Raw genomic sequence first — 43175 nt, 5'->3', positions numbered from 1 at the left:
CGTCGGCGCGCGCCGTGACGGAGGCTCACTTGGGCTTGTTCGCCTGGCGGCGCGTCCGTCGCTTCAGCGACTGCCGCTCGTCCTCGCGCAGACCACCCCAGACGCCCGTCACCTGGCGGGAGTCGTCCATGGCCCAGCGCAGGCATTCCGCGCGCACGGGACACCCCCGGCAGACCTCCTTGGCCTCCTCGGCCTGGATCAGCGCCGGTGCGCCGGTCCCCACCGGGAAGAAGAGGTCGGGGTCGACGTTCTGGCAGGCTGCTCGTGCTCGCCAGCTCTCCACCATCAGTTCCTCCTGTCACATGGGAGTTCGTCTGCCCGTCCGCGGGACCGGGCTCTACGGCCGCGCGAACAGGCGAGAGGTCTCGGCCGCCCAGTCGATCCGCGCGGCCTCGCTTCCGTCGGGCACGGCGGCGTACGTCTCACCCAGCCAGGCCCGCAGGCGCTCGCGGTCGATGTCGACCACGGCGTGCGCGCCGGCCGGACCCAGCCGCATACGGACGCGCCCTTCACTGCCGCCACAGCGCAGCGGCCACAGCCGAACGTCACCCTCGCCGGTCATGACGCGGCACCCGGAGCGCAACAGCTCCCGGGAGAGGGTCCAGACGACGACCATGCCCAGGGGCGGCCGGAACGTGACACGTACGGCCCACGGGTCGTCGGGGTCGTAGTGGAACGTGGCGGCCACGGGCAGGTCGATCCCTTCCTGCACATGAAGGGCGGTGGTGTGCCACGACCGCACCGGGGGTGCCGGGGGCCGCGGGGCGGTCTCGTGCCGACTCGATTCGGACATCGTCACCAAGTTCCTCCGGGGACATCGCGCCGCCGCCCGAGCGGCGACACCGGTCCTCCCCCTCGTAACCGCCGACGCGGATTTCACGCACGCCAGCGGCGAGAGGGGCGTGAAATCTTGCCAATGGCCGAAATTGCGCCGGTGTTTGCGTGGTGGACGAACCCTGTCGTCGACGTCACCTTCCGACGCGGAGAGCCTGTTCCGCCCAGGGCGCCCCCGTACGGCAGCAGGGCCCGGCCCGCGACGTGCGGTCCGGACCCTGCTCCGGGCGGTGCCGCCCTGGGGCGGCGGCGTGTCAGCTCTCGGTGGTGTCGTCGCTCGCCTGCCCGGCGCCCTCGGCCGCGGCCGCCTTCTCGCGCATCTTGCGCACCAGCTCCGCCTTCCGGTCGGCGGCACCCTGGCGGTCGAGGTTGCGGTGCGGACCGTTGTTCTGCCGTTCGGCGCGGGACAGCTTCTTGCGCTGGCCGCCACCCTGGCCCACGGGGTTGTTGATGTTCTTGCTGTCGGTCACGGGTTCTCCCGGTGATGAGGTGAGTGATCTACGGACGGGTTCCGGCGGCCCGGATGTGTTCTACAGCCAGTCCCGCCTTTTGAAGATCACGTACAGGCTCGTACAGACCACGGCCATCAGCACGATCGCGAACGGGTAACCGCCGACCCAGTGCAGCTCCGGCATGTTGTCGAAGTTCATGCCGTAGATGGTTCCGACCAGTGTGGGTGCGAAGAGGATGGCCGCCCAGGAGGAGATCTTCTTGATCTCCTCGTTCTGTTCGAAGCCCGCCTCCGCCAACGCCCGCATTTCCGCGTTCTGTTGCTGCGTCACCAGGGTCGCGTTCACCGTCAGGATTTCCGTCAGGGCCTGGCGGAAGCCGTCCACGCGTTCGCTGGTGTGGGTGACGTGGTCGGCCACGTCGCGGAGGTAGCGCTGAAGCTCCTCGTCCGTGCCGTACTTCGCGAAGCCTGCCATCAGGCCGTGCAGCATGCCCACCAGGGGGCGGGTCGCGCGCTGGAACTCCACCATTTCCCTGGAGAGTTCGTAGATGCGGCGCGAGACCGCCGGGTCGCCGCCGAAGACCTCGGTCTCGATCTCGTCGATGTCGTTCTGCACGCCCGCCACCACCGGGGCGTAGCCGTCGACCACCGCGTCGAGGATCGCGTACAGGACCGCCTCCGGGCCGAGGGCCAGCAGGTCCGGGTTCTCCTCCATGCGGTGGCGGACCGCCGAGAGGTCCGGCGCCGCGCCGTGGCGGACCGTGATCACGAAATCCTGGCCCACGAAGATGTGGAGTTCGCCGAAGTCGACCTCCTCCTGGGCGTCCAGGTAGCGGGCCGCCCTCAGGACCACGAAGAGCGTGTCCCCGTACCGTTCCAGCTTCGGCCGCTGGTGGGCCTCCAGCGCGTCCTCCACCGCCAGTTCATGCAGGTCGAACTCGCCCGCCAGGGAGTGCAGTTCGGACTCCGTCGGGCGGTGCAGGCCGATCCACGCCATGCCGTCCGGGTATTCGCGCAGCTGGCGGAAGGTGTCGGACAGGGTGTCGGGGGACGCCACCTTGCGGCCGTCGCGGTAGAGGGTGGCCTGTACCACGGCCCCCGGCTCGGGCGGCTGCGGCTCCGGGCGGGGCGCGCTCGCCGGCGGTTCCGGCTGGCGGCGCCAGGCTGCGCGGGGGCGACGCTCCGACATGTGGGGGGTCCGTCTCCGTGTGCGTGATGATCGTGGCCAGGTCTCCCGGCAGGATATACGGGGCGAATTACGGCAGCGCGGCGGGCGGCCCCCGTCCTCTTTGCGCACGGGCGGCGGCCGCCTCCCGTCCCGTTGCGGACGCAAGCTGTCCGCAAGCGCGAGTAGCGTGCCGTTCATGGCCTCGACCTCGACGAACCCGGTCCTTTCCACCCGCGCCCTGGGCCGCGCCACTCTGGCCCGCCAGCTCCTCCTCGAGCCCGCCGCGATGTCCGCCAGGGACGCCGTCTCCCACCTCCTCGGGCTCCAGGCGCAGAACGTGAAGCCGCCGTACTACGCCCTCGCCGCCCGGCTCTCCGGCTTCCGCCCCGAGCACCTCTCCGACCTCATGGAGTCCCGCGAGGTCGCCCGGATCGTCACCATGCGCTCCACCATCCACACCCACACCGCCGAGGACGTCCTCACCCTCCGCCCCCTCGTCCAGCCCGCTCGCGACCGCGAGCTCACGATCTTCCGCACCGGCCTCGCCGGCGTCGACCTCGACCGCCTCGCAGCCCTCTCCCGCGCCCTCGTCGAGGAGGAGCCCCGCACCCCCAAGGAGATCCGCGAGGCCCTGCTCGCCCACTGGCCCGACGCCGACCCGCAGTCCCTCTCGGTCGCCGCCCGCTGCCTGCTGCCCCTCGTCCAGGTCGCCCCGCGCGGCCTCTGGCGCCGCAGCGGGCAGGTGCGGCTCACCACCGCCCAGGCCTGGTTCGGCAAGGCCGACGAACCCGCGCCCGACGTCGCCGACGTCGTCCTGCGCTACCTGGCCGCCTTCGGGCCCGCCTCCGTCAAGGACATGCAGACCTGGAGCGGTCTGACCCGCCTCCGCGAGGCCTTCGAGCGCCTGCGCCCGCGCCTCCTCGCCTTCCGGGACGAGCACGGCGTCGAACTCTTCGACCTCCCCGACGCCCCGCGCCCCGACCCCGACACCCCGGCCCCGCCGCGCTTCCTTCCCGAGTTCGACAACCTTCTCCTCTCCCACGCCGACCGCACCCGCTTCGTCCCCGCCGAGGCCCGCAAGCGCAGCTGGAAGGGGAACCAGGCCTACTCCGTCTTCCTCCTCGACGGCCTCCTCGCCGGGCTCTGGCGCCTGGAGGAGACCAAGGAGCTCACGACGATGACCATCCAGCCCTTCGGCCCCACCGCCCCGGCCCGGCGAGCCGAACTGGAAGCCGAAGCCGAGCGCCTGCTGCGGGTGATGGGGCGGCAGGATGTTCCGTACGAGGTGGTCTTCGGGGTGGTGGACCAGTAACCGGCCCCCGCGGTGGCGGACGCGTCGGTCTCCGGCATCCCCTACGGCAGCAGCCCCGCCCTCCTCGCCGCCACCACCGCCTCCAGGCGCGTGTGGGCCTCCAGCTTGCGCATCGTCGAGCGCAGGTAGCCCTTCACCGTCTCCGGGCGCAGCCCGAGACGGTCCGCCGCCGCGGCGTTCGTCGCGCCCGATGCCACCGCCGCCAGGACGTCCAGCTCGCGCGGCGTCAACGTCACCCCGGGCGCGCCCGCCCGCCCCGCCGTGGCCGTCTCCAGGCGGCCGCACACCTCAAGCAGCCGGGCCCGCAGCTCCGGGTCCGAGACCTGGGGGGCCAGTGCGCGCAGCTCGCCGTGGGCCTGCCGGACCTCCTCCCGCGACGGCCCCGGCGCCGGGCTCCCCGCCCCTGGCCTCAGCTCCCGCACCTCGTCCCGTACCGCCAGCGCCTGTTCCACGTCCCGGGCCGCCGCCACCGCCGCGTCGAAGACCCGGTCGCCGAGCGGCAGCGCGTCCCGCAGGGCCCCGTACAGCACGCCCCGCACCTTCCGGCGTACGACGACGGGCACCGCGATCACCGAGCGCAGCCCCTCCGCCGACACCGGAGCGTCGTACTCGTGCGTGATGTGCCGCGCCGACGGGTAGTCCACGACCGCGCACGGCCGCGACAGCGCCACGCACCTCCCGCCCAGGCCGCTGCCCGCCGAGATCGCGAGGCCCCGCAGGGCCGGGGTCAGGGCGCCGTTCAGCTCCGCGATCCGCAACCGGCGGTCGTGCAGCAGTCCACCGAAGACGATCTCCAGGCCCGTGGACCGGCGCAGCCGCAGCAGCGCCGCCCGCATCTCCACCGATTCCGTCAGCTCGGGCACGCGACTACTCCTTCACCCCCGAACGGGGGTAGTGAGACCTGGGTCACCGATTACACGATGTCCGTGACCGGTCCCGCAACGAGGAGGACACATGACGGCTACCACCGCGACGGAGAGCTTCCGGGCCGCCCGCGACTTCCTGCTCCAGCACCGCGAGGACTACGAGTCGGCGTACGAGGGATTCGCCTGGCCCCGCCCCGAACGGTTCAACTGGGCCCTGGAGTGGTTCGACGTCATCGCGGCCGGCAACGACCGGACCGCCCTGCACATCGTCGAGGAGGACGGCTCCGAGACGAAGGTGAGCTTCGCCGAGATGGCCTCCCGCTCCGACCGAGCCGCCAACTGGCTGCGCGCACACGGCGTTCGGGCCGGTGACCGGATCATCGTCATGCTCGGCAACCAGGCCGAGTTGTGGGAGACCGCGCTCGCCGCGATGAAGCTGCGCGCCGTCGTCCTCCCCGCCACCCCGCTCCTCGGCCCCGCCGACCTGCGCGACCGCGTCGAGCGCGGCCGGGCCCGGCACGTCGTCGTGCGCGCCGAGGACACCGCCAAGTTCGACGACGTGCCGGGGGAGTACACCCGGATCGTCGTAGGGGGAGAACGGGACGGCTGGGTTCCGTACCACGAGGCCAGGAGCGCCTCCGACGCCTTCGAGGCCGACGGCGTCACCCGCGCCGACGACCCGCTGATGCTGTACTTCACCTCCGGTACGACCGCCCGCCCCAAGCTCGTCGAGCACACCCACACCTCGTACCCCGTCGGCCACCTCGCCACCATGTACTGGATCGGGCTCAAGCCCGGCGACGTGCACCTCAACATCTCCTCGCCCGGCTGGGCCAAGCACGCCTGGTCCAACCTCTTCGCCCCCTGGAACGCCGAGGCGACCGTCTTCATCCACAACTACACGCGCTTCGACCCGGCCCGTCTGATGGCCGAGATGGACCGCAACGGCGTCACCAGCTTCTGCGCCCCGCCCACCGTCTGGCGCATGCTGATCCAGGCCGACCTCAGCGGGCTCACGCGCCCGCCCCGCGAGGTCGTGGCGGCCGGTGAGCCGCTCAACCCCGAGGTCATCGAGTCCGTGCGCCGGGCCTGGGGCGTCACCATCCGCGACGGGTTCGGGCAGACCGAGACGGCCGTCCAGGTCTCCAACAGCCCCGGCCAGCGCCTCAAGGAGGGCTCCATGGGCCGGCCGAGCCCCGGGTTCCGGGTCACCCTGGTCGACCCGGTGAGCGGCAAGGCGGACGTGGACGAGGGCGAGATCTGTCTCGACCTCTCCACCGACCCGGTGGGCCTGATGACCGGCTACCACGGCGACCCGGAGCGTACGGCCGAGGCGATGGCGGGCGGCTACTACCGCACCGGCGACATCGGCTCGCGGGACGAAGAGGGATACATCACCTACATCGGGCGGGCCGACGACGTCTTCAAGGCCTCCGACTACAAGATCTCGCCGTTCGAGCTGGAGAGCGCGCTCCTGGAGCACGAGGCGGTTGCCGAGGCGGCCGTCGTTCCGGCCCCCGACCCGCTGCGGCTCGCCGTCCCGAAGGCGTACGTCGTCCTCGCGGACGGCTGGGAGCCGAACGCGGAGACGGCGCAGGCGCTCTTCGCCCACTCGCGTGCCGTACTCGCCCCGTACAAGCGGCTGCGGCGCATCGAGTTCGCCGAGCTGCCCAAGACGGTCTCGGGGAAGATCCGCCGGGTCGAGCTGCGCGAGCGGACGGCCAAGGGCGAAGGCACGGAGTACACGGAAGGGGACCTGGCGTGACACCGACGACGCCCGCACTCTCGTACGCGCACGGCGCGAGCTCCACCCCCCTGCTCGGCGACACCATCGGCGCCAACCTTGACCGGGCCGTCGCCTCCTGGCCGGAGCACGAGGCGCTCGTCGACGTGCCGTCCGGCCGGCGCTGGACGTACGCCCAATTCGGCGCCGACGTGGCGAAGTTGGCCGACGCCCTGCTCGGCAGCGGGGTCGCCAAGGGCGACCGGGTGGGGATCTGGGCGGTCAACTGCGCCGAGTGGGTGCTCGTGCAGTACGCCACCGCCCGCATCGGCGCCGTCATGGTGACCGTCAACCCCGCCTACCGGGCACACGAGTTGGAGTACGTGCTCCGGCAGGCCGGGATCTCGCTCCTCTTCGCCTCCCGCGCGCACAAGACGAGCGACTACCGGGCGATGGTCGAACAAGTCGCCCCCAACTGCCCAGAGTTGCGGGAGGCGGTCTACTTCGACGACCCGACCTGGGACGAGCTGCTCTCACGTACGGCGGGGGAGCTGCGCCCCGCCCCGCTCTCCTGCGACGAGCCGGTCAACATCCAGTACACCTCGGGCACCACGGGCTTCCCCAAGGGGGCGACCCTCTCCCACCACAACATCCTCAACAACGGTTATTTCGTGGGCGAGATGATCGCCTACACCGAGCAGGACCGCATCTGCGTCCCGGTGCCGTTCTACCACTGCTTCGGCATGGTGATGGGCAACCTCGCGGCGACCTCGCACGGCGCGTGCGTGGTCATCCCCGCGCCGTCGTTCGACGCCGCCGCGACGCTCCGCGCGGTCGAGGAGGAGCGCTGCACCTCGCTGTACGGCGTACCGACGATGTTCATCGCCGAGCTGAACCTCCCCGACTTCGCCTCGTACGACCTCTCCACCCTGCGCACCGGCATCATGGCGGGCTCACCGTGCCCGGTGGAGGTGATGAAGCGGGTCGTCGCCGAGATGAACATGGCCGAGGTCTCGATCTGCTACGGCATGACGGAGACCTCGCCCGTCTCCACGCAGACCCGGCGCGACGACGACCTGGAACGCCGCACGGGCACGGTGGGCCGGGTCATGCCGCACGTGGAGGTGAAGGTCGTCGATCCGGTCACCGGTCTCACCGTCGAGCGCGGGGTCCCCGGCGAGCTGTGCACCCGCGGCTACAGCGTGATGCTCGGCTACTGGGACGAGCCCGAGAAGACCACAGAGGTCGTCGACGCGGGCCGCTGGATGCACACGGGAGACCTCGCGGTGATGCGCGAGGACGGATATGTCCAGATCGTCGGCCGCATCAAGGACATGATCATCCGGGGCGGTGAGAACGTGTACCCGCGGGAGATCGAGGAGTTCCTGCACGGGCACGAGAAGATCGCGGACGTCCAGGTCGTGGGCGTCCCCGACCCCCGCTACGGCGAGGAGATCCTGGCCTGCGTGGTCCCGCGCGACCCGGCCGACCCGCCGAGCCTCGACGACATCGCCGCGTTCTGCCGCGACCGTCTCGCGCACTACAAGGTCCCGCGCCGGGTGGAGATCCTCGCGGAGTTCCCGATGACGGTGAGCGGGAAGGTGCGGAAGGTGGAGCTGCGCCGACGCTTCGGGGAGGGGTAGCTGCCGGTGCGGGGCGCGGCTAGGGCGACGTGCGGGCCTCGTGGGCCACGGTGGCGCCGGCCAGTTCGCGGCGCATGCAGATCCGGGGCCAGGTCGCCAGGCCGTGGGCGGCCTCGGCCCGCTGGATCGCGCGGAGGCCGACGGTGAGCTCCGGATCGGTCTCGGCGAGCGGGCGGAAGCCGAGGCGGGCGTAGTACGGAGCGTTCCAGGGGACCTCGGCGAAGGTCGTCAGGGTCAGCGCCGTCAGCCCGCGCTCGGCCGCCTCGGCCGCGAGGTGCTCGATCAGCGCGCGGCCGATGCCCCGGCGGCCGGCGGCCGGATGGACGGAGACCTGCTCGATGTGGGCGGCCCCGTCGACGGTGTCGGTCAGCAGGTACGCGATCGGCCGGTCGGCCTCGTCGGCGGCCACCCAGGCGTGACCGGCCCGCCGGTACGCGTCCAGGACGTCCAGGGGCAGTGGTTCGTCGTCGGCGACGGCCGCCATGCCGAGGGAGCGGAAGGGTTCGCCCGCGGCCCGTTCGATGTCCTGGAGCAACGGGAGTTCGGCCGGTGCGGCCACTCGGATGCGCATACGACGAGTATGGCGCGGACCCCGCCCTCAGCCCCCGCTCCCGCCCCCGTCTCCGCCGCCCCCGCCACCCCCGCCACCCCCACCGGTCCCGTCGTACCCGCCGCCGCCGAACCAGCCGCGACCGGTCGCGTAACCGTCCGTCCTGCCACCCTGGCCCAGCAGCCCGCCGTCGCGCGAGAAGCGGGGCAGGAAGAGAGCGAGCGCCGGGTCCCCGTAGAGGGCTACGTACAGCAGCACCAGATTGCCGTCCGTCACCTCGCTCCGGTGCGCGGGCAGTGGGTGCCGCTCGCGGAGCCCGGCCAGCAGACGGCGGGCGGCCCGGGTCGTCGGAGGCAGCGAGAGCAGGGCGAGCGCGGCGCCGGTCGCCACGGCCCCGAGGGTGAGCGCGAGCGCGAGGTCCGCGCCGGACGGCCTGGTGATCAGCAGCCCCGCGCCGACCGTCGCCACCGCGCCGACGAGCAGCACCCGCGCGCCGCCCAGCCGGCCGTACGGGCGGATCAGCCCCGCCCGGCCCAGCTCCGCCCACAGCGCGTCGACCGCGCGCCGCGCCCGGGGCTGCGAGACGAGCACCCGAAGGCCCAGGGCGCGCCGGAGCGAACTGTGCACCCCGAGTTGAACCGGGTCACGCGTCCGGCCCGGTCCGCCGTTGGCCCGAATCGTGCCCTTCCGGCCGGCCGCCACCGCGCCGCGCTGGTGCAGTGCGACGAGCGCCACGACGACGGCGGCCCGGGGCCCGCCCCGGAGCAACGCCAGTGCCTGCGGAGCCAGTTCGGCCTGCTGCGGGCTGCGCGTTCGCAACAGGGCGAGCCCGAGCAGCAGTTGTCCGCAGGACGCGCCGATGAACCACCACGTGTCCGCCCCCATGACGTTCCACCCCCCGAGGGTGTTGTGCCCGGGGGAGTGTGATCGTCACGCGTGAATGGCCGAATTCTGAGGTTCTTTTGAGCTGCCGAGCGCCCTCGTGACGGCTCCTGCCGCCGCCCTCCTGCCTACGCGCCGGAGGTGATCAGCTCGTCGGCGGGGGTGTTGACCGGCTGCGGGGTGCCCGTGAGGTCGAGGACGAAGAGGGGGATGCCCAGTTCGTCGGCGCGGGAGCGGGCGTCCGGGGTGTAGCCGGCGAGGGAGAAGAAGACGCTCACGGCCGTGCTGCTGAGGCCGTTGAGCCAGAGGCACTCGACGGCTCGCAGCCCGGCCGGGCGGGTGCTCGGGTCGACCTGGGCGACGAGTCCGGGCGCCCGGAGGTCGACCTCGGACGTGGAGCGCTCCTCGGGCTGGACGACGTCCCGGAACCCCAGCCAGCGCAGGTACCCGGCGGACGCGGCGACGGCGTCCCGTGCGGTGCGGATGGTCACGGGCCGGAACGAGGGCCTCGGCGGCGCGGGGTGCGCGGCGGTGGGAGGGAGCGGTATGTGCGCGGGGTAGCGCTCGGCGAAGGCCCGGTGCCCGCCGCTCCGCGGGGCGGCGTGGGCGCGGCTCCCGGCCGGGCCCGTGCGGGGCTGTGAACCGTCCGCGTCCGCCTCCTCGGCCCCGGCGTCCCCCTTGTGCGCCTCGAAGCGGCCGTCCGTTCCGCTTCCGCTGTTCCCGGGCGTGAACCAGCCACGGGTCCCGGCGGTGGGACCTCCGCCCGTCTCCGGGCCCGCGTCCGGGCCTGTGGGGGCAGGGGCTGGGCTGTCGGTGCCGGGGCGCGGGTCGGCCGCGCTGCGCGGCTCCACGACGCGCTGGGGCCCCGCGACGCCGGTACCCCGTCCCGTACCGCCACCCGCCGCCTCCCGGCCTCCGAGCGGGGTCGGTCCGGGGCCCGAGGCCGTGTCCGGGGGCCGGACCGGGACACGGAGGACCGTGCCGCAGGCGCAGCCGTGCTCCGGGTGGGGCCACTCGTCCTCGCGGCCGCACGCGACGCAGCGGACCGCGACCCACTCGTCCGTCCAGTTCCGGTGCGTGACCGGCTCGCCCGTGGCCCCGGCGATCACCGGGGGCACCACCGGTGTGCCGCACGCGCACGGGAAGACCGGCGCGGCGTACGCCTGCGTACGGAGGCATTCCGGGCAGCGCACCGGAACCGAGTCACCCACACCGAACCCCACGCCGAACCCCCTGTCGTCCCGGACCCATCGTCCACCAATCCGCCACGGGAGGGGAGGGAGTTCGGCCAACGGCCGAGCTTCCTCCCTTGACGGCTCTCACCACCCCGACCTACATTGCTTCCGTATAGCAGAACAATACTTCCGCAATACGGAAACGGCCCGCCGAGACGGTGGCGGACCGCTTCCGCCTGGCCGAAGCAGGAGCCCTCCCATGCCCCGTATGACCGCCGCCGCAGCGGCCGTTGAGATCCTCAAGCGCGAAGGCGTCACCAACGCGTTCGGCGTGCCCGGCGCGGCGATCAACCCCTTCTACCGCGAGCTCAAGAACGTCGGCGGGGTCAGCCACACCCTCGCCCGCCACGTCGAGGGCGCGTCCCACATGGCCGAGGGCTACACCCGGGCCAAGGCCGGCAACATCGGTGTCTGCATCGGTACGTCCGGCCCCGCCGGCACCGACATGATCACCGGGCTGTACTCCGCGATCGCGGACTCGATCCCGATCCTGTGCATCACGGGCCAGGCCCCGGTCTCGAAGCTCCACAAGGAGGACTTCCAGGCCGTCGACATCGCCTCGATCGCCAAGCCCGTCACCAAGGCCGCCACCACGGTCCTGGAGGCCGCGCAGGTCCCCGGCGTCTTCCAGCAGGCCTTCCACCTGATGCGCTCCGGCCGTCCCGGCCCGGTCCTCATCGACCTGCCGATCGACGTCCAGCTGACCGAGATCGAGTTCGACCCGGAGACCTACGAGCCGCTGCCGGTCTACAAGCCGCAGGCCACCCGCGCGCAGGCCGAGAAGGCCCTGAAGTTCCTCCTGGAGTCGGAGCGCCCCCTGATCGTCGCCGGTGGCGGCATCATCAACGCCGACGCCTCCGACCTGCTGGTCGAGTTCGCCGAGCTGACGGGCGTCCCGGTCATCTCCACCCTCATGGGCTGGGGCACCATCCCGGACGACCACGAGCTGAGCGCCGGTATGGTCGGCGTCCAGACCGCGCACCGCTACGGCAACGCGACGTTCCTGGAGTCGGACTTCGTCCTCGGCATCGGCAACCGCTGGGCCAACCGCCACACCGGTTACAACATGGACGCCTACACCAAGGGCCGGAAGTTCGTCCACGTCGACATCGAGCCCACCCAGATCGGCAAGATCTTCGCCCCGGACTACGGCATCGCCTCCGACGCCAAGGCCGCGCTCGAGCTCTTCGTCGAGATCGCCAAGGAGTGGAAGGCCGCCGGCACGCTGCCCGACTTCTCCGCCTGGGCCGCCTCCGCGCAGGAGCGCAAGGCCACCCTCCAGCGCCGCACGCACTTCGACAACGTCCCGATCAAGCCGCAGCGCGTGTACGAGGAGATGAACAAGGCCTTCGGCCCGGAGACGCGCTACGTCACCACCATCGGCCTCTCCCAGATCGCGGCCGCGCAGTTCCTGCACGTCTACAAGCCGCGCCACTGGATCAACTGCGGCCAGGCCGGCCCGCTCGGCTGGACCATCCCGGCCGCGATCGGTGCCGCCACCGCGGACCCGGAGACCCCGGTCGTCGCGCTCTCCGGCGACTACGACTTCCAGTTCATGATCGAGGAGCTGGCGGTCGCCGCCCAGCACAAGGTCCCCTACGTCCACGTCCTCGTGAACAACGCCTACCTGGGCCTGATCCGTCAGGCGCAGGGCAACTTGGGGATCAACTTCGAGGTCAACCTCGAGTTCGAGAACATCAACACCCCGGAGATCGGCGTCTACGGCGTCGACCACGTCAAGGTCGCCGAGGGCCTGGGCGTCAAGGCGATCCGCGTCGAGGACCCGAGCAAGCTGGGCGAGGCGCTGGAGCAGGCCAAGAAGATGGCCGTCGAGTTCCAGGTCCCGGTCGTCGTCGAGGCGATCCTGGAGCGGATCACCAACATCGCGATGAGCAAGACGGTCGACATGAGCGACGTCACCGAGTTCGAGGAGCTCGCGACCGAGCCCGGCCACGCGCCGACCGCGATCAAGGCCCTCAAGGTCTGATCACCGTAAGGAAGTGTCGGCCCCCGCTCCGAGAGCACCGGAGCGGGGGCCGCTCTGCGCCCGTACCAGAGCGGCCCCGGCCTCCGTCCAGTCGTAGAGGACGGACCGCCCCGCGCGTCTCCGCCGGACGAGCCGCGCGTCGAGCAGCACCTTCAGATGCCGCCCCACCGACCCGAGGCCCTGCCCGGTGAGCGCCACCAACTGGCTGGTGGAGAGCGGCGATTCCAGGCGTACGAGCACCCCGGCCCGCGCGCTCCCGAGCAGCGTGGCGAGGGCCGTCGGGACGGCCGGGCCCTCCATGTCGGTCAGCGCGCCCGCGCAGGGGTAGACGATCGCGAAGCGCTCCGCCCCCTCCCACGACACCCACCCCCGGCTCGGGGTCACCGGCACGAACAGCAGCCGCGCGCCGGTGGCCGAACGCGGCGGGTAGTCACGGGCGTTGACCTGGAGCCGGCCCTCGCCGAGCCAGCGCGTCCGTCCCGGACTCAGCTCGTCCAGGGCCGCCGCCCACCCCTCCCGGGTCAGCCGCGCCGTGCGCGCGAGCACGTCGGCCTCCAGGATCCGCCGCCGTCTCGGCCAGGTCGGCAGCACCGTCTCCCGCCACACCCAGGTCAGCAACTCGGCCATCCGGTGCGGGAGATCGGACGCCGACGCCAGCGGCTCGGGCACCGGGCCGCCCAGCGACACCGCCAGATCCGCCACGGCCGCCGCGGGCGGGGTCGCGCGGACGTGGCACAGCTCCTCCTCGAAGCTCCGCTCGCCGTCGCCCAGGGGCGTGGGCGTCACGAAGTCGGCGTTCCACGACGTCCCGAGCGCCGCCCGCACCAGCAGGGCGTCGAGCGGATCGACCGCCAACCGGACCCGGTAGGCGGGCAGATGAGCCTCCAGCCAGGCCAGCTCACCGGGGTGGGCGGCCTGACGCAGATCCAGCGTCTGGAGCGCGGCGGTGGCCTCGGCCAGCGGGGAGATCAGAAACCGACTCCCCGCGAGCGCGTCCGCGTCAACCTGCCACCATCCCATGCCCGTTCCCCCGTTTCGCCACCCCGCGAAACAATAACGGTCGCCCCGGTGGCCGCCGCAGACTCCGCCGCATGCGTCGTTACCGCGAACTCTTCCGTACACCCGAGTTCACCCCCCTCTTCCTCACCTGCTCCGCCCAGGTCGCCGCCCAGACCGTGGCCGGGCTCGGGCTCGCCACGCTCGTGTTCCGGCAGACCGGATCACCTCTGCTGTCGTCCCTCGCGCTCTTCGGACCCTCGCTCGCGCAGCTCCTCGGTGCTGCGACGCTGCTGTCGGCCGCCGACCGGCTTCCGCCGCGCGCCGCGCTCGCCGGCATGGCGCTGTTCTTCGCCGTGGGCAGCGCCGCGACGGCCGTACCCGGGCTGTCGATCGGGGCGGTCTTCGCGATCCTGCTCGCGCAGGGGCTCGTCGGCTCCGTCGGCGGTGGGGTGCGGTACGGACTCCTCGGCGAGATCCTGCCGCGCGACGGCTACCTGCTGGGCCGCTCGACGCTCAACATGGCGGTCGGGGGTTTTCAGATCGCCGGGTTCGCAGGCGGCGGCGTGCTCGTCGCCCTGCTCTCTCCCCGCGGGGCCGTGCTGACCGGCGCCGCCCTCTACCTCGCCGCCGCTCTCCTCGCCCGCCTCGGCCTCTCCCGGCGCGCCCCGCGCGCCACCGGCCGGGCCTCGGCCGCGGAGACCTGGCGGACGAACCGGCGGCTGTGGTCGTCCCGGGCCCTCCGCCGGACCTATGTCGCGCTGTGGGTGCCCAACGGGCTGATCGTGGGCTGCGAGTCGCTCTTCGTGCCGTACGACCCCGAGCGCGCCGGGCTGCTCTTCGCCTGCGGCGCGCTCGGGATGCTGGCGGGGGACACGCTCGTGGGCCGGTTCGTCCCCACTGGTCTCCGGGGTCGGCTCGCCGGCCCGCTCCAGGCCCTGCTCGCCGCCCCGTTCCTGCTCTTCGCGCTGGACCCGGGGCTGCACCTCGCCCTCGCCGCCGTGACCGTCTCGGCGGTCGGCTACGGCGCGAGCCTGCTGTACCAGGAGCGGCTTCTGGCCCTCGTACCGGACGAGCTGAGCGGTCACGCCCTCGGGCTGCACACCTCGGGCATGCTCGCCCTCCAGGGGCTGAGCGCGGCGCTCGCCGGCGCCGTCGCCCAGGCCACCTCACCGCGTACGGCGATGGTGGTGCTCGCCGTCGCCTCGCTCGCCGTCACGCTGTCGCTCACCCTCACCGAGGCGCCTTCGAGCGGACCACGACCGTCTCCTCGCAAGGCCCGTCGGCGAACAGCTTGAGCGCCTCCACCTCGTCCTTGTCGGCGCTCAGGCCCCAGCGCAGCTTGGTGCCCACCCACTCGGCGACGTAGCGGCAGTACTGGGTGGAGGACGACGGCACCCAGTCGGCGGGGTCGCGGCCGGCCTTGTCCTTCTGGCTGCGGGCGGTGACGGCGACGAGCGTGCCCGGCGTGCCCTGGTCGTTGGCGTACTTCTCGCGCCGGGCCACCGTCCAGCCCGAGGCGCCCGACTCCCATGCCTCGTTGAGGGAGACCACGTGATCGACGCGGAGCGCGGCCGCGTCGCCGACGGTCTGTCCGTCGTAGTACGAGGTCCACTTCCCGCCCGTCAGGGCGCAGCCGGGGCCCGTCTTCGGGGCGTCGACGGCCTCCTCCAGGAGGACCTCGGCGCGGGTGTCGCAGCCGTCGGCGGCGTCGAGGCCGGCGTTCCAGTGGGGGAAGGCGGACTCCCTGTACCCCGCCGGGTCCTCGCTCGCCTCGGTGAGGTCGGCGAGGGCGTCGGGGAAGAGGACGACGTTCGCCGACATGGCCGGGGAGGGCACGACGAGCGGGGAGAGGATGAGCGCGAGCGGGGTCAGGCCCCGCAGCAGGTTCTTGATCACGTACGAGTGGATAGCCGCGGGGGAGGGGCGCATACGCGGGGAATCGCGGTGCGCTCGCCCGTGCGGGTGTGGATCTTCACCGCAGAAACGATGCGCTGGGCCTTGTACGGACGCCAGGCCCGACGGGGGAACGCAGAAGAGCGCGGAACCAGGGACCGTAAACCTGGTTCCGCGCTCTCGTTGTGCCCGCCCGACGGTGCGAGGCTGGCGCGACAGGACGTTCGCGCCGCCGGGCGGAGTCTTGGGTTTCCCCTGGGGGGCGTTGGGACCGCGGCGGCGACGACGGATGGACCCGGTGATCCCCTTCCTTCAGGTCAAGAAGGGGCCTGGTCCGCCCTTACCACCGCACTGGCTCGTGCGCCGCCGCGGTCCTCACGCTGTCCGTACCGCCGGCCACCCCTCATCCGGGCCGTCGGTCCGGACGGCGTACGACATCTGACCTCCCGTCATATGCCGTACGCGGTCTGGATACCGCCGTGGATCAGTCCTCGCGCAGGGCGCGGACCGCCTCGGCCACGCGCTTGCCGTAGTCCGCGTCGGCGGCGGCGAAGTGCGCGATGTTCTTCTCGATGATGTCCTCGCGGGACACCTGGGACAGGCCACCGGCGATGTTGGCGACCAGACGGCCCTTCTCGTCCTCGGACATCAGGCGGTAGAGCTCACCGGCCTGGAAGAAGTGGTCGTCCTTGGCGTGCTCGGGCGCCGCGTGGTTGCCGGTCCAGCCGTGGATCGCCAGCGGAGCGGAGAGCACCTCGTCGGTCTGCGCGGGACCCGAGAACGAGTTGGGCTCGTAGTTCTTGTCCGTGCGGCGGCCGTTGCGCGTGGCCATGAAGCCGTCGCGGCCGTAGTTGTCGGCCACGGTCGCCCTGGGGGCGTTCACGGGCAGCTGGGTGTGGTTCACACCGAGGCGGTAGCGGTGGGCGTCCGCGTAGGCGAAGAGACGGCCCTGGAGCATCTTGTCCGGCGAGGGGCCGATGCCCGGCACGAAGTTGTTCGGGGAGAACGCGGCCTGCTCGACCTCGGCGAAGACGTTGTCCGGGTTGCGGTCGAGGACCAGCCGGCCGACGCGCTGCAGCGGGTAGTCCGCGTGCGGCCACACCTTGGTGAGGTCGAACGGGTTGAAGCGGTAGTCGGCGGCCTCGGCGGCCGGCATGACCTGGACGTACAGGGTCCACGAGGGGTTCACACCGCGCTCGATGGCCTGGAGCAGGTCGGTCTGGTGCGAGTTCGCGTCCTTGCCGACGAGCTCGGCGGCCTGCTCGGCGGAGAGGGAGCGGATGCCCTGGTTCGTCTTGAAGTGGTACTTGACGAAGAAGGCCTCGCCCGCCTCGTTGGTCCACTGGTACGTGTGCGAGCCGTAGCCGTTCATGTGACGGTACGAGGCCGGGATGCCGCGGTCGCCCATGAGCCAGGTGATCTGGTGGGTCGCCTCGGGGGCGTGCGCCCAGAAGTCCCAGACGTTGTCCGGCTCCTGCTTGCCCGTGAAGGGGTCGCGCTTCTGGGAGTGGATGAAGTCGGGGAACTTGATCGGGTCCTTGATGAAGAACACCGGGGTGTTGTTGCCGACGAGGTCGTAGTTGCCCTCTTCGGTGTAGAACTTCAGCGCGAAGCCGCGCGGGTCACGGACCGCGTCCGCGCCACCGAGCGAGTCGGCCACGGTGGAGAAGCGCAGGAACGTCTCGGTCCGCTTGCCGACCTCGGAGAGGAAGGCGGCCTTGGTGAAGCCGGTGACGTCGTCGGTCACCTCGAAGTAGCCGTACGCACCGGAGCCGCGGGCGTGGACCACGCGCTCCGGGATCCGCTCACGGTTGAAGCGCGCGAGCTTCTCCAGGAGGTGCTGGTCCTGGAGCAGGATGGGGCCACCGACGCCGGCGGTGGCGGAGTTCTGGTTGTCGGCGACCGGGGCGCCGGACTCGGTCGTAAGCACGCGCTTCGACATGGTGACCTTCCGTACGGGAGCTGCACCGCTGACTGTGCGGGGTGTTCAGGAGCGTAAATTCGCCGCGAACCCAGCGTCAACAGTTTGTTGAAAGTGAAGTGTGGTGTTCCGGGCGGCGGCGGCGCCTGGGCGCGACAGGACAGGTTGTCAGCGCCGCCGCCGACCGGAAGTCAAGGGGAGGACCTGCGTCAGACCTGCTGGCCGGAGAGGCGCTCGACGGCGCGCAGCAGGGCCGAGTGGTCCAGGCCGCCGTCACCCTGCGCACGCAGGGAGGCGACGAGCTGGGCGACGACGGCACCGACCGGAAGGGCCGCGCCGACGTTGCGGGCGGCGTCGGTGACGATGCCCATGTCCTTGTGGTGCAGGTCGATCCGGAAGCCGGGCTTGAAGTCCCGGTTCAGGAAGTTGTCCTTCTTGCGGGTCAGGACCGTGGAGCCGGCCAGACCGCCGTTGAGGACGTCCAGGGCGGCCTGGAGGTTCACGCCGGACTTCTCCAGGAAGACCACGGCCTCGGCGCACGCCTGGATGTTGACGGCGACGATGAGCTGGTTGGCGGCCTTCACCGTCTGGCCGGAGCCGTGCGGGCCACAGAGGACGATGGTCTTGCCCAGCGCCTCGAGGATCGGCAGGGCCGCGTCGAAGTCGGCCTGCTCGCCACCCACCATGATCGAGAGCACGGCCTCGATCGCGCCGGCCTCGCCACCGGAGACGGGGGCGTCGAGGACGCGGATGCCCTTCTCGGCGGCGTTCTTGGCGAGGTCAACCGAGGTCTGCGGGGTGATCGACGACATGTCGATGATCAGCGCGCCCTGCTTGGCGTTCTCCAGGATGCCCTCGGGGCCGTAGGAGATGGCCTCGACCTGCGGGGAGGCGGGCACCATCGTGATGATGACGTCGGCGTCCTTGACGGCGTCGGCGATCGACGCGGCGGCGGTGCCGCCGGCCGCGGCGAGGCGGTCCAGCTTGTCCTGCTCCAGGGTGAAGCCGGTGACGGAGTAGCCGGCCTTGATCAGGTTCTCGGACATGGGGGAGCCCATGATGCCGAGACCGACCCATGCGACCTTGGGGAGATTGCTCATGGTGAGGGTGCCTCTCAAAACTGGTGGTACGGGGAGGAAGTCAGCGGGTCAGCGGGCCGCGCGGGCCTCGGCCGGGAGCCAGTCGAAGGACGCGGCGGCGTCGGCGGCCTTGTACTCCAGGCCGACCCAGCCGTCGTAACCGGCCTTCTTCAGCTCGTCGAGCAGCTGCTCCAGGGGGAGCTCGCCGGTGCCAGGCGCGCCACGGCCCGGGTTGTCGGCGATCTGGACGTGGCCGGTCTTGTCGGCGTACGCGGCGATGACCTCGCTGACGTTCTCGCCGTTCATCGACAGGTGGTAGATGTCGAGGAGGAACTTGGCGTTGCCGAGTCCGGTGGCCGCGTTGACCTTGTCGACGACCTCGATCGCCGAGGGGGCGCTCACCAGCGGGTAGAGCGGCGACTCCGGCTTGTTCAGGGTCTCGATCAGCAGGATCGCGCCGATCCGGTCGGCCGCGCGGGCCGCCAGGACCAGGTTCTCCAGGGCGAGGGCGTCCTGGATCTGCGGGTCCACGCCGTCGACGCGGTTGCCGTAGAGCGCGTTGAGCGCCTTGCAGCCGACCGAGGCGGCGAAGTCGGCCGCCACGTCGATGTTGGCGCGGAAGCGGTCCGACTCCTCACCGGGCACGGAGAGCGCGCCGCGGTCGGGGCCGGGCAGCTGTCCGGCGTAGAAGTTCAGGCCCACCAGCTGGGTGCCGGCGTCGTCCAGAGCCTTCTTGAGGGCGTCCAGCTCGCTCTGGGCGGGGGTGGCGGTGTCGATCCAGGGCCACCACAGCTCGACCGCGGTGAAGCCCGCCGCGGCGGCGGCCGCGGGGCGCTCCAGGAGCGGGAGTTCCGTGAAGAGGATCGACAGGTTCACATCGAAGCGCTGGTCCGTGACTGCGCCTTCTGAGAAGCGGGCCATGAGGGGCGGCGCTCCTTCCGTATTGCGGAAGTAACTTTCTGTCTGACGGAATATTGCAAGGGGGGCCGCGCACTTGTCAAGAGGGTCCGGCAGCTCAGGGGTGCCGTCGGCCGAGTTCAGGCCAGTAGCGTGGGGCCATGGTGCGTTTGAGAGTGGAGTTCACGACCGAGCCCTTCGACCTGGACGAGGCGCCGGAACACGCGGTCGTGGCCCGTGAGGTCATCCAGTCGGCCGAACTGGACGCGGTGGACGTCGGCCCCTTCGGAAATACGGCGGAGGGTGGCGCCGACGAGGTGCTGACGGCCGTGGACGCGCTGCTGCGCAAGTCCCTGGCGGCCGGCGCGACCCGCGTCTCCCTTCAGGTCAACGTGCTCGGGGAGGAGTCGTGACGGAGCACCCGCTGATCACCGCCGTGAAGCCGCTGGTCGACGCGATGGGCGCCGAGATACTGGGCCCCGAGCAGGCCCAGGCCGACGATGTCGTGCTCGCCTGGGAGGGCGAGGACGTGCTCGCCGTGCGCCTGCCGCAGCTTTCGGACTCGCTGGATCACATTCTGGCCGCGATGGAGCGACGGCACGGGATGCCGCTCGCCGAGCTCGACCGCAAGGCCAAGCAGGAGGCGGTCCGGATGCTGGAGGCGCGCGGCGCCTTCTCCGTACGCCATGGGGTGGAGACGGTGGCCGGGGCACTGGGTGTCAGTCGGTTCACCGTGTACAACTACCTGAACAGGGAGACCGCCCTGAGCAGGGAAAAGGCCGCCGAGAACGGTTAGTTGATCATGTGCTGCCAGGAGCCGTCGTCCGGATGTCGGGACGACGGCTTTTGTGTACCCGAGTTTTCAACAAAGTGTTGACGCGGTGTCGGCCAAGGGCGTTAGCTATCCGCAGCCCGTCCGACGCACAGCGAAAAACAGCCACGGAGGCTTCCCGTGACTTCAGGTACGACACCGGGCCTCACCCGGTTCAACACCTCGGCGGACAGCGACGCTGTCGCCGCTCTCCACGAGGTGTGCTCCAGTTCGGCGTGGGGGAGCAAGATCCTCGCCCAGCGCCCGTACGCCACCGTCGAAGCCCTCTTCCTCGCCAGCGACGCCGCCATGGCCGAGCTGACCGCGGAGGACCTGGCCGAGGCGATGGCGGGCCACCCGCCGATCGGTCGTCCGAAGGCAGGGGACCCGACCTCTTCCCGCGAGCAGAGCGGGATGGCCGGCGCCTCCGAGGAGCTCAAGGCCGAGATGCTCGAGCTCAACCTGGCCTACCAGGACAAGTTCGGTCATGTCTTCCTGATCTGCGCCACCGGCAAGACCGGTGAGCAGATGCGCGACGCGGTCCGCGAGCGGATCGAGAACGCGCCCGACGAGGAGCGGGAGATCGTCCGCACCGAGCTGGGCAAGATCAACCGCATCCGCCTGACCCGTCTCGTAGAGAGTGCTGAGGAAAAGAGCGCATGAGCACCGACACCACCGCTTCGGTGTCCACCCACATCCTGGACACCAGCATCGGCCGCCCCGCCGAGGGCGTGGCCATCACGCTCGCGGCCCGCAGCGGCTTCGACGCGCAGTGGGTCACGCTCGGTGGCTCCGCCACCGACGCGGACGGGCGCTGCAAGGACCTGCCGGCTCTGCCGGAGGGCACCACCCACGTACGTCTCGACTTCGAGACCGAGGCGTACTTCTCCAACAAGCAAGCCGAGGCGCAGCAGGACGCCCCCCGCGTAAGGGACAGCGGTGCGTTCTTCCCGGAGGTGGCGATCACGTTCGCCGTCAAGCCGGGCGAGCACTACCACGTACCGCTGCTGCTCAACCCGTTCGGCTACTCCGTATACCGAGGGAGCTAGCAGACATGCCCACGATTCTCGGCCAGAACCAGTACGGCAAAGCAGAGAACCGCGTCGTCAAGATCACGCGGGACGGCGGCACCCACCACATCAAGGACCTGAACGTCTCCGTCGCCCTCTCCGGCGACCTCGACGACGTCCACCTGACGGGCTCCAACGCCCACTGCCTGCCCACCGACACGACCAAGAACACCGTGTACGCCTTCGCCAAGGAGTACGGGATCGAGTCGGCCGAGCAGTTCGGCATCCACCTGGCCCGTCACTTCGTGACGAGCCAGGAGCCGATCCACCGGGCCCGCATCCGGATCGAGGAGTACTCGTGGGAGCGCATCGCCAGCTCCGACGCCAACTCCAAGTTCATCGGCTCCGAAGACGTCAACCACTCCTTCGTCCGCAAGGGCCAGGAGACCCGCGTCTCCCAGATCACCTACGACGGTGAGAAGTGGGAGATCATCTCCGGTCTCAAGGACCTCGTCGTCATGAACTCCACCAACTCGGAGTTCTGGGGCTACATCAAGGACAAGTACACGACGCTCCAGGAGGCGTACGACCGCATCCTGGCCACGCAGGTGTCCGGCCGGTGGCGGTTCAACTGGACCGACGACGACCAGCGGATGCCCAACTGGGAGCGGTCCTACGAGCAGACCAAGAAGCACATGCTCGAGGCCTTCTCGGAGACGTACTCGTACTCCCTGCAGCAGACGCTGTACCAGATGGCCTCGCGGATCATCAACCACCGTTCGGAGATCGACGAGGTCCGCTTCTCGCTCCCGAACAAGCACCACTTCCTCGTCGACCTGGAGCCCTTCGGGTTGAAGAACGACAACGAGGTCTACTACGCCGCCGACCGCCCGTACGGCCTCATCGAGGCCACCGTCCTGCGTGACGGAGCCACGGCGCTGATCCCGGCGGACATGACCAACCTCTAGCGGCACCCCGTGGGGCCCCCGCCCGCCCGCAGTCGGGCGGGGGCCGTCACCACCGGAGGGAAACCCATGGCACTGCCCGCATCGGGGCCGGCATCCGCAGAAGGCCCGTGTCCCACCTCGCCGGTCACCTCGCACGAGGTCCACCCGGTGGACGAGAAGCTTCCCGCCTCGCGGCTCGTTCCCGCCGCGCTCCAGCACATCGCCGCGATGTACGCGGGCGTGGTCACCCCTCCGCTGATCATCGGCCAGGCGGTCGGCCTGGACGCCGCCGGAATGACCCGGCTCATCGCCGCGAGCCTGCTCATCGCCGGCTGTGCCACCCTCCTGCAGACGATCGGCGCCGGCCGCTTCGCCGGAAACCGGCTCCCGTTCGTCAACGCCGCCTCGTCGGCCGGCATCGCCCCGATGCTCGCCATCGCCGAGACCAGTGCCCCCGGCCACCAACTCCCCGCCATCTACGGCGCGGTGATGGTCGCCGGAGTCTTCTGCCTCGCCGTCGGGCCCTTCTTCGGCCGGCTGCTCCGCTTCTTCCCGCCGCTCGTCACCGGCGTCGTGATCACCCTGATCGGCGTCACCCTGATGCCCGTGCCCGTGACCTGGGCCCAGGGCGGGAACAAGGAAGCCGCCGACTTCGGCGCGATGAAGTACCTGGCGCTCGCCGCCTTCACGCTCGTCGTGATCCTGCTCTTCCAGCGCTTCGGCAAGGGCTTCGTCAGGCAGATCGCCCTGCTGCTCGGCCTGTTCATCGGGACGCTCGCCGCGATCCCGTTCGGGTTGGCCGACTTCTCCGCGCTCCGCGAGGCGCCCGTCGCCGCGCTGCCCAGTCCCTTCGCCTTCGGCGCACCGGAGTTCCAGCCCGCCGCGATCCTCTCCCTGTGCATCGTGATGCTGGTCCTGATGACCGAGTCGAGCGCCGGCATGCTGGCGCTCGGCGAGATCTGCGAGCGCCGCAGCGACGGCCGTACGATCACCCGCGGCCTGCGGACCGACGGCATCGCCACACTGCTCGGCCCCGTCTTCGGCGGATTCCCCACCTCGGCGTTCGCCCAGAACGTCGGAGTGGTGTCGCTGACCCGGGTCCGCTCCCGCTACGTCGTCGCCGCCGCCGGTGGCGCCCTGCTGGTCCTCGGCGCGTTCCCGGTCCTCGGAGCGGTCGTGTCGATGGTCCCGATGCCGGTCCTCGGGGGTGCCGGTATCGTCCTCTTCGGCTCGATCGCCGTCTCCGGAATCCGTACCCTCTCGGAAGCCGGACTCGACGACAGCTCCAACATCATCCTGGTGGCCGTCGCGCTCGGAGCGGGCATCATCCCGCTCGCCGCGCCCACCTTCTACGCCGACTTCCCGGCCTGGGCACAGACCGTGCTCGGCTCCGGCATCAGCGCCGGAGCGCTCGTCGCGGTCTCGCTCAACCTGTTCTTCCACCATCTCGGCACCCGGAGCCGTCACGCGGCTCCGGCACTCAAATCCTCCTAGGGTCCTGCCGTGCCCACACAACCCCCGAGGAATGAAGGAAGCACCGCCATGGCAGCACCTTCGACCGTCGAACGCATCGTCATCGAGAACTGTGCGATCGCGACCGTAGACGCCAACGACACCGAGTACGCCACCGGTCACCTCGTCGTCGCAGGCAACAAGATCGAGTCCATCGGCGCCGGCAGGGCGCCCGAGGGCCTGGAGAACGTGGTCCGCCGGATCGACGCCACCGGTCATCTGGTGACGCCCGGTCTGATCAACACCCACCACCACTTCTACCAGTGGATCACCCGGGGCCTGGCCACCGACCACAACCTCTTCAACTGGCTGGTCGCGCTCTACCCGACGTGGTCGCGCATCGACGAGTCGATGGCCCGCGTCGCCGCCCAGGGCTCGCTCGCGATGATGGCGCGCGGTGGTGTGACCACCGCGATGGACCACCACTACGTCTACCCGAAGAACTCCGGCGACCTGTCCGGCGCCATCATCGGCGCCGCCCGCGACATGGGCGTCCGCTTCACGCTCGCCCGTGGCTCCATGGACATGAGCGAGAAGGACGGCTTCCTGCCGCCGGACTTCGCGGTCGAGACCACCGACGGCGCGCTCGCCGCGACCGAGGAGACCGTGCGGAAGTTCCACGACTCCTCCTTCGACGCGATGACCCAGGTCGCCGTCGCCCCCTGCTCCCCGTTCTCCATCTCCACCCGGCTCCTGAAGGAAGGCGCCGAGCTGGCCCGCCGCCTCGGTGTGCGCATGCACACCCACGGCTCGGAGACCGTGGAGGAGGAGAAGTTCTGCCACGAGCTCTTCGGCATGGGCCCGACCGACTACTTCGAGTCGACCGGCTTCCTCGGCGAGGACGTGTGGATGGCGCACTGCGTCCACATGAACGACTCCGACATCGAGGCCTTCGCCCGTACGAAGACCGGTGTCGCCCACTGCCCGTCCTCCAACGCGCGGCTCGCCGCCGGCATCGCCCGGGTCCCGGACATGCTCAAGGCGGGCGTGCCGGTCGGCCTCGGTGTCGACGGGACCGCCTCCAACGAGTCGGGCGAGCTCCACACCGAGCTGCGCAACGCGCTCCTCGTCAACCGCCTCGGCGCCCACCGCGAGGCCGCGCTCAACGCCCGCCAGGCCCTGCGCCTCGGGACGTTCGGTGGCGCCCAGGTCCTCGGCCGCGCCGACTCGATCGGTTCGCTGGAGGCCGGCAAGCTCGCCGACTTCGTCCTGTGGAAGATCGACGGCCTCGGCCACTCCTCGATCGCCGACCCGGTCACCGCGATCGTGTTCGGCGCCGCCGCCCCGGTGACGGCCTCGTTCGTCAACGGCAAGCAGATCGTGGAGAACAACCGTCTGCTGTTCGCGGACGAAGAGGCCATCGCCCGCGACGCGCGCGCGGAGGCCCAGCGCCTGGCCCGGATCACGGCCCAGGGCTGACCTCCCCAAGGAGTCCGACCGAGGGGGACGGCCCTCGGTCGGTCGCCGCGGACCCGAGCGGGGCCCGCGGCCGGCCGGACGGGGGGTGACCGTACGAAAAGAGGTACGGCACCCCCCGGACGGTCGACTGACGTCTTCCTCCCAGGACACCGAGCACGGCACCCCCATACCCGCGCGACCACCTGTCCCCGTACGACCCGCAGCATCCTCATGAGCCCGCACCCGTGAGGCGCACGACCTGCTCTGCACCACCTCCATGACACCCACGTCTCCGCCGACGTGTTACCCGACCGGAGGAACCGCCGTGGCATCCAAGCCCAGGTTTCGCAATGATGCACAGGATGAAAGCGCCGCCGACACGGAGGACCGGAAGCATCCGGTCGACGAGACGCTGCCGCCCCTGAGAATGTTCACCAGCGGCCTCCAGCACGTGGCCGCCATGTACGCCGGTGTGGTGGCCCCGCCCCTGATCGTCGGCGCCGCCGTCGGACTCTCCGGTACCGAGCTGACGTTCCTCACCGGAGCCAGCCTCTTCACCGCGGGGCTCGCCACCTTCCTCCAGACGCTCGGCATCTGGAAGATCGGCGCCCGACTGCCGTTCGTCAACGGCGTCACCTTCGCCGGCGTCGCGCCGATGCTCGCGATCGTCGACACCACGGACGACAAGGCCGACGCGCTGCCGATCATATTCGGGGCGATCATCGTGGCCGGAGTGCTCGGCTTCATCGCCGCCCCGTACTTCTCCAAGCTCGTCCGCTTCTTCCCGCCGGTCGTCACCGGCACGGTCATCACCCTCATCGGTGTCTCGCTCCTGCCCGTCGCCTTCGGCTGGGCCCAAGGCCCCAATCCGGCGGCCAAGGACTACGGTTCGACCACCTATCTCACCCTCGCCGCGATCACGCTCGTCGTGGTGCTCGTCCTGCGCCGCTTCACCCGCGGCTTCCTGAAGCAGATCGCGGTCCTGGTCGGTCTCGTCATCGGCACCCTCATCGCGATCCCCTTCGGAGTCACGGACTTCAGCCCGGTGACGGAGGCGGACATCGTCGGCTTCCCGACGCCGTTCCACTTCGGAGCCCCGCAGTTCGCGCTCGCCGCGATCATCTCGATGTGCGTGGTCATGCTGGTCTCGATGACCGAGTCGACCGCCGACATGCTGGCGCTCGGCGAGATCGTCGAGCGGCCGGCCGACGAGAAGACCATCGCGGCCGGTCTGCGCGCCGACACCCTCGGCTCGGCGATCAGCCCGTTCTTCAACGGCTTCATGTGCAGCGCCTTCGCCCAGAACATCGGTCTGGTCGCGATGACGAAGATCCGCAGCCGGTTCGTCGTCGCCTGCGGCGGCGGCTTCCTGGTCCTGATGGGCCTCTCGCCGGTCGCGGCCTCGCTGATCTCGGTCGTCCCGCGACCGGTGCTCGGCGGCGCGGGTGTCGTCCTCTTCGGCTCGGTCGCGGCGAGCGGCATCCAGACCCTGGTCAAGGCAGGCCTGGAGAAGGACAACAACGTCCTGATCGTGGCGGTCTCGCTGGCCGTCGGCATCATCCCGATCACGGCGCCGGAGTTCTACCACGCCTTCCCGGAGACCGCGAAGATCATCCTGGACTCGGGCATCTCGACCGGCTGCGTCGCGGCGGTCCTGCTGAACCTGGTCTTCAACCACCTGGGCAAGCACCGCGACGACGACACGGTCACCGCTCCGATGGAGCCGGGCGAGGAGATCTCCGAGGCCCGTGGCGCCAAGGCGGCGCACGTCCACTGAGCGTCCCTCCGCCGTCCGTCGAGCCGGTCCCCGCGTACGACGCGGGGACCGGCCGCGGGCGTTCGAGGCCCGGTTCGGTGGTGCTGATCAACCCGAACACCTCCGCCGCCACGACGGCGATGATGACCGCGATCGCGCGGCGGACCCTGGGTTCCTCCGTGCGCGGGGTGACCGTGGCGCGTGGTCCCCGGATGCTCACCGACCCGGCGGCGCTGAGGGCGTCGGTGCCCGAGGTGGTCGCGGCGGCCCGGCGGGCCATGGCGGCCGGGGACTGCGCGGGGCTGCTGGTGGGGGCGTTCGGGGATCCGGGCGTGGCGGAGCTGCGGGCCTTCGCGGGCGTCCCGGTCGTGGGCCTCGCGGAGGCGGCCTGTGCGGAGGCCGCGGCCGGGGGAGTGCGGTTCGGCGTGGCGACGACGACCCCGGATTTGGCGGAGGCGATCGGCCACCGGATCGCGGACCTCGGCCTCGCGGACTCCTACACCGGAATCCGCCTGACGCGGGGCGACGCCGGCCTGTTGTCCCGCGAACCGGAGGCGCTGCGGGAGCAGTTGGCCGAGGCGGTGCGCGCCTGCGTGGTACGGGACGGGGCGCGGGCCGTCGTGATCGGCGGCGGCCCGCTGGCCGAGGCGGCGGACGCGCTGCGGGAGCGCTTCGACATCCCGGTGATCGCGCCCGTCCCGGCCGCCTGCCGCCGGATCGCCCGTGCGTGAGGGAGTTGCGTCCCGGCCCGGCCTGGTCGGAGCTCGCCGTCATCGCTCGGCCTCCCCGCGCCGACGGCACTCCCCGGCCAGGTGCGGGTAGGCCGCGCCGATCGCCTCGTACAGCCGGGCGCGCAGCAGCCGCTCGGCCTCCGCCCGTCCCGTCGACCCGAACAGGCCGTCGAGCAGGGTCTCGTACCGCGACAGGGCGTGGCGCAGATACGTCACCTGCCACCGCACCAGCGCCCCGGCCGCCACCCCGCCGGGCGCGCCGGGTCCACCCGGCCCGCGTGCCCCGAGCAGCTGCCGGTGGCGCACCGCGCGCCGCTCCAGCTCGGCCGCCGGAAGCCGGGGCACCTCGATCGGCTCCGCCCGGATCGCCGCGAGCACCGCCCGCCGCCGCCGCTCCGCCCCCGCCTCGACGGTCGCGGAACGACTCCCCGAGGCGGCAGCGCACCGGGCGAACTCCGGCGTCCGCTCCACCGCCTCCACCCGCGCCAGCCGGTACAGCCGCACCGGCGCGAGCGAGAAGCGCCGGGGGTCGCGCCCCTGCACGTCGGGTTCGCCCAGCAGGTCGCGGACCATCGGGTCGGTCCAGCCGCGCTCGCGCAGCCCGGCGAGCGTCACAAAGGTCGTACGGCCCGTCACGATTCCCCCTGCTCCTGATTACTGAGAGTGACGAAATCAGTGAAGCGCACCCCACTGACAACCGCCCTCTTGCCGGGGTCGCCGCACCCGTGCCATACAGGTCTGGACCAAGTCGACGGACGGAGGCATTCCTGTGCAACGCCCGCTCGCCGCATGTCTGTTGACGGCCGTCGTGCTCGTCATCGCGGCCTGTTCCTCAGGCCCCGCCAAGGACACCCACGGACCTACCGCGCCCACCGGCGTCACCGCCGCCTCCGGCAGCGCCCGCACCGTCCACGTCATGTGGAACGCGGCCACCGACGACCGCGCGGTCACCGGTTACGAGGTCTACCAGCAGGGCCGCAAGGTCAAGGACGTCCCCGCCGCCACCCTCATGGTCGACATCGTGAACCTCACGCCCGCGACCCCGTACGCCTTCACCGTCCGCGCCCGCGACGCCGCCGGAAACCGCTCCCCGCACAGCACGACGGTGCCCGCCACCACCCTCGCGGCGACGGCCCAGGACCGCACACCCCCGACGGCCCCGCGCGCGCTGCGCGCCACCGCCGGAGGAAGCCACGCGGCCACCCTGACCTGGCAGGCCTCCCAGGACGACACCAAGGTCACCGCGTACGACATCCACCAGGCCGACGCCCGGATCCACACCGTCCCCGGCACGGCCACCACCGCCCGCCTCACCGGCCTGCGCGCGGGCACGGTCTACTCCTTCACGGTCCGCGCCCGCGACGCCGCCGAGAACTCCTCCCCGGACAGCCCCCCGGCCGACCTGACCACCACCCCGGCCCCCGGCGCCGCCCCCAACACGGCCCCCACCGACCTGACGGCCAAGGTCGTGCGGGGCGAGGTCACCCTCACCTGGACCCCACCACGCACCGGAGCCCCGGTCACCGAACACCAGCTCTTCCTCGACGGCGCCTTCACCACCACCATCGTCTGGGGCGCCGACCCCCCGCCCGGCCGGGCGACCTACACCTTCACGGTCCCCACCACCAAGCCGGCCCGCTACGGCGTCACACTCCGCGCCCGCCTCCCCGACGGCACATGGGGTGACTTCTCGGCCCGGCGCACCGTTGTCGTCCCATGACGGCGCCGCCCCGGACGTCGTCGTCCGGCCCGTGCCGGAACTACCCTGGGAAAGGTGGCAGGGACCGTGCTCACCAACACCGGGCTCGACGCGTTCCTCGACGGAACTCCGGAGCTCCGTGACCCCTCGTCCGTGCGGGCCGCGGATGCCGTGCTCTCGCTGCTCTCGTTGCGCGGGGCCGACCGCAGGAGTGGGCTGCCCGAGCCGAGTGTGGAGCTGGTGCGGCGGCTGCTCGTCGAGGACCTGCCGGCCTTCGTGTACGCGACCCCGGAGGAGTTGCCGGCCTACCCCGCCGTGCTCGTGGCGCTCACCGCGCGGGTGCGGGAGGCGGGGCGGCTGAACGGGAAGCGGCAGGCGCGGATCGTGGCCGCCGTCGAGGACATCGTGCCCGACTTCGAACGGGCCATGAAGGACCCCGCCAACTACACCTGGCAGCGCTGGTACGCCTCGCTGATGCGCGCCGACAGGACCGACCCCGGCGACCCCGACGCCGTACGGGCGTGGCTCGCCGCGCACGACGGGGTGCGGCCGCCGGACGGGCTCAACCGGGCGGACCTGATGAACCGGAGCGACGTCGCCGACACCCTCCTCGCGGACGCGCTCGCCGGCGCCTACGTACGGGAGGTCGAGTCGCCCTCGCCCGCGGGGCCGCTGCTGGCCGACGTGGACGTGTCGCACGGGGTGGCGAAGATCGGGGGCCTGCTGGTCGACCGGTGGACCGCCGAGGGGCTCTCCGGCGCGCTCGCCGGACCGTACGCCCACCTCGCGCCGGGCCCCGAGGCCTTCCCGCACCTCGTCCTCGCCGACACCCTCCTCGACGAGCACCTCAACTACTACGGCGACTCCTCCATCCCCCTGCCGCCCCCGCCCATGGAGGCCCACGAACCCCAGCGCTCCGTCGAGGCGGGCGCCGACCTGCTCGCCGCGGCCGTCGAGGAGATGAAGGGCGAGACCGGCGGCCTGTACGACGGCGAGGCCGCGCACCTGCTGTACGCGCTCTACCAGCGGGGCGCCTGCGCCGAGTCGGTCGCGCGCAGGGCCGCCGAGTTCTCCGAGGACTGGCCGGTCGACCCCCGCCTCGAGGACGCGCCCGTCCTCGTACCGGCGAACGCCCCCGAGACCTACGCGGTCCCGCCCCTCGACGAGCTCTCCCGGCTCACGGGGGCCCAGGTCACCGAGGAGCAGCGGGCCGCACTCGAACCGGGCGCCCGCGCCATGGCCGACACCGTCGACCGGCTGGCCCGCACCGGCATGGTCTTCCGCGCCGGCGACGCCTTCGGTCTCACGCCATGGGGCGTCGAGGTCCTCCACTACCTGCTGCGGGTGCGGTGGGTCGCGGCGCCCGACGGCAAGGAGGCCGCCGCCTGGGACGCCCGCACCATGATCGCCGCCGCCGAGGGCTGGTCCGCCTCCGCCGCGACCCGGGTCCTCGCCGAGTGGCTGCACGCCCACGGCGACACGGTGGAGGCGTGGTCCGCGCTGCTCGACGCCATCGGCACGGTCCACGCCGGGACCTTCGAGGCCGCCGGGACGCGTGCTCTCTTCGGCTTCCTCGACCCCGCCGCCGCCCCCGTCGAGGCCCTGCGCGGCGCCCTCGACGACCCGGTGATGGGCGCGTACGCGTACGGGGTGCTGCGCGCACGGGGCGAGTCGGCGGACGAGAGCCTGGTGCCCACGTCCGCCCGTGCCGTCCTGATCCTGGACCGGCTCGCCCGCCACCGGGACGACCCGCGGACGGTCCTCGACACCGCCGCCGCGAGCTGGCCGGGCGGCCTCGACGCCCTGGTCGGGGAGATGGCGGCCGTCGATCCGTACCTCACGAGGCGGACCCTCGGGGTGTCCCGCGTCCCGGTCCCGGCCACGAAGGGGACGACCGAGCGGGCGCGGCGTCGCGGTCGGCGCGGGCGCCGCACCCGCTGATCCCCGTGGGGGGTCGGCACGACCGTCAGGAGACGGCCGTCAGATACATCCCGGAGGCTCCGGTACCCGCGGTGTTGCGGCAGGTGAAGTTCCCGGTCGGCTTGGCGTGGATCAGCGCGAGACAGCGGCCGAGCGCCAACTGGCCGTAGTGGTTGGGGTGGACGTTCTCCTGGATCGGGCCCTGCGTCTCGTTCGGGTCGATCCAGCGTGCCCACTCGCTGCTCGAAGCGGAGGCCGGCACCGTGGAGCTGACCAGCTTCGAGGACTTCGCGCACACCTCACGACCCTGGAGCATGTCGCGCAGATCCATGAACTGCACTCCCTTGCTCGCCGCGACTCCCTTGAGCCGGTTCGAGACCTGCGGCACGAGTGTGTCCCGTGCCCAGTCGGAGTCCTTGTCCCAGAACGGGCAGCCGCCCGTGTTCGTGCGGCTCCAGCCGCTCTCCCCGTAGCGGTTCTCGGCGGCCCGGGGGATGGGCGAGGGGTACGACTGGAGCACGATCCGGTAGTCGGAGGCGGCGTACCCGGCGGCCGCCATCACCGCCCGGACCTCGTCCACCGACTTGCCGACGTTCGCCATCACCGTGTCGATCTTCGCGTCGACCTCGGCCTGCTGGTCGTCGTGGCAGTACGAGTACCAGACGATGTAGTCGGTCGCGCAGCTCCTGATGATGTCGGCGAAGCCCAGGTCGTTGCCCCCGATCGACAGCACGATCGTCCCGACGTCGTGGGAGGCGGCGACCGCCGCCAGCTGGTCGGCCTGCGGTGCCTCGCCCTTGTACGCCACGCCGCCCTGGGACGCGCGGAAGACGTTCTTGGTGGTCGCCCCCGAACAGGCCAGGTTGACGAGGGCCGAGGCGATCGCGCCCGCGCTCTTCACCTCGGCCGAGTCGGAGCGGTGGCAGCCGTTCGCCGCCGACGTCCCGTACACCCGGGAGGGGTCGTACCCGCTGCCGGTCCACGCCCGGTCGGTGCCGTTGCGGCTGCCGCTGGTCGTGAGGCTGTTGCCCTGCCAGCGGCCCGCCTCGCCGGAGATGTAGCTGTCACCCATCGCCACGACGGCGGTGGGCCCGGAGCCGTTCGCGGCGACGGTGGGGGTCGTGCCGGTGGTCAGGAGGGCTCCCACGGCGAGGGCGAGGGTGCCGAGTCTTCGAGCCGTGCGGTGGGGGGTTCTGGGCATGGCGGTGATCTCCTGCGTCGGTGCAGAGGAGTGGGGGACAGCCGCCGGCCGGTGGCATGCGGAATCTGGCATGCCGTGGCTTGTTACCGCTAGGTAGCGTCGGGTTTCGGTTCCGTCACGTGCCCTGTGAAACGCACGGGAGCGAAACTCGCGAGGACCAGGCCCCGGACATGGCTCCGCCCCCGGTGCTGTGCGTTCACCAGGGGCGGAGCCGTTCTTCGCGGGGTTACCGCGTGCTGCTCGGCTGCTGTGCGGGTCAGCCGACCAGCTGGTCGTACGCGGGGAGGGTCAGGAAGTCCGCGTAGTCGGCGTCGAGCGAGACGTGGAGCAGCAGGTCGTGCGCCTGCTGCCACCTGCCCGCCGCGAAGGCCTCCTCGCCGACCTCCGCGCGGATCGCGGCCAGTTCCTCCGCCGCGACCTTGCGGGCCAGCTCCGGCGTGGCCCTCTCGCCGTTCTCGAAGACGACCCCCGCGTTGATCCACTGCCAGATCTGCGAGCGCGAGATCTCCGCGGTGGCCGCGTCCTCCATCAGGTTGAAGATGGCGACCGCTCCGAGGCCACGGAGCCAGGCCTCGATGTAGCGGGTGCCGACCTGGACGGCGTTGCGCAGGCCCTCGTACGTGGGCTTCGCGTCGAGCGAGTCGATGGCGATCAGGTCGCCGGGGGCCACCGACACGTCCTCGCGCAGCCGGTCCTTCTGGTTCGGCTTCTCGCCGAGGACCGCGTCGAAGGAGGCCATGGCGATCGGGACCAGGTCCGGGTGGGCGACCCAGGAGCCGTCGAAGCCGTCGCCGGCCTCGCGGTCCTTGTCCGCCTTGACCTTCTCGAACGCGACCTTGTTGACCTCGGCGTCCTTGCGGGACGGGATGAACGCCGCCATGCCGCCGATCGCGTGCGCGCCGCGCTTGTGGCAGGTGCGGACGAGGAGTTCGGTGTACGCCCGCATGAACGGGGCCGTCATCGTGACCGCGTTGCGGTCCGGGAGGACGAACTTCTGCCCGCCGTCACGGAAGTTCTTGACGATGGAGAAGAGGTAGTCCCAGCGGCCCGCGTTCAGGCCCGCCGCGTGGTCGCGGAGCTCGTAGAGGATCTCCTCCATCTCGTACGCGGCCGTGATCGTCTCGATGAGGACGGTGGCGCGGACGGTGCCCTGCGGGATGCCGACGTAGTCCTGCGCGAAGACGAAGATGTCGTTCCAGAGGCGGGCCTCCAGGTGCGACTCCGTCTTCGGGAGGTAGAAGTACGGGCCCTTGCCGAGCTCGATCAGGCGCTTGGCGTTGTGGAAGAAGTACAGACCGAAGTCGACGAGCGCGCCGGGGACCGGGCGGCCCTCGAAGGTCAGGTGGCGCTCCTCCAGGTGCCAGCCGCGCGGCCGCATCACGACGGTGGCGAGCTCGTCGGCGGGCTTGAGCGCGTACGACTTGCCCGACTTCGGGTCCGTGAAGTCGATGTTCCGGGTGTAGGCGTCGATCAGGTTGACCTGACCGAGGACCACGTTCTCCCAGGTCGGCGCCGAGGCGTCCTCGAAGTCCGCGAGCCAGACCTTGGCGCCCGAGTTCAGCGCGTTGATCGTCATCTTCCGGTCCGTCGGGCCGGTGATCTCGACGCGGCGGTCGTTCAGGGCCGCCGGGGCCGGCGCGACCCGCCAGGAGTCGTCCGCGCGGACGGCCGCGGTCTCCGGCAGGAAGTCGAGGGTCGAGGTGCGGGCGATCTCGGCGCGGCGCTCCACCCGGCGGGCAAGGAGCTCGTCCCGCCGCGGGGTGAACCGCCGGTGCAGCTCCGCCACGAAGGCGAGGGCCGCGTCGGTCAGCACCTCCTCCTGCCTCGGCAGGGGCTTCGCTTCGACGACGGCCAGGGGGGACGGCGCTGGTGCGGACATGAACTGTCACTTCCTTCAGCGGACTTCACGGGCGGTGCCTTGCGGCCGCCGGGCGTCACGGGTCGGCACGGAGTGCCGCAGGCGCCGAGATACGGCCGCGGAGCGCCGTCAGGGGATCAGGCGCTTCTGAACAGTGGATACTAGTTTCCTCATGGTGGAAGTTCAATCGTTTGTTGATATCGAGATTCTCTGGATCGACAGAACATGGCGCTCAGTGCCACGCCCTTCACTCAAGGTGCGCCAGATCCGCCTCCGTGTCGATGTCGTAGGGCTCGGCGACGTCCGAACAGTCCACCAGGGTGATCGCGTCCCGGTGCGCCTTCAGGTAGTCCCGCGCTCCCTGGTCGCCGACCGCCTCCGCCGCGATCCCCGCCCAGCGGTCCGCGCCGAACAGCACCGGGTGGCCGCGCTTGCCGTCGTACGAAGCCGCCGCGAGCACGTCCCGCGAGCGGTACGCCGACAGGACCCGCTCCACCGCCTCCGCGCCGATCCCCGGCTGGTCCACCAGTGACACGAGCGCCGCGTCCACCGGCAGCGCCTCGGCCGTGAGCGAGGCCAGCCCCGCCCGCAGCGAGGACCCCATGCCCTCGGCCCACTCCGGGTTGTCGACCAGGACGCAGCCGGGCAGCTGCGCCCGCTCCCGTACGAGCTCGGCCGAGGCTCCGAGGACGACATGGATCACCTCGCAGCCGCCCTCGCGCAGCACGCGCACCGCGTGCTCGACCAGCGGGCGCCCGCGGTGGGTGAGGAGCGCCTTGGGGCGGCCGCCGAGGCGCCGGCCGCCGCCCGCGGCGAGGAGCAGACCGGCCACCAGGGGAGAGGAGTGCCGGGTATGTGTCGTAGGCGTCATGCCCCCTGCATACCGCATGACACGGACGCCTGAATTGTGTCCACGATGTGGCGCGTCGACCGCGGAATGGCGTTAACTTTGCTCGCGACTCCGGGCGTCCGGCCACCGTTCGACGGGTCGGGTCGCGGTGGAAAGTTCGGCGCACAGTGTCGTGCGAGGGGGAGAACTTTGTTGCGAAGCGTTGGGCAGAGGCGTGTGACAACCGGCGGCGGCGAGGACCCGAGGGTGGCGGAGCTGCGCGCTGCCGTCTCCCGGCTCCGCCGTGAACTCGCGGGTCACCGAGCCGAGTTCACCGACCGGGGGATCGCCGAGGACGAGCTCGCCGCGCTGGACGCGATGGCCGTCAGCGGAGTCCCGGAGGTACGCCGCCTGCGCCGCTCCCTGCTCGTGATCGCGGGCTCGATCGGCTCGGTCAGCGCCCTCGCGAACGGCCTTGCGAACGTCCGTCAGGCCGTCGAACTCTTCGGCGAACCGCCGCGCGAGCTCTGACGGCACGCCGCTCACCGGCGAGAGCCGGCGGCCCGTGTCCCTGGGGGCCAAGGCGGGCCGTGTCAGGACGGGCGTCTGATCAGGCGCCGGGAGGTCGCCGTCGCCACCGCCGCCGTACGGGAGTCCACCCCGAGCTTCGCGAAGATGTGCACCAGGTGGGACTTCACCGTCGCCTGGCTCAGGAACAGCGCCTTGCTGACCTGCTGGTTCGACAGCCCCTCGCCCACCAGCTGGAGCACCTCCAGCTCCCGCTTCGTCAGCGCCTCCGCCGGGGTCCGCATCCGGTCCATCAGCCGGTGCGCCACCGCGGGCGCCAGCGCCGACTGGCCCGCCGCCGCCGTGCGCACCGCCGCCGCCAGCTCCTCCGGCGGGGCGTCCTTCAGCAGATAGCCCGAGGCCCCCGCCTCGACCGCCGCGAGGATGTCCGCGTCCGTGTCGTACGTGGTCAGGACCAGGACCCTCGGCCCTCCGGTGCGCGCGGTGATCGCCGCCGTCGCCTCCGAGCCGTGCATCCCCGCCCCGAACTGCAGGTCCATCAGGACCACGTCCACCCCGCCCGCCCCGGCCAGCTCCACGGCCCGCTCGGCCGTGGCCGCCTCGCCGACCACGGCGAAGTCCGGCTCGGTGTCCAGGACCGCGCGCAGCCCGGCCCGTACCACCGGATGGTCGTCGGCCAGCAGGAGACGGATCGTCATGTCGACACTCCAGCCCGAAGGGGGAGGGACACGGCGACCGCCGTGCCCTGACCAGGGGCGGACTCCACCGTGAACGCGCCGCCCAGCGACTCCGCCCGCGCGCGCATCGCCGGCAGCCCGAAACCGCCGTCCTCGGACGACGGCGAGAGCAGCGCCGGATCGAAGCCCTTGCCGTCGTCGACCACGTCCAGAGTGACCGAGGCGTCCATGAACGACAGCGTGATCTCCGCCCGCGACGCCGAGGCGTGCCGCAGCGTGTTCGCGAGCGCCGACTGCGCGATCCGCAGCAGCGCCACCTCGTACGGCGTCGGCAGCTCCACCGGAGTCCCACTCACCGTGAGACGGGCGCGCGGGGAGGCCTCGGGGCCCGGCTCGCACAGCCGCTCCAGGGCCGCCGCCAGCGAGCCGTGCTCCAGGTCCGGCGGCGAGAGGGCCCGTACGAACCGTCGCGCCTCCGCCAGGTTGTCCTGGGCCGCCCGCCGCGCCCCCTCGATGTGCCCGGCGGCCGGCGAGCCGGCGGGCAGCGCCCGCTCGGCGGCCCGCAGCAGCAGCTGGATCGAGGAGAGCCCCTGCGCGAGCGTGTCGTGGATCTCCCGCGCCAGGCGCTCGCGCTCCGCCAGCGTGCCGGCGTGCCGCTCGGCCGCCGCCAGCTCCGCCCGGGTCGCGATCAGCTCCTCCACCATCCGCCTGCGCCGCTCGCTCTCCCGGTACAGCGCCTGGTAGCCGAGGACCGTCGCCACGGCCACCGCGCCGCCGAGCAGCGGCCCGATGAAGACCCCCGGATTGAGCGGCGCGCCATGGCGGACGTACGACAGGATCGCCGCGCCCGCCGTCAGGGCCACCGACGGCAGCGCCCAGCGGACCGGCAGCAGATGCAGCTGGAGGAAGTACAGCGGGAACGCCCCCCAGAGCCCGTCGGGCGTCGCCCAGAGCAGCGCCAGCCAGGACGCGCACAGCACGGCCAGCCAGAGTCCGGCGGCCCGCTGCGAGCCCCGTACGGAGGGCAGCGCGGAGCCGGCCGCGTACACCCCGCCCGTCACCGCCGCGAGCACGATCCCGGCCCCGGAGTCCGACCGGAGCGCCGCGAGGGCCAGCAGCCCCGCCATCAGCAGGTGCAGACAGAGACGCAGCGCGCGCAGGGCGGGGGTGAGGGAACGCGGATCCATGGTCCGTCCAGCGTAGGCGGGGGCGAGCGATCCGGTCTCAACCGAAAGATTGATTGCGGGGCCATCCGTGGCGCGATGCCGAGGGGCGCCGGGGCCGGGAAAGCTGGTCGGCATGTTCGTGGCATGGAGAGACCTGAGATTCGCCAAAGGGCGATTCACACTGATGGGAGCCGTGATCGTGCTGATCACGCTGCTCGTCGGACTGCTGTCCGGGCTGACCGCCGGACTCGCCCGCGAGAACATCTCGGCGATCACCGGTCTCCCGGCGGACCGGCTGGCCTTCGCCGCCCCGCCGTCCGGCCAGTCGGTCTCCTTCACCAACTCGACGGTGACGGAGAGCCAGTGGCGGCGGTGGGCCGAGCGGCCCGGGGTGGCGAGCGCGCGGCCGCTGGCCATCCGCACGCTCAACGGCGCCGCCGGTGACCGTACGGCCACCGTCTCCGCCTTCGGCACGGAGCCGTCGGCGGCGCTCGCGCCCGAGAGCGGGAAGCTGGGCCCGGGGCGGGTCGTCCTCTCCGCGTCGGCGGCCGATGAGCTGGGCGTCGGCGTGGGCGGGGCCGTACGCCTCGGTCCGCTGGAGGCCCGGGTCGCGGCCGTCGCGGGCGACGCCTCGTACAGCCACACGCCCGTCGTCTGGACCTCGCTCGACGACTGGCAGAAGCTCGGTCACAACGGCGCGACCCCCGGGGAGCAGGCCACGGTCATCGCGCTGCGGTTCGCGGGGGACGTCGACCCGGGAGCGGGCGACGAGGCGCTGGGCACGGAGTCGCGGACGATCGACGGGGCGCTCACGGCCATAGGGTCCTACCAGGCCGAGAACGGCTCGCTGCAGCTGATGCGGGGGTTCCTTTTCGCCATCTCCGCGCTGGTCATAGGGGCCTTCTTCACCGTCTGGACGATCCAGCGGAGCGGCGACGTGGCGGTGCTGAAGGCGCTGGGAGCGTCGACCCCCTATCTGCTGCGGGACGCGCTCGGGCAGGCGGTCCTGATGCTCGGCGCCGGGACGCTGTCCGGCACGGCGCTCGCGGTCGGCGCGGGGGTGCTGATCAGCGGCGGGGACGTGCCGTTCGTCCTGGAACCGTTGACCGTGCTCGGGCCGGCCGCCGTGATGATCGTCCTCGGCGTCCTCGGCGCCGCCCTGTCCATCCGGCGGATCACCGCCGTCGACCCCCTGACCGCGCTCGGGAGCGCCCGATGACTCTGCTGCTGGACGACGTGACGCTGACGTACCCCGACGGCGACGGGCGCCTGACCGCTCTCGACGCCGTCTCCCTGGAGGTCCCCGCCGGTCGTCTGACGGCGGTCGTCGGCCCCTCGGGCTCCGGCAAGTCCAGTCTGCTGGCGGTCGCGGCGACGCTGGTGACGCCGGACCGGGGGCGGGTGGTGGTGGCCGGCACGGACACGGGGCCGCTGGACCGCGCGGGACGGGCGGCGCTGCGACGCGAGCGGATCGGGATCGTCTTCCAGCAGCCGAACCTGCTGCCGTCGCTGACGGCGCTGGAGCAGGTGCAGGTGATGGCGCATCTGTCGGGCGCGAAGCCGAAGGCGGTACGGGACAGGGCGCTGGCGTTGTTGGACGCGGTGGGTCTCGCGGATCTGGCGGCCCGGCGGCCGCACCAGCTGTCCGGCGGTCAGCGCCAGCGGGTCAACATCGCGCGGGCCCTGATGAACGACCCGTCCGTCCTGCTCGTGGACGAGCCCACGAGCGCGCTCGACCACGAGCGCGGCGCGGCGATCGTGGACCTGCTGGCGGGCCTGACGCGGGAGCGCGGCACGGCGACGGTCCTGGTGACCCACGACCGCACCCACGCGTCACGGGCGGACACCATGGCCCAGATGGACGACGGCCACCTCAGGGTGCTCGCCCGGACATGACGGGCGCGTCGGCGCCCGCCCGCCCCGCTCCGCCTGCCGGCGCGGGGGGGGCGGGCGCCGGTCCCGTTACGCCTGGCCGTTGGCCGCCGTGTTGGCGAGGGCCGTGGAGAGCTCCTGGGCCACTTCCTGGAGGATCGGGACGATCTTGTCCGTGGCCGACTCCGTGACGCGGCCCGCCGGGCCCGAGATCGAGATCGCGGCCGCGGTGGGGGAGTTGGGGACCGACACCGCGAGGCAGCGGACTCCTATCTCCTGCTCGTTGTCGTCGACCGCGTACCCCGCGTCCCGCACGGCGGCGAGCGCGTCGAGGAAGCCCTCCGGCGTGGTGATGGTCTTCTCCGTCGCCGCCGGCATGCCCGTACGGGCGAGCAGTGCGCGCACCTCGTCGGCCGGGGTGTAGGCGAGCAGGGCCTTGCCCACGCCCGTGGAGTGCGGCAGGACGCGCCGGCCGACCTCGGTGAACATGCGCATCGAGTGCTTGGACGGCACCTGGGCGACGTACACGATCTCGTCGCCGTCGAGCAGCGCCATGTTCGCCGTCTCGCCGGTCTCCTCGACGAGCCGCGCGAGGTACGGGCGGGCCCACGTGCCGAGCAGCCGGGAGGCGGACTCGCCCAGGCGGATGAGGCGGGGGCCGAGCGCGTACCGGCGGTTGGGCTGCTGGCGTACGTAGCCGCAGGCCACCAGCGTGCGCATCAGACGGTGGATGGTGGGCAGCGGCAGTCCGCTGCTGGCGGAGAGCTCGCTCAGCCCGACCTCGCCCCCGGCGTCCGCCATCCGCTCCAGGAGGTCGAAGGCACGCTCGAGGGACTGGACGCCACCGCTCGCGGCGGTGGGCTTGGCGGCGTCGGTGGTGCTGGCGCTGGACGTCGGCACGTCAAGGTCCTTTCGGGGCAGGCGGGCAAGGCAGCAGCCTACCGGGCCGTCCGGTCGAACACACGGCCTCGGTCCCGGCGTACAGGCCGGTCAGGGGGGTGTTTGTCCGGTGTCGGCAGCCGCCCGGCGGCGTCCGTCTCCACCCCGCATGTACGGAGCTACGTTCTACTGTACGAAATTTCCATTCCACTTCATGGAAACGTCCAAGAGGCCGCCCGGAGCCGCCGCGCGGCACCGCCGGACGGGGCCATCCTGGGAAAGTGTGCCCTTGACGACATGTCGTCCTGAGTGAAGACTCCTTCAACAGTTCGTTGAAATTCTTGCTGGAAGGGGTACGGGTGGACGTCAACCTGGTACTGCGCTCGACTCGCGTCATCACCCCGGAGGGGACGCGGGCGGCGTCGATCGCCGTCTCCGGCGGGACCATCGCCGGTGTGCTGCCGTACGACGCCGAGGTACCGGCCGGTGCCCGGCTGGAGGACGTCGGCGACGACGTCGTGCTCCCCGGGCTCGTCGACACCCACGTCCACGTGAACGACCCCGGCCGCACGGAGTGGGAGGGCTTCTGGACCGCCACCCGCGCCGCCGCCGCCGGTGGCATCACCACGCTGCTCGACATGCCGCTGAACTCGCTCCCGCCCACCACGACGGTCGAGCACCTGCGGATCAAGCAGGACGTCGCCCGTACCAAGGCGCACATCGACGTCGGCTTCTGGGGCGGCGCGCTGCCGGACAACGTCAAGGACCTGCGTCCGCTCTTCGACGCCGGTGTCTTCGGCTTCAAGTGCTTCCTGTCGCCGTCGGGCGTGGACGAGTTCCCCCAGCTGGACCAGGAACAGCTGGCCGCCTCCCTCGCCGAGATCGCCGGCTTCGACGGCTTGATGATCGTGCACGCGGAGGACCCGCACCATCTGGCCGCCGCCCCGCAGAAGAAGGGGGAGAAGTACGCCGACTTCCTCGCCTCCCGGCCGCGCGACGCCGAGAACACGGCCATCGAGAACCTGATCAACCAGGCCCGCCGTCTCAACGCCCGCGTGCACGTGCTGCACCTGTCCTCCTCCGACGCGCTGCCGCTCATCCGGGCCGCCAAGGCCGAGGGCGTCAAGATCACGGTCGAGTCCTGCCCGCACTTCCTCACTCTCACGGCCGAGGAGGTGCCGGACGGCGCCACGGAGTTCAAGTGCTGCCCGCCGATCCGCGAGGCGTCGAACCAGGACGCGCTGTGGGAGGGGCTCGCCGACGGCACGATCGACTGCATCGTCTCCGACCACAGCCCCTCCACCGCCGACCTCAAGACCCCTGACTTCGCCTCCGCCTGGGGCGGGATCTCCTCCCTCCAGCTCGGCCTCCCGGCCATCTGGACCGAGGCCCGGCGCCGCGGTCGCAGCCTGGAGGACGTGGTCCGCTGGATGTCGGAAGGCCCCGCCCGCCTGGCGGGCCTCGGGCGCAAGGGCGCCATCGAGGCCGGCCGTGACGCCGACTTCGCCGTCCTCGACCCGGAGGCGACGTTCACCGTCGACCCGGCCGAGCTGGAGCACCGCAACCGCGTCACCGCGTACGCGGGCAAGACGCTGCACGGGGTCGTGACCTCCACCTGGCTGCGCGGAGAGCGCATCGCCGACCGCGGCACCCTCGCCGAGCCCACCGGCCGCCTCCTCGAAAGGAACAACTGACCCGTGACCGGCATACCCTCCTTCACCGGCGACGCCAGCCCCTACGGCGGCGGTGACCCGTACGCCGACTACCGCACCGCGGACTTCCCCTTCGCGCAGTACGCGGACCTGGCCGACCGGCGCCTCGGCGCGGGCGTGATCGCCGCCAACGACGAGTTCTTCGCCGAGCGCGAGAACATGCTCAAGCCCGAGGCCGCCGAGTTCGACCCCGAGCACTTCGGCCACAAGGGCAAGATCATGGACGGCTGGGAGACCCGCCGCCGCCGTGGTGTCTCGGCCCAGCAGCCCCACCCCACCGAGGACGACCACGACTGGGCGCTCGTCCGCCTCGGCGCCCCCGGCGTCGTACGCGGCATCGTCGTCGACACCGCGCACTTCCGCGGCAACTACCCGCAGGCCGTCTCGGTCGAGGCCACGTCGGTCGCCGGCTCGCCGTCGCCCGAGGAGCTCCTCGCGGACGACGTGAAGTGGACGACCCTCGTCCCGCGCACCGCGATCGGCGGCCACGCGGCCAACGGCTTCGCCGTCGACGTCGAGCAGCGCTTCACGCACCTGCGCGTCAACCAGCACCCCGACGGCGGCATCGCCCGCCTGCGCGTGTACGGAGAGGTCGCCCCGGACCCGCGCTGGCTGGCCGTCCTCGGCACCTTCGACCTCGCGGCCCTGGAGAACGGCGGCCAGGTCGAGGACGCCTCCGACCGCTTCTACTCGCCCGCCACCAACACCATCCAGCCGGGCCGCTCCCGCAAGATGGACGACGGCTGGGAGACGCGGCGCCGCCGCGACAAGGGCAACGACTGGATCCGCTACAGCCTGGCCGCCGAGTCCGAGATCCGCGCGGTCGAGATCGACACCGCGTACCTCAAGGGCAACAGCGCGGGCTGGGCGGCGCTCTCCGTGGCCGCCGAGGGCTCCGAGGACTGGACCGAGATCCTGCCCCGGACCCGCCTGCAGCCGGACACCAACCACCGCTTCGTGCTCGACACCCCGGCGGTCGGCTCCCGCGTCCGGATCGACATCTACCCCGACGGCGGCATCTCCCGCCTCCGCCTCTTCGGTTCGCTCACCGAGGACGGCGCGGCGCGCCTGACCGCGCGCCACCAGGAACTGGGCGGGTAACGACACCCCGCCCGGCCCGGGGGGGGGCCCCCCCCCCCCCCCCCCCGGTGGGCCCCCCGCCCCCCCGGCCGCGCCGCCCCCGCGGGGCGCCGGCCCCCGGGAAAGACGCGCCCGGGCCCGAACGCCCG

At 71.8% G+C, this 43175-nt stretch carries 40 protein-coding genes and 1 pseudogene; 21 read left to right on the top strand and 20 right to left on the bottom strand.

All coding sequences use genetic code 11. The features are described 5' to 3' along the window. Window positions 1–25 precede the first annotated feature (25 nt). The 4 genes from ACWF79_RS13590 to ACWF79_RS13575 all read right to left on the bottom strand — a co-directional run bounded on the left by ACWF79_RS13590 (window position 26) and on the right by ACWF79_RS13575 (window position 2474). Window positions 26–283, bottom strand: coding sequence for a WhiB family transcriptional regulator (locus tag ACWF79_RS13590; RefSeq protein WP_453728256.1), 258 nt, complete (start codon window positions 281–283; stop codon window positions 26–28). Window positions 284–337: 54 nt separating this feature from the next. Further along, window positions 338–793 carry an SsgA family sporulation/cell division regulator gene (locus ACWF79_RS13585; protein WP_453728248.1) on the bottom strand — a complete coding sequence of 152 codons (456 nt, stop codon included), beginning with the start codon at window positions 791–793 and terminating at the stop codon, window positions 338–340. Window positions 794–1088: 295 nt separating this feature from the next. Next, window positions 1089–1304 (bottom strand): DUF6243 family protein, encoded by a 216-nt coding sequence (locus tag ACWF79_RS13580; RefSeq protein WP_453728247.1) that lies wholly within the window; start codon window positions 1302–1304, stop codon window positions 1089–1091. A 60-nt stretch (window positions 1305–1364) separates the two neighbouring features. Further along, window positions 1365–2474: a magnesium and cobalt transport protein CorA gene (locus ACWF79_RS13575; RefSeq protein ID WP_453728246.1), complete on the bottom strand. Its 1110-nt coding sequence runs from the start codon at window positions 2472–2474 to the stop codon at window positions 1365–1367. 175 nt (window positions 2475–2649) lie between these two features. Between ACWF79_RS13575 and ACWF79_RS13570 the strand changes: the two genes are divergently transcribed. After that, a complete protein-coding gene (locus tag ACWF79_RS13570; protein ID WP_453728245.1) occupies window positions 2650–3765 on the top strand; it encodes a winged helix DNA-binding domain-containing protein in 1116 nt (371 codons plus the stop codon). 41 nt (window positions 3766–3806) lie between these two features. Here the strand turns inward: ACWF79_RS13570 and ACWF79_RS13565 are convergent, their stop codons facing one another. After that, on the bottom strand, window positions 3807–4601 hold the full coding sequence (locus tag ACWF79_RS13565) for a response regulator transcription factor (protein ID WP_453728255.1): 795 nt from the start codon (window positions 4599–4601) through the stop codon (window positions 3807–3809). Between the two features lie 118 nt (window positions 4602–4719). On the opposite strand from ACWF79_RS13565, the gene ACWF79_RS13560 reads away from it, so the two are divergent. After that, complete coding sequence (locus ACWF79_RS13560) at window positions 4720–6396, top strand: AMP-binding protein (protein ID WP_453728244.1); 1677 nt, start codon at window positions 4720–4722, stop codon at window positions 6394–6396. Continuing rightward, a complete protein-coding gene (locus tag ACWF79_RS13555; RefSeq protein WP_453728243.1) occupies window positions 6393–7997 on the top strand; it encodes an AMP-binding protein in 1605 nt (534 codons plus the stop codon). The genes ACWF79_RS13560 and ACWF79_RS13555 overlap by 4 nt, the downstream gene beginning before the upstream one ends. A 19-nt stretch (window positions 7998–8016) precedes the next feature. On the opposite strand, the gene ACWF79_RS13550 is transcribed toward ACWF79_RS13555, so the two are convergent. From ACWF79_RS13550 to ACWF79_RS13540, 3 genes and pseudogenes are all read right to left on the bottom strand, one after another. Further along, window positions 8017–8568, bottom strand: a complete 552-nt coding sequence (locus ACWF79_RS13550; protein WP_453728242.1) for a GNAT family N-acetyltransferase — start codon at window positions 8566–8568, stop codon at window positions 8017–8019. Window positions 8569–8595: 27 nt separating this feature from the next. Then, window positions 8596–9432 (bottom strand): TIGR04222 domain-containing membrane protein, encoded by an 837-nt coding sequence (locus tag ACWF79_RS13545; protein WP_453728241.1) that lies wholly within the window; start codon window positions 9430–9432, stop codon window positions 8596–8598. A gap of 125 nt (window positions 9433–9557) precedes the next feature. Next, window positions 9558–10019: pseudogene (locus ACWF79_RS13540) on the bottom strand (hypothetical protein); the annotation flags it as partial. An 844-nt stretch (window positions 10020–10863) separates the two neighbouring features. On the opposite strand from ACWF79_RS13540, the gene gcl reads away from it, so the two are divergent. Next, complete coding sequence (gene gcl, locus ACWF79_RS13535; protein ID WP_453728240.1) at window positions 10864–12651, top strand: glyoxylate carboligase; 1788 nt, start codon at window positions 10864–10866, stop codon at window positions 12649–12651. On the opposite strand, the gene ACWF79_RS13530 is transcribed toward gcl, so the two are convergent. Beyond that, window positions 12652–13671 (bottom strand): transcriptional regulator, encoded by a 1020-nt coding sequence (locus tag ACWF79_RS13530; protein ID WP_453728239.1) that lies wholly within the window; start codon window positions 13669–13671, stop codon window positions 12652–12654. It lies immediately after the preceding gene. A 71-nt stretch (window positions 13672–13742) separates the two neighbouring features. Between ACWF79_RS13530 and ACWF79_RS13525 the strand changes: the two genes are divergently transcribed. Then, window positions 13743–14945: an MFS transporter gene (locus tag ACWF79_RS13525; protein ID WP_453728238.1), complete on the top strand. Its 1203-nt coding sequence runs from the start codon at window positions 13743–13745 to the stop codon at window positions 14943–14945. Here the strand turns inward: ACWF79_RS13525 and ACWF79_RS13520 are convergent. The 4 genes from ACWF79_RS13520 to ACWF79_RS13505 form a co-directional block, all read right to left on the bottom strand. Further along, complete coding sequence (locus ACWF79_RS13520; protein ID WP_453728237.1) at window positions 14881–15546, bottom strand: HNH endonuclease; 666 nt, start codon at window positions 15544–15546, stop codon at window positions 14881–14883. The genes ACWF79_RS13525 and ACWF79_RS13520 overlap by 65 nt on opposite strands. A gap of 481 nt (window positions 15547–16027) precedes the next feature. Beyond that, window positions 16028–17485: a catalase gene (locus ACWF79_RS13515; protein ID WP_453728236.1), complete on the bottom strand. Its 1458-nt coding sequence runs from the start codon at window positions 17483–17485 to the stop codon at window positions 16028–16030. Window positions 17486–17673: 188 nt separating this feature from the next. Beyond that, a complete protein-coding gene (locus tag ACWF79_RS13510) occupies window positions 17674–18564 on the bottom strand; it encodes a 2-hydroxy-3-oxopropionate reductase (RefSeq protein WP_453728235.1) in 891 nt (296 codons plus the stop codon). A 48-nt stretch (window positions 18565–18612) separates the two neighbouring features. After that, window positions 18613–19464, bottom strand: coding sequence for a TIM barrel protein (locus ACWF79_RS13505; RefSeq protein WP_453728234.1), 852 nt, complete (start codon window positions 19462–19464; stop codon window positions 18613–18615). A gap of 140 nt (window positions 19465–19604) precedes the next feature. Between ACWF79_RS13505 and ACWF79_RS13500 the strand changes: the two genes are divergently transcribed. The 9 genes from ACWF79_RS13500 to ACWF79_RS13460 all read left to right on the top strand — a co-directional run bounded on the left by ACWF79_RS13500 (window position 19605) and on the right by ACWF79_RS13460 (window position 27605). Then, the gene (locus ACWF79_RS13500; RefSeq protein ID WP_361962469.1) at window positions 19605–19853 is read left to right on the top strand and encodes a hypothetical protein; all 249 of its coding nucleotides are present in this window, start codon (window positions 19605–19607) and stop codon (window positions 19851–19853) included. A 44-nt stretch (window positions 19854–19897) separates the two neighbouring features. Next, window positions 19898–20236, top strand: a complete 339-nt coding sequence (locus ACWF79_RS13495) for a helix-turn-helix domain-containing protein (protein WP_453728254.1) — start codon at window positions 19898–19900, stop codon at window positions 20234–20236. Between the two features lie 156 nt (window positions 20237–20392). Continuing rightward, complete coding sequence (uraD, locus tag ACWF79_RS13490; protein WP_453728233.1) at window positions 20393–20914, top strand: 2-oxo-4-hydroxy-4-carboxy-5-ureidoimidazoline decarboxylase; 522 nt, start codon at window positions 20393–20395, stop codon at window positions 20912–20914. Further along, window positions 20911–21300 (top strand): hydroxyisourate hydrolase, encoded by a 390-nt coding sequence (gene uraH, locus ACWF79_RS13485; RefSeq protein ID WP_453728232.1) that lies wholly within the window; start codon window positions 20911–20913, stop codon window positions 21298–21300. Before uraD ends, uraH begins: the two co-directional genes overlap by 4 nt. Window positions 21301–21305: 5 nt before the next feature. Continuing rightward, window positions 21306–22229, top strand: a complete 924-nt coding sequence (gene pucL, locus ACWF79_RS13480; RefSeq protein WP_453728231.1) for a factor-independent urate hydroxylase — start codon at window positions 21306–21308, stop codon at window positions 22227–22229. Between the two features lie 66 nt (window positions 22230–22295). Next, complete coding sequence (locus ACWF79_RS13475) at window positions 22296–23702, top strand: nucleobase:cation symporter-2 family protein (protein ID WP_453728230.1); 1407 nt, start codon at window positions 22296–22298, stop codon at window positions 23700–23702. Between the two features lie 48 nt (window positions 23703–23750). Next, window positions 23751–25139, top strand: coding sequence for an 8-oxoguanine deaminase (locus ACWF79_RS13470; protein ID WP_453728229.1), 1389 nt, complete (start codon window positions 23751–23753; stop codon window positions 25137–25139). Between the two features lie 304 nt (window positions 25140–25443). Beyond that, entirely contained in the window at window positions 25444–26895 is a 1452-nt protein-coding gene (locus ACWF79_RS13465; RefSeq protein WP_453728228.1) for a nucleobase:cation symporter-2 family protein, read from the top strand. Window positions 26896–26975: 80 nt separating this feature from the next. Further along, on the top strand, window positions 26976–27605 hold the full coding sequence (locus ACWF79_RS13460) for an aspartate/glutamate racemase family protein (RefSeq protein WP_453728227.1): 630 nt from the start codon (window positions 26976–26978) through the stop codon (window positions 27603–27605). Between the two features lie 39 nt (window positions 27606–27644). On the opposite strand, the gene ACWF79_RS13455 is transcribed toward ACWF79_RS13460, so the two are convergent. Beyond that, complete coding sequence (locus ACWF79_RS13455; protein ID WP_453728226.1) at window positions 27645–28241, bottom strand: hypothetical protein; 597 nt, start codon at window positions 28239–28241, stop codon at window positions 27645–27647. Window positions 28242–28374: 133 nt separating this feature from the next. Between ACWF79_RS13455 and ACWF79_RS13450 the strand changes: the two genes are divergently transcribed. After that, window positions 28375–29325: a fibronectin type III domain-containing protein gene (locus ACWF79_RS13450; RefSeq protein ID WP_453728225.1), complete on the top strand. Its 951-nt coding sequence runs from the start codon at window positions 28375–28377 to the stop codon at window positions 29323–29325. 54 nt (window positions 29326–29379) lie between these two features. Further along, window positions 29380–31245: a hypothetical protein gene (locus ACWF79_RS13445; protein WP_453728224.1), complete on the top strand. Its 1866-nt coding sequence runs from the start codon at window positions 29380–29382 to the stop codon at window positions 31243–31245. Window positions 31246–31270: 25 nt separating this feature from the next. Here the strand turns inward: ACWF79_RS13445 and ACWF79_RS13440 are convergent, their stop codons facing one another. The 3 genes from ACWF79_RS13440 to ACWF79_RS13430 form a co-directional block, all read right to left on the bottom strand. After that, window positions 31271–32425 (bottom strand): GDSL-type esterase/lipase family protein, encoded by a 1155-nt coding sequence (locus ACWF79_RS13440; protein ID WP_453728223.1) that lies wholly within the window; start codon window positions 32423–32425, stop codon window positions 31271–31273. 256 nt (window positions 32426–32681) lie between these two features. After that, window positions 32682–34304 (bottom strand): malate synthase A, encoded by a 1623-nt coding sequence (gene aceB, locus ACWF79_RS13435; protein WP_453728222.1) that lies wholly within the window; start codon window positions 34302–34304, stop codon window positions 32682–32684. A gap of 226 nt (window positions 34305–34530) precedes the next feature. Beyond that, entirely contained in the window at window positions 34531–35154 is a 624-nt protein-coding gene (locus tag ACWF79_RS13430) for a nucleotidyltransferase family protein (RefSeq protein ID WP_453728221.1), read from the bottom strand. Window positions 35155–35322: 168 nt separating this feature from the next. Here ACWF79_RS13430 and ACWF79_RS13425 point away from each other — a divergent pair, with 168 nt between their 5' ends. Continuing rightward, window positions 35323–35643: a DUF5955 family protein gene (locus ACWF79_RS13425; RefSeq protein WP_453728220.1), complete on the top strand. Its 321-nt coding sequence runs from the start codon at window positions 35323–35325 to the stop codon at window positions 35641–35643. 62 nt (window positions 35644–35705) lie between these two features. Here the strand turns inward: ACWF79_RS13425 and ACWF79_RS13420 are convergent, their stop codons facing one another. Both ACWF79_RS13420 and ACWF79_RS13415 read right to left on the bottom strand, forming a co-directional pair. Further along, the gene (locus ACWF79_RS13420) at window positions 35706–36338 is read right to left on the bottom strand and encodes a response regulator (RefSeq protein ID WP_453728219.1); all 633 of its coding nucleotides are present in this window, start codon (window positions 36336–36338) and stop codon (window positions 35706–35708) included. Next, window positions 36335–37504, bottom strand: coding sequence for a sensor histidine kinase (locus ACWF79_RS13415; protein WP_453728218.1), 1170 nt, complete (start codon window positions 37502–37504; stop codon window positions 36335–36337). Before ACWF79_RS13415 ends, ACWF79_RS13420 begins: the two co-directional genes overlap by 4 nt. A 112-nt stretch (window positions 37505–37616) precedes the next feature. Here ACWF79_RS13415 and ACWF79_RS13410 point away from each other — a divergent pair, with 112 nt between their 5' ends. Together ACWF79_RS13410 and ACWF79_RS13405 are read left to right on the top strand one after the other, a co-directional pair. Then, window positions 37617–38702 carry an ABC transporter permease gene (locus ACWF79_RS13410; RefSeq protein ID WP_453728217.1) on the top strand — a complete coding sequence of 362 codons (1086 nt, stop codon included), beginning with the start codon at window positions 37617–37619 and terminating at the stop codon, window positions 38700–38702. Beyond that, window positions 38699–39379 (top strand): ABC transporter ATP-binding protein, encoded by a 681-nt coding sequence (locus ACWF79_RS13405; RefSeq protein WP_453728216.1) that lies wholly within the window; start codon window positions 38699–38701, stop codon window positions 39377–39379. The genes ACWF79_RS13410 and ACWF79_RS13405 overlap by 4 nt, the downstream gene beginning before the upstream one ends. 66 nt (window positions 39380–39445) lie before the next feature. Here ACWF79_RS13405 and ACWF79_RS13400 read toward each other — a convergent pair whose 3' ends face one another. Continuing rightward, complete coding sequence (locus tag ACWF79_RS13400) at window positions 39446–40255, bottom strand: IclR family transcriptional regulator (protein WP_453728215.1); 810 nt, start codon at window positions 40253–40255, stop codon at window positions 39446–39448. Window positions 40256–40593: 338 nt separating this feature from the next. Between ACWF79_RS13400 and allB the strand changes: the two genes are divergently transcribed. Both allB and alc read left to right on the top strand, forming a co-directional pair. Further along, a complete protein-coding gene (gene allB / locus ACWF79_RS13395) occupies window positions 40594–41928 on the top strand; it encodes an allantoinase AllB (protein WP_453728214.1) in 1335 nt (444 codons plus the stop codon). 3 nt (window positions 41929–41931) lie between these two features. Then, window positions 41932–43047: an allantoicase gene (gene alc / locus ACWF79_RS13390; RefSeq protein ID WP_453728213.1), complete on the top strand. Its 1116-nt coding sequence runs from the start codon at window positions 41932–41934 to the stop codon at window positions 43045–43047. Window positions 43048–43175 lie beyond the last annotated feature (128 nt).

The organism is Streptomyces sp. NPDC054975 (genome assembly GCF_053609105.1).
Note: the sequence above shows the minus strand (reverse complement) of the source record. Positions and strands in the feature narration are given on the sequence as shown.

What these genes read in the sequence shown, in the direction of transcription:
- ACWF79_RS13585 (WP_453728248.1), bottom strand. Translation starts at nt 793, where the DNA reads ATGTCCGAATCGAGTCGGCACGAGACCGCCCCGCGGCCCCCGGCACCC.
- ACWF79_RS13575 (WP_453728246.1), bottom strand. Translation starts at nt 2,474, where the DNA reads ATGTCGGAGCGTCGCCCCCGCGCAGCCTGGCGCCGCCAGCCGGAACCG.
- ACWF79_RS13570 (WP_453728245.1), top strand. Translation starts at nt 2,650, where the DNA reads ATGGCCTCGACCTCGACGAACCCGGTCCTTTCCACCCGCGCCCTGGGC.
- ACWF79_RS13565 (WP_453728255.1), bottom strand. Translation starts at nt 4,601, where the DNA reads ATGCGGGCGGCGCTGCTGCGGCTGCGCCGGTCCACGGGCCTGGAGATC.
- ACWF79_RS13560 (WP_453728244.1), top strand. Translation starts at nt 4,720, where the DNA reads ATGACGGCTACCACCGCGACGGAGAGCTTCCGGGCCGCCCGCGACTTC.
- ACWF79_RS13550 (WP_453728242.1), bottom strand. Translation starts at nt 8,568, where the DNA reads ATGCGCATCCGAGTGGCCGCACCGGCCGAACTCCCGTTGCTCCAGGAC.
- ACWF79_RS13545 (WP_453728241.1), bottom strand. Translation starts at nt 9,432, where the DNA reads ATGGGGGCGGACACGTGGTGGTTCATCGGCGCGTCCTGCGGACAACTG.
- gcl (WP_453728240.1), top strand. Translation starts at nt 10,864, where the DNA reads ATGCCCCGTATGACCGCCGCCGCAGCGGCCGTTGAGATCCTCAAGCGC.
- ACWF79_RS13530 (WP_453728239.1), bottom strand. Translation starts at nt 13,671, where the DNA reads ATGGGATGGTGGCAGGTTGACGCGGACGCGCTCGCGGGGAGTCGGTTT.
- ACWF79_RS13525 (WP_453728238.1), top strand. Translation starts at nt 13,743, where the DNA reads ATGCGTCGTTACCGCGAACTCTTCCGTACACCCGAGTTCACCCCCCTC.
- ACWF79_RS13515 (WP_453728236.1), bottom strand. Translation starts at nt 17,485, where the DNA reads ATGTCGAAGCGCGTGCTTACGACCGAGTCCGGCGCCCCGGTCGCCGAC.
- ACWF79_RS13510 (WP_453728235.1), bottom strand. Translation starts at nt 18,564, where the DNA reads ATGAGCAATCTCCCCAAGGTCGCATGGGTCGGTCTCGGCATCATGGGC.
- ACWF79_RS13505 (WP_453728234.1), bottom strand. Translation starts at nt 19,464, where the DNA reads ATGGCCCGCTTCTCAGAAGGCGCAGTCACGGACCAGCGCTTCGATGTG.
- ACWF79_RS13495 (WP_453728254.1), top strand. Translation starts at nt 19,898, where the DNA reads ATGGGCGCCGAGATACTGGGCCCCGAGCAGGCCCAGGCCGACGATGTC.
- uraH (WP_453728232.1), top strand. Translation starts at nt 20,911, where the DNA reads ATGAGCACCGACACCACCGCTTCGGTGTCCACCCACATCCTGGACACC.
- pucL (WP_453728231.1), top strand. Translation starts at nt 21,306, where the DNA reads ATGCCCACGATTCTCGGCCAGAACCAGTACGGCAAAGCAGAGAACCGC.
- ACWF79_RS13475 (WP_453728230.1), top strand. Translation starts at nt 22,296, where the DNA reads ATGGCACTGCCCGCATCGGGGCCGGCATCCGCAGAAGGCCCGTGTCCC.
- ACWF79_RS13470 (WP_453728229.1), top strand. Translation starts at nt 23,751, where the DNA reads ATGGCAGCACCTTCGACCGTCGAACGCATCGTCATCGAGAACTGTGCG.
- ACWF79_RS13440 (WP_453728223.1), bottom strand. Translation starts at nt 32,425, where the DNA reads ATGCCCAGAACCCCCCACCGCACGGCTCGAAGACTCGGCACCCTCGCC.
- aceB (WP_453728222.1), bottom strand. Translation starts at nt 34,304, where the DNA reads ATGTCCGCACCAGCGCCGTCCCCCCTGGCCGTCGTCGAAGCGAAGCCC.
- ACWF79_RS13430 (WP_453728221.1), bottom strand. Translation starts at nt 35,154, where the DNA reads ATGACGCCTACGACACATACCCGGCACTCCTCTCCCCTGGTGGCCGGT.
- ACWF79_RS13420 (WP_453728219.1), bottom strand. Translation starts at nt 36,338, where the DNA reads ATGACGATCCGTCTCCTGCTGGCCGACGACCATCCGGTGGTACGGGCC.
- ACWF79_RS13415 (WP_453728218.1), bottom strand. Translation starts at nt 37,504, where the DNA reads ATGGATCCGCGTTCCCTCACCCCCGCCCTGCGCGCGCTGCGTCTCTGT.
- ACWF79_RS13410 (WP_453728217.1), top strand. Translation starts at nt 37,617, where the DNA reads ATGTTCGTGGCATGGAGAGACCTGAGATTCGCCAAAGGGCGATTCACA.
- ACWF79_RS13405 (WP_453728216.1), top strand. Translation starts at nt 38,699, where the DNA reads ATGACTCTGCTGCTGGACGACGTGACGCTGACGTACCCCGACGGCGAC.